The organism is Actinacidiphila sp. bgisy144, assembly GCF_057708105.1.
In genome coordinates this window covers 112,698-166,237 of record NZ_JBYIRM010000012.1, presented here as the reverse complement: position 1 = coordinate 166,237, position 53,540 = coordinate 112,698, and the positions used below count along the sequence as shown (strand labels likewise).

Here is a 53,540-nt window from a genome sequence, read left to right as displayed (position 1 = left end):
CGCCAGCCGTCCACCTCGACGGTGTCGCCGCGCCGCGGAATCCGCCCGAGCCGGTGCGCGACCAGACCGGCGAGCGTCTCGTACGGGCCGTCCGGCGCGTGCAGCCCGATCCGCTCCAGCCGGTCCTCGGTGCGGGCAGCGCCGTCCGCGTCATAGGTACGGCGGCCGAGCGGGTCCTCGCGCAGCAGGCGCAGCTCGGGCGCCTCGAACGGGTCGTGCTCGTCGCGCACCTCGCCGACGACCTCCTCCACGATGTCCTCCAGCGTCGCGACGCCCGCGGTGCCGCCGTACTCGTCGATCACCACCGCCATCGAGCGGCGGCTGCTGAACCGGTCGAGCAGCCGGTCCACGGCGAGGGAGTGCGGCACCAGCAGCGGTTCGCGCAGCAGGTCGGTCACCGGCACCCGGGCCCTGCGCTCGCCCGGTACGGCCAGCACGTCCTTGATGTGCACGGTGCCGACGACCGTGTCGAGGGTGCCGCGGTAGACCGGGAAGCGGGACAGGCCGGTGGCGCGGGTGGCGTTCGCGACGTCCTCGGCGGTGGCGCGCGCCTCCAGCGCGGTGACCTGGACCCGGGGGGTCATCACGTTCTGCGCGGTCAGGTCGGCCAGGCCGATGGTGCGGACGAACAGCTCCGCGGTGTCCTGCTCCAGCGCGCCCGCCTTCGCCGAGTGCCGGGCCAGCGCGCGCAGCTCCTGCGGGCCGCGCGCCGAGGCCAGCTCCTCGGCCGGCTCCAGGCCGAAGCGGCGCAGCACCCGGTTCGCGGTGTTGTTCAGGTGCCGGATCAGCGGGCCGAACGCGGTGCTGAACGCCCGCTGCGGGCCCGCCACCGTCTTCACCACCTCCAGCGGGCGCGAGATCGCCCAGTTCTTCGGGATCAGCTCGCCGATGACCATCAGCGCCACCGTCGACAACGCCGTGCCCAGCACCAGGGCGAGGGACGCCGCGGCCGACGCCGGCAGGCCCGCCGCCCGCAGCGGGCCGCGCAGCAGCTTCGCCACCGACGACTCGGCGAGCATCCCGATCACCAGGCCCGTCACGGTGATCCCGAGCTGCGCGCCCGACAGCTGCACCGTCAGCGACCGCACCGCCGCCAGCGCCGTCCCCGCCCCGCGCTCCCCGCCCGCCGCTGCCCGCTCCAGCTCCCCCCGCTCCACCGTCGTCAACGAGAACTCCGCCGCGACGAACCCCCCGCACACGAACGTCAGCAGCACCGCCACCGCCACCAGCACCGTCTCCGTCATCCCACCACCTCGCCCCCATGATCACCCCCACCCCCACCCCTCCGCACCCCCGCCGCCCCGGGAAACGGCCGAGCAATCGGCTGAGCGAATGGGGGCGCGGGGAACTGCGCGGCGAGCCGTCCGCCGGGGTCGGGTCCGGGTCGAACAGGATGGGGCACGCCGGGCGGTGGGGGTGCCTGGGGGAGTGGCTGAGCGAATGGGGGCGCGGGGAACTGCGCGGCCAGCCGTCCACCGGGGTCGGGTCCGGGTCGGGCGGGATGGGGCACCCCGGGCGGCAGGGTGGGCCGGGGGAAGGGCTAGCGCAACCGTTTGGTCCACCTCCGCCACCGCTCCTCCGGAAGATACCCACTCGCACGCCAGGCGTACTGAGCCCGCTCGTTGGCGACGAGGACCATCGCGTCACCGCGCCGCCCCCCGACCGAAAGGAACCGCTCCTCCGCGGCGGCCAGGAGCGCCCGGGCAACCCCCTGCCTGCGGGCGTCCGGGTGAACGGCCAGCCGGTACAGGTGGCACCGCCACCCGTCGAACCCGGCGATGACCGAGCCGACCAGCACCCCGTCCCGCTCGGCGAGCAGCAGCGCCTCCGGGTCGCGCGTGACCAGCCCGACCACCCCCGCCTCGTCGTCGCTGATGCTGGTCCCCTCCGCGGCGACCCGCCAGAACGCCAGCACCGCGCTCGCGTCGGCCGCGCCGGCCGGCCGTATCCGAAGATCGTTCATCCCCCCACCCAAGCAGCCGCACCCCCGTGAGCCCCCACCATTTCCGCCATGCGAGACGCGGCACCGGCCCAGCGCGGTCTTGCCGCTACTAGCGCCCCGGCGCTAGCGTGGACGTATGGCGAAAACCCAGTTGAACGTGCGGGTGGACGAAGCCACCGCGGAGACGGCGCGGGAACGCGCCTCGCAGCGCGGCATCAGCGTGAACCGCTACATCGAGGAGCTCGTCCGCCAGGACGAGGGGGAGAAGGGCCGGGCGTTCGTCGAGGCCGCGGCCGACTTCATGAAGCGCTACGAAGCCGTCTTCGACGAGGAGTTCGACGCCGCCCCCCGCACCGGGGAAGGCGCCCGTTGACCCTGCGGATCGACCTCGCGTGGCTGCTGATGGTCGCCGAGCACAACACACCGGGGGACCCGCAGGTCACCGACTGGGGCGCGCTGGTGGCCGCCGTGAGCCGGCACGGCGCCGAGATATTCGGCCGCCCCGTGTACGACGACGAGCACCTGCGGGCCGCCGCGCTCCTCCAACTGCTGATGCACATCCCGGCCCTGGAACGCTCCAACGCGCTGTTCGCCACCGCCGTCGCCTACGCCTACCTCGTCGCGGAGGGGCTGAAGGTCACCACGTCACCCGAACGCGTCCGCGACCTGGCCCGCCTGATCAAGGACGGCGGGGTCGGCGTGGAAGGCATCGCGGCCGAACTGCGCGCCTGGACGCGCTGACGCCACCCGCACCGTACCCGGACCGTACCGCCGTAGCCGTAGCCGTAGCCGTAGCCGTAGCCGTAGCCGTAGCCCTGCGTACCCCTACCCCTGCGCGACCGGCTGCGGCGGGCCGTACACCCGCGCGAAGGCGGCCTGGTCCCAGACCCCGCCGAGCTGCGGGGCGAGCCAGTCGCGCGCCGCGGTGCGGAAGTCTGCCGGGGACAGGGCCGCCGCGCCCTGCGGCAGTGCCCCGAGCAGCGGCGCGCCCGCCGACTCCGGCAGGTCCGCGACGTTGCAGCGCTCGACCAGCCCCGGTTCGGCCGCCCAGCTGCCGATGATCACCCCGAGGCAGCTCACCCGGCGGGCCCGCAGCGCCTCCGCGGTGAGCGCCGTCGCGTTCAGGGTGCCCAGCGCCGCCGGCGCGACCAGCAGCACACCCGCGTGCATCAGCGCCGCCGCGTCCGCGAGCGTGGAGCCCTGCTCGTCGTAGCGGACCAGCAGGCCCCCGGCGCCCTCCACCAGCACCACGTCATGGACGGCGGACAGCTTCGCCGCGGCCTCCGCGATCTCCGCCGGGGTGATCGGGGCCCGGCCCGAGCGGCGCGCCGCCGTCGCGGGCGCCAGCGGCTCCGGGTAGCGCGCCAGCTCCACCGCCGTCACCTCGCCGGCCAGCCGCGCCACCTCCGCGGCGTCCCCCGGCTCACCCTCCGCGACGCCGGTCTGCGCCGGCTTGAGCACCGCCACGCTCAGCCCCTGCGCCAGGGTCGCGGCCGCGACCGCGGCCGTCGCCACCGTCTTGCCCACCTCGGTGCCGGTCCCGGTCACCACAACGATCGCCATGCCTGCAACTCCCCTCGGAAAGCCCCAGCATGCACGCCCACCCCCCGCCCCGCACAAACCGGGGTCTCCCGTCGGCGTCGGCCGCGGGCGGCCGCCGGACCGGTCGCGGCCGCGCTCCGGACCGTTGATTTTCCGTCAACTTGCCGGGCCGGCCCGTCCTCGGGCGTTATCTCACCGGTTTTTAAGGTCCCTTTCATTCTTCTTGACCAGAGTCCCCAGGGTCCCCTCCCCAACGAGACGCCTCACACGTCCCAAGGGCGCCCAAGGGCTCCCAAGGACTCCCAACGATAAGGAGCGGTCAATGGCCGACAGCGAGAACGCCCCGACCGAAGGCACCCAGGTGCACGCCGACAGCCGGCGAGGGTTCATGCGCAGGGCGTTCGCCGCCGGCGGTGTGGCGGCCTTCGCCACCATGGGGGCCACGGCCGCGAAGGCGTTCGCGGACGACGCGACGCCCACCGCCACCCCGACGGACAGCCCGACCGCCACGCCCACCGCGACCGGCGCCCCGGGAGGCCCCGGCGCGGGCGGCGGGGGCGTCGGCAACCAGACGATCACCGAGGACTTCTTCGGCCTGACCACCGACGGCAGCCTCGTCCGGGACCTGTTCACCGTCCACTCCCAGCACGTCGCCACCGCCCCGGTGATCGCCGCGGCGGAGAAGTTCCTCGCCGCCCTCACCGACGACCAGAAGTCCGCCACGCAGTTCGGCATCCACTCCACCGAGTGGCGGCTGTGGAGCAACCTCGACCCGGGCGGGTTCAAGCGGCAGGGCGTCTCGCTGGCCGACCTGACAGACGACCAGAACGCCCTGGGCACCGCCCTGCTGCGGGCGGCGCTGAGCGCGGACGGCCTGGAGACCACGGAGAACATCCGCCGGATCAACCTGGCCGCGGGCACCCTGGTCGGCAACAGCGACACCTTCAACGACGTGCTCTACTACTGGACGGTGATGGGCACGCCCTCGGCGACCGAGCCGTGGGGCTTCCAGTTCGACGGGCACCACCTGGTCGTCAACTACTTCGTCCTCGGGGACCAGGTGGTGATGAGCCCCTGCTTCTGGGGCACCGAGCCGACCTCGCTGGAGATCGACGGCGAGACCGTCAGCGTCTGCACCCAGGAGCTCGAGGCGAGCCTGGCGTTCGCCCAGTCGCTGACCGCGGCGCAGCAGAAGGTCGCCGTCATCTCGTCCAGCAAGGCGGACGAGGACATGAAAGCGGGCGCCTTCGCGGACAACGCCGTCGAGGCGTACGCCGGCATCCGGGCGACCGAACTGACCCCCGCGCAGCAGGAGAAGCTCCTCGCGGTGGTCGAGGTCTTCGTCGCACGCGGCAAGGCGGACCTCGCGAAGGCGAAGATGGCCGAGATCCGCGGCCACCTCGCCGACACCCGGGCCGCCTGGATCGGCGGCACGGGCGACGATGACCCGTTCTACCTGCGCGTGCACAGCCCCGTGCTGTGGATCGAGGTCGACTGCCAGGCCGCGGGCCCGCTCGGCGGCGCCTACGGCAAGACCCGTGCCGACGGCCCCACCCAGCAGCACGTCCACTCCGTGGTCCGCACGCCGAACGGCAACGACTACGGCCGCGATCTGCTGCGCCAGCACTACCTGACCTCGCCCCACCACCAGTAGCCCCGCCGCCGGTTACCCCGCCGCCCGGCCGCCGCTGCGGTGCCGCACACCGGAGCGGCGGCCGGGCGGTCAGGCGGGCGGTGAGGCTGGCGGTCAGGCGGCGGTGGCCGCGGCGACGACAGCCGCGGAGATACGGGCGATGTCGTCCGGGCCGGTGACGTAGGGGGGCATGGTGTAGACGAGGTCGCGGAAGGGCCGCAGCCAGACGCCGGCGGCGACCGCGGCGCGGGTGGCCGCGTCCATGTCGACGGGGTGGTCGAGCTGGACCACGCCGATCGCGCCGAGCACGCGGACGTCGCGCACGCCGGGCAGCGCGGCCGCGGGGGCGAGCCCTTCGCGCAGCCCGGCCTCGATCCGCTTCACCTCGGTCGCCCAGTCCTGGTCGAGCAGCACGTCCAGGGAGGCGTTCGCGACGGCCGCGGCGAACGGGTTGCCCATGAAGGTCGGGCCGTGGGCGAGCACCGGCACCTCGCCGCGCGAGATCCCCTCGGCCACCCGCGAGGTGCACAGGGCCGCGGCCAGGGAGACGTACCCGCCGGTGAGGGCCTTGCCGACGCACATCACGTCGGGGGCGACGCCCGCGTGGTCGGCGGCGAACAGCCGCCCGGTGCGGCCGAACCCGGTGGCGATCTCGTCGAACACCAGCAGCACGTCGTGCGCGTCGCACGCCTCCCGCAGCACCCGCAGGTAGCCGGGGGAGTGGAAGGCCATCCCGCCCGCGCCCTGCACCACCGGCTCCACCACGACCGCGGCGAGCTCGTCCGCGTGGCGGCCGATCAGGTCGTGCAGGTGGGCGGTGTACGCCTCGGACGGCTCCGCGTCGAATCCTGGCGGCGGGGCGTCCGCGAAGACCTGCTCCTGTAGCACACCGGACCATAGATGGTGCATACCGCCATCCGGGTCGCATACCGACATCGGCTGCCAGGTGTCGCCGTGGTACCCGCCGCGCCACGTCAGCAGCCGCCGCTTGCCCGGCCGCCCGAGCGAACGCCAGTACTGAAGGCACATCTTGAGGGCCACCTCGACCGACACCGAACCGGAGTCCGCGAGGAAGACGTGCCGCAGCGGCTCCGCGGTGATCTCCACCAGCCGCGCCGCCAGCCGCACCGCCGGCTCGTGGGTGAGCCCGCCGAACATCACATGGCTCATCCGGTCCACCTGGGCGTGGGCGGCCTCGTCGAGCACCGGGTGCCGGTAGCCGTGGATCGCCGCCCACCACGACGACATGCCGTCCACGAGTTCGGTACGGCCCTGCGCGGGCGCGGCCAGCCGCAGCCGCACCCCCGACGCCGACGCGACCACCAGCGGTTCCTGCCGGCCGGGCATCGGGCCGTACGGGTGCCAGACGTGCCGCCGGTCCAGGTCCAGCAGCACGTCCACGGGCAGCGGTTCAGGCATTGGGCGGCAGATCCGTCCCCGCGCCCCGGCGGCGTACGGCGACCAGGTCCGTACGGGCGCCCGCACCTGACGGGGCATCAGCCGAAGCCGAAGCCGAAGCCGAAGCCGCGGCCGCCGCCACCGGTTCCGGCGCGCCGTGCTCGCACGTGCCGCACGCCGAGTCGTGGCCGCCGCAGCCCGCACCGGCCGCCTCGCCGGCCTGCTGCTCGGAGCGCCGGTGCGCCGGCAGCGTCGTGGTGTCCGCGCCCTCCACCTCGAAGCCCGCGTCCGCGATCATGTCGAGGTCGGCCTGCCCGGCCTGCCCCTCGCTCGTCAGGTAGTCCCCGAGGAAGATCGAGTTGACCAGGTGCAGCGCGAGCGGCTGCATGCTGCGCAGGTGCACCTCGCGCCCGCCGGCCAGCCGCACCTCCACGTCCGGGCAGACGAACCGCACCATCGCCAGGATGCGCAGGCACCGCTGCGGGGTGAGGTTCCACTCCTTGGCCAGCGGGGTGCCCTCGAACGGGATCAGGAAGTTGACCGGCACCGAGTCCGGGTCCAGTTCCCGCAGCGAGAACACCACGTCCACCAGGTCCGCGTCGCTCTCGCCCATCCCCGCGATCAGCCCGGAGCACGCCGACAGCCCCGCCGCCTGCGCCTGCCGCACCGTGTCGACCCGGTCGGCGTAGGTGTGCGTGGTGGTGATGTCCGCGTAGGTGCCCTCGGAGGTGTTGAGGTTGTGGTTGTACGCGTCCGCGCCCGCGGCCCGCAGCCGCTCGGCCTGGTCGCCGGAGAGCAGCCCGAGGCACGCGCACACCTCCACGCCCTCGTTGCCCTCCTTGATCGCCTCGATGGTCTTCGAGACCCGGTCCACGTCCCGGTCGGTCGGGCCGCGCCCGCTGGCCACCAGGCACACCCGCTTCGCGCCGCCGGACACCCCCGCCGTGGCCGCCGCGACCGCCTCGTCGGGCCGCAGCCAGGTGTACTTCAGGATGTCGGCCTTCGAGCCCAGCCGCTGCGAGCAGTACGAGCAGTCCTCCGGGCACAGGCCGGACTTGAGGTTCACCAGGTAGTTGAGCTTGACCCGGCGGCCGAACCACTTGCGGCGCACCCGGCCCGCGGCCGCCACCACGTCGAGCAGTTCGTCGTCGGAGGTCGCGAGTACCGCGAGCGCCTCGTCCCGCGTCGGCGACTCGCGCCGCAGACCCTTGTCCACCAGTGCCGTCAGCAGATCCATGCCCGCAATCCTCGCCTACGGCGACGGGCCCGGCCAATGGCGCGCCGCACAACATCGGCGCGCTGGTATGTGTGCATCACCACACCCGGTACGGGCCCGGTCACCGAGTACGTTGCTGGCGTGGACAGCAGATCAGCGCAGCACGAACGGCCGGGCGGGCAGCCCGGCGACGGCTCCGGCGGGCGCACCGGCGGCGCGCCCGAAGCCCTCCCCGACGGCGGCCCCGGCCCCGTGCCCGAGGTCCTGCCCGGTGGCCCGTTCGGCTGGCTCACCGCCCAGGACCGGCTGCGGCGCGCCGCCGGGCTGCGCCGCGAACTGCGCCCCCGCGCCGCGGAGTCGGCACTGCTGGACCTGGCCGGCAACGACTACCTCGGCCTGACCCGCCACCCGGAGGTGGTCCGGGCCGGCGCCGACGCCTGCCTGACCTGGGGCGCGGGCGCCACCGGCTCCCGCCTGGTCACCGGCAGCACCGCGCTGCACGCCGAACTCGAGGCGGAGATCGCCGCGTTCACCGGTTTCGAGGCCGCCCTGGTCTTCGCCTCCGGCTACGCCGCCAACCTCGCGGCCGTCACCGCGCTCACCGGCCCCGGCACGCTGCTGGTCTCCGACGCCGCCAACCACGCCTCGCTGATCGACGGGTGCCGGCTGTCCAAGGCCGGTACCGAAGTGGTCGCGCACGCCGACCCGCAGGCCGTCCGCAAGGCGCTCAGCGGCGCCCGCGCGCCCGGGCAGGACGGTGCGGCCGCGCCCGGCGGCCCCGCGCTCGTCGCCAGCGACGCGGTGTTCTCCGTCGACGGCGACGCGGCCCCGCTGGCCGAACTCGCCGCGGCCTGCCGGGCGTACGGCGCGGCGCTGCTGCTCGACGACGCCCACGGCCTGGGCGTCATGGGCGAGGGCGGCCGCGGCAGCGCGCACCGGGCCGGACTCGCCGGCGCGCCCGACGTGGTGTGCACCGCGACCCTGTCGAAGTCCTTCGGCGCCCAGGGCGGGGTGGTGCTCGGCCCGGCCGCGGTGATCGAGCACCTCGTCAACGCGGCGCGGACGTTCATCTTCGACACCGGTCTGGCGCCGGCCGCCGCGGGCGCCGCGCTGGCGGCGCTGCGGCTGCTGCGCCGCGAGCCCGAACGGGCCGGCCGGGCCCGGCAGGTGGCCCGGGACTTCCACCGGCTGCTCACCGCGCGCGGTCTGGAGGCCACCGCGCCCGACGCGTGCGTGGTCTCCGTGCGCGCGCCTTCGCCCGACAGCGCGTTGGCGTGGGCGGCGCGCTGCCGGGACGAGGGCCTGGCGGTCGGCTGCTTCCGCCCGCCGTCCGTGCCGGACGGGGTCTCCCGGCTGCGGCTGACCGCGCGCTGCGACCTGACCGGCCCGCAGGTACAGCACGCGGTCGAGGTCATCGCCCGGACCGCTCCGCGCTGAGCAGGCTCCCCGCCGCCAGGTCGCGGACGAAGTCGCGCCACGCCTGCGGGGCGAAGAGCAGCGCCGGGCCGGCGACGTCCTTGGAGTCGCGGACGGCGGTCACCCCCGAGGGCAGTCGGGCGGCCTCGACGCAGTTGTTCGCCGCGGTGCTGTGGCTGCTGCGGCGCCAACGGGCGCCGGCCAGCGTCTGGCTGGAGGAAATGAAACGGGGCAGCGTGGTCATGAGAACTCCTTATGGATGCGGTTGATCATCTCAGCCGAATCCTCCTTGTGCAGAGAACGGCCACTCAATCGGGCGAACGCTGCTCCGTACGCCGCGATGTCCTCTTTCCGATCGACGTAGAGACTACTCGTCAAATGGTCGACAACAACCACGTCCAGATCGGCAATGCGCGGATATGAGAAGATGACGAAAGAATTTGTCACACCCTGGTGTCCGCCCGCGGTGAACGGGAGGATCTGAAGCCGCACCTGCGGCAGCTCCATCGCCTCGTGCAGCCGCAGCAGTTGCCCGGCCATCACCTCCGGGCCGCCCACCTCGCGGCGCAGCACCGACTCGTCGAGCACCGCCCACAGCTCCAGCGGCCGGTCCTGGCGCAGGACGGCCTGTCTGGCTATCCGTACGTCGACGAGCGCGTCCACCTCGCGTTCGCTCAGGTGCGGCATCACGTCTCGGGTCAGCGCGCGGGCGTAAGCGGGGGTCTGGAGCAGGCCCGGCACCACGCTGTTCTCCATCGAGCGGGCCCGGCACGCGCCGGTCTCCAGGGTGATGAAGTCCCGGTACTCCGTGGGCAGGACGTCGCGGAAGTCGTGCCACCAGCCGCGCTGGTAGCCGCGGCCGGCCAGGGTCCCCAGCAGGTCGCGCAGGTCGCGGTCGTGCACCGCGTACACGTCCAGCAGCACCTGGACGTCCTCGGGGCGGACGCTGCTCCGGCCGGTCTCGATCCGGCTGACCTTGGACTGGTGCCAGCCGGCGAGCCGGGCGGCCTCCTCGCTGGTCAGACCGGTCAGATCGCGCAGTCGGCGCAGCTCCTCGCCGAGCCGGCGCCGGCGTACGGCCGGGACTCGTTCCATGTGTTTCGCGCCTCCTGGGCTGAAGTCGTGCGGTCGTCGGTGGCCATCGTGCACGCGTGCCGTGCGTCGCGAACAGCGCGATACGACAGTGTGCCGACCAAATGCGTTCTCACGTAGCAGAGTTCACCGTTTTGAGCGACAGATATATGCATTAGGTGCTCGCGGCCTCGTATTGGCGGCACGATGGATGACACTCTGGCGCGAATCAGCCGCATCCGGACCTGGCCGTACGAATCCCGTGCGGACCGGTGCCCGGACCCGGCGGGAAAGGGAACAGCGTCACCATGGCTGACCTTCAGGAAGCATCCGTCACCCTGCCGAGTGACCCCGCGTCGGTCGCTGCGGCCCGGGCCTACGTGTGCGCACGGCTCGCCGAGTGGGGGCTGCCGCCCGACGCGCCGACCCTGGACTCCGTACGGCTGGCCGTCTCCGAACTCGCCACCAACGCGGTGCTGCACACCTCGGGCCTTTCGCCCAACTTCACGGTGGACATCCGGCTGGAGTGCGGCGAGCACTTGCACGTCGGGGTCACCGACTCCCACCCGCGCTGGCCGCAGCGCCTGCCCGGCGCCGTCCAGCAGGACAACGGCCGCGGCATGGCCATCGTCCGCCACCTCATCGCCGAGTCCGGCGGCCGCCTGCGCATCACCCCCACCTGCGACGGCGGCAAAACCGTCTGGTTCACCCTCCCCTGGTCCGTCCGCGTCCCCTGACCCCGCCCCTCACCCAGCGGCCGGCCGCTCGCGGGGCAGCAGCAGCGCCTCGGCGCCGACCGGGGCGAACCCCGCGGCCAGATGGGCCCGCAGGCTCGCCGCGTTACCGGGCGCGATCTGCGCCCACACCGGCCCGCCGGCCGGCACCAGATGGCGCGCGGCCAGCGCCAGCGCCCGCCCCAACCCCCGCCCCCGCCCGCCCGGTTCGACCTCCACAGCCGACTCCCACCCCGAGGTCCCCGCGGTAGCCGCCCGCCGGGGCGCCGGCGGGCACGGCCGCGTCGGCGAAGACCACGGTGTGCGCGGTGAACGCGATGACTCCGGCGTCCCGGGGTGAGGGCTGCGGCCAGAACGCCACGATGCCGTCCGGCGGCGGGAAGCGGCCCTGCGCGGCATCCGCGAGCAGGCGGGCGAGTTCGGCGGGGCGGGGCATCCGCGCATTGTCCCAGCGGGGCGGCACGTCGGGTTGAGGGGGCGTCAACTTCGGGGGGTGGGGGCGCGCCTACGAACGGGTGAGGGTCGGACGGGGGCGGGGGTCGGGGCGGCAGGCTACGGGCATGATCATGAACCGAGTCCGGTCGCTCGCCGCGGCCGGCGCGTTGACCCTGACCGCGGTGCTCGCCACGCAGACCTCCTCGGGGGCGGCGACGGCCGCGCCGAGCGCGGCGCCCGAAGCACCCGCGGCCGCGGCGGAGCTGTGCCCGGTCGTCCACGACCCGCTCTACGCCGCGGCCGACCGCAGCGTGGACGTGCACCGCATCGTGCCCGACCCGCCGGCGTACCGCACCAGCTGCGGGGAGCTGTACCGCGCCGACGGGCGCGCGCCGGCCGTCGTCTTCCACGACGGCTTCCACCCGAAGGCCCCGCAGGACGGGCAGTACGACCTGGCCGCCTACGTCGAGGTCAACCAGCCCTCGCCGTTCGTCAGCACCAGCTACGACCACGACCTGTACAAGCAGTGGAAGTCGGCCTACAACTACTACGTCGACGCGCCCGGCGGGATCGACGTCAACGCCACGATCGGCGACACCCACAAGTGGGCCGGCCAGCACGAAGTGGCCTTCGCCGGCGGCATCGACCGCCGCTTCATCGTGGGTGCCTGCCCGGTGGACAAGGCGACCAAGAGCGAGATCCTCGCCGACTGCGTCCGCAACCCGTACTACGTGCCCTGGCGGCTGGTCCCCGCGCCCGAGCCGCAGGGCCCGGAGCTGGTCCCGGTGGGCTGAGCCGGGCGCTGCCCCCCGGCCCGTACTACCGCCCCGTCCGTACCGCCCCGCCGGGCTGGTACGGGCGGGGCGGGTCACGTGACGCGGCCGTACCAGACGGCCCGGGACCAGATGTGCTCCAGGCGGACGCTGGCGCCGGTCTTGGGTGCGTGCCAGATGTTCCCGGCGCCGGCGTAGATACCGACGTGGTAGACGGACGCCCCCGAGCTGCCGGTGTGGAAGAAGACGAGGTCGCCGGCGCGGCGGGAGTGCGCCGCGATGTGGGTGGTGCGGTTGTACTGCGCCGCGGCGGTGCGCGGCAGCTTCTTGCCGGCGCGCTTGAAGGAGTACTGCGTCAGCCCCGAGCAGTCGAAGCGGTAGGGCCCGGTGGCGCCCCACTGGTAGGGCGCGCCCTTCTTCGAGGCGGCGATGCTGAGCGCTTTCGCGGCCAGCGTGGCGGCGTCCGCGCGCTGGGCGGTGCCCGGCAGGAGCGCGGGGACGGAGACGGCGGCCGCGGTGAGCAGGGAGGCGGCGCCGAGCCGGGAGAGCCGGGAAGCGGCCGGCCGGAAGCAGCTGCGGTTGGGCGTACACATGCGCAACCCTTCGTCATCAGCCTGCGAAGGATGACCTGTCGGGTTCGGGCTGGCGAAGATGCCCGGCCGCATGCGGCGGCTTCACCCCAAGGCCGGCTGCGCGACCACCGGGAAGGGCGGGCGCGAAGCGGCCGTCGTGCTGGGTCCTCCGCTCCTGCCGTTGCACTCGTGTCGACCTGGCATCCGCGCGTCGGCAGGACTGGGCATCCGCACGGACCGCCCCGCCACGGCGGCGGGGGCTTGTCGTCACCACGGATCGTTACGCATACGACACGGCCGCGCCGGGACAGAAACGCAGAGTGTGACATTCGTCACTGTGCGTACATGCGGGTGAAGCGGGCCGCCCCGGCGCCGTCCGCGCCCCGGCGCCGTACCGGCTGAACTGGGCGGACCGTGCCGCGCGCCGGGGTGGTCCAGCCGACACGCGCAATCGCGCGGCCTTCTGCCAGGGCGGTTCCCGCTACGCCGACGGGTGGACGGGGCGAAGCCGCCGTGTCGGGCAACCCGGTGACAGGCCGTGAGGTGCGCACCGCCCGCTCAGGGGCGGACGGGACCGTCCGGGCCGCCCGGATCGGCGGCGGGGGCCGCGGCGACCGTGACCCGCGCGGCCCGCCGCTCCCCGTCCAGCACCCGCAGCGCCCGCCCGAGCGTGGCGTGGTGCAGTGCGGTCTCACCGCGCAGGTGCATCACCGTGAGCGCGTCGCGCAGCGCCACCGCCCGCCCGACGAGCGCCTGCGCGGCCCGCAGCGCGGTGTACGTGTCGGTGGTGCGCGAGGGGTTGATCCGGCCCAGCAGGTCGACCAGTTCGAGGTAGCAGTCGACGAGTTCGCCCTCGGAGCGGGTGAGGGCGGGCAGCGGCGGAGGTTCGGGCGACACGGCGGCCTACCGCGCCCCGGTGCCGCGCGCGCCGCCCGCGCCCGGGCCCGTACCGGTCTTGCGGCTGGTGGTGACCACGTCCACCAGCCCGTACGCCACCGCCGCCGGCGCGTCGAAGATCGTGTCGCGCTCCAGGTCCGCTGCCACCTTCTCGGCCGGCTGCCCGGTGTGCCGCACCAGCAGCGCCTCCAGCCGCTCCCGGGTGCGCAGCAGCTCCTTCGCCTGGATCTCCAGGTCCGAGACGTCGCCCTGCACCACGTCGCCCAGGGACGGCTGGTGGATGAGGACCCGGGCGCCCGGTGTGATCATCCGCTTGCCGGGGGCGCCCGCCGCCAGCAGCACCGACGCCGCCGACGCGGCCTGCCCGATGCACACCGTCGCCACGTCGCAAGTGACGAACTGCATCGTGTCGTAGATGGCGGTCATCGCGGAGAACGAGCCGCCGGGGGAGTTGATGTAGATGCTGATGTCCAGGTCGGGGGAGGCGCTCTCCAGGTGGACCAGCTGCGCCATCACGTCGTTGGCGGAGGTGTCGTCGATCGGCGTGCCCAGGAAGACGATCCGCTCCTGGAGCAGCTTGGAGTAGGGGTCCATGGTGCGGACGCCGTTGCTGCTGCGCTCGGTGAACTCGGGCAGGACGTAGCGCGCCGTGGGTGTCGGGCGGTCGGTCATCGCACACCTCCGTCAGGTCAAAATGTACAGGACGTACATCTCGTTATGATGGTGAGCATGACCCATGACGTCCCGGTGACACAAGCGCGCGCCCAGCTCGCCGAACTGATCAACCGCGTGGTGTACGGCGGTGAGCAGGTGGTGCTGACCCGGCACGGCAGGCCGCTGGTCGGCCTGGTATCCGCCGCTGACCTGCAACGACTGCGGGAACTCGACGAACGGGCCGACGACGAGGTGATCAGCACGGTCTCCACGGTGGGCGGCCGCGCGTCCGCCACGGGCGAACGCCGCCGGTTCGGCATCGCCGCCGAGCACCGCGGCCCGCAACCCGGAGACCACCGCCCGTAACAGGCGTTAACGTATCCGTAACCGCGCCGACGTACTCTCACCACCCCGAGGACAGTGAGGTGCGGCTGTGCGGTTGACCCCCCATGAGCAGGAGCGGCTGCTGATCCATGTGGCCGCGGACGTGGCCGAACGGCGGCGCGCCCGCGGGGTGCGGCTCAACCACCCCGAGGCGGTGGCGCTGATCACCGCGCACATCCTCGAAGGGGCGCGCGACGGGCGCGGGGTGGCGGAGCTGATGGCCTCCGGGCGCGGCGTGCTCAGCCGCGCGGAGGTCATGGACGGCATCCCGGAGATGATCCCAGAGGTGCAGGTCGAGGCGACCTTCCCCGACGGCACCAAGCTCGTCACCGTCCACCAGCCGATCGTCTGAGGGCGGTGACCACGGTGATTCCCGGAGAGGTCCTGCCCGCCGACGGCGGGGTGCCGATCAACGCCGGCCGCCCGGTGACCCGGCTGACCGTCCTCAACGAAGCGGACCGGCCGGTGCAGGTCGGTTCGCACTACCACTTCGCCGAGGCCAACCCGGGGCTGCGGTTCGACCGCGCCGCCGCGTACGGCCTGCGGCTGAACATCGCGGCCGGTACCGCCGTGCGCTTCGAGCCGGGCATCCCGGCCGAGGTGGAGCTGGTGCCGATCGGCGGGCAGCGGGTCGTCGCGGGGCTGCGCGGGCAGACCGCCGGTCCGCTGGACGGCGCCGGCCTGACAGAGAAGGGAGCCACCGGTGCCTGAGCTGTCCCGGGCCGTATACGCCGACCTCTACGGGCCCACCACCGGCGACCGTATCCGGCTGGCCGACACCGACCTGCTCATCGAGGTCGAACGCGACCTCGCCGGCGGGCCCGGCACCGCGGGTGACGAGGCCGTCTTCGGCGGCGGCAAGGTGATCCGCGAGTCCATGGGCCAGGGCCGGGCCACCCGCGCCGAAGGCGCCCCCGACACGGTGATCACCGGCGCGGTGGTGCTGGACCACTGGGGCGTGGTCAAGGCCGACATCGGCATCCGCGACGGCCGGATCACCGCGCTGGGCAAGGCCGGCAACCCCGAGACGATGGACGGCGTCCACCCCGACCTCGTCATCGGCCCCGACACCGAGATCATCGCGGGCAACGGCGCGATCCTGACCGCCGGGACCATCGACGCGCACGTCCACTTCATCTCGCCGACCCTCGTCGACCAGGCCCTCGCCTCCGGGGTGACCACCCTCGTCGGCGGCGGCACCGGCCCGGCCGAGGGCACCAAGGCGACCACGATCACTCCCGGCGGCTGGCACCTGGCGCGGATGTTCGCCGCGCTGGAGGCGTACCCGGTGAACATCGGGCTGCTCGGCAAGGGCAACACCGTCAACGAGCCCGCCATGCACCGCCAACTGCAAGGCGGCGCCGTCGGGTTCAAGATCCACGAGGACTGGGGCGCGACCCCCGCCGCGATCGACGCGTGCCTGCGGGTGTGCGAGCGCAGCGGCGCCCAACTCGCCATCCACACCGACACGCTGAACGAGGCCGGGTTCGTGGAGGACACCCTCGCCGCGATCGCCGGACGCGGGGTGCACGCCTACCACACCGAGGGCGCCGGCGGCGGCCACGCACCCGACATCATCACCGTCGTCTCGCAGCCCCACATCCTGCCGTCCTCCACCAACCCCACGCGCCCGCACACCGTCAACACCGTCGAGGAGCACCTCGACATGCTGATGGTCTGCCACCACCTCAACCCCGCCGTCCCGGAGGACCTCGCCTTCGCCGAGTCCCGCATCCGGCCCACCACCATCGCCGCCGAGGACGTACTGCACGACCTGGGCGCCATCAGCATCATCAGCTCCGACTCCCAGGCGATGGGCCGCATCGGCGAGATCGCCACCCGCACCTGGCAGACCGCGCACGTCATGAAGCGCCGCCGCGGCGCCCTGCCCGGCGACGGCCCCGCCGACAACCACCGGGCCCGCCGCTACGTCGCCAAGTACACGATCAACCCCGCCGTCGCCCAGGGCCTCGACGCGGAGATCGGCTCCGTGGAGCCCGGCAAGCTCGCCGACCTGGTGCTGTGGCGGCCCGCCTTCTTCGGCGTCAAGCCCGACCTGGTCATCAAGGGCGGGCAGATCGCGTACGCCCAGATGGGCGACGCCAACGCCTCCATCCCCACACCCCAACCGGTGCTGCCCCGGCCGATGTTCGGCGCTGTCGGCGCCGCGCCCGCCGCGAACTCGGTCAACTTCGTGAACCAGGCCGCCATCGACGACGCGCTGCCCGAACGGCTCGGCCTGGCCAAGCAGTTCACCGCGACCGCCAGCACCCGCGCCGTCACCAAGGCCGACATGCGGGAGAACGACGCGCTGCCACGGGTCGAGGTCGACGCCGACACCTTCACCGTGCGGATCGACGGCGAGGTGGTCGAACCCGCACCCGCCGCCGAACTTCCCATGGCCCAGCGGTACTTCCTTTTCTGAGGCATGATGGCGAACGAACGCGCCAGCCATGTGCCCGGCACGCGGGCCGCGCTCCTGCTGCTCACCGACGGCCGCTTCCCGGCCGGCGGCCACGCCCACTCCGGCGGCGTCGAGGCCGCCGTGGCCGACGGCAGGGTGCGCGACCCGGGCAGTCTCGCGGAGTTCTGCCGCGGCCGGCTGCACACCACAGGACAGGTCGCCGCCGCACTGGCCGCGGCGGCGACCGCCGGGGCCGACCCGCTCGGCCTCGACGAGGCCGCCGACGCCCGCACCCCGTCCGCGGCCCTGCGCGCGGCCTCCCGGCGGCTGGGCCGCCAACTCCTGCGCGCCGCACGGGCGGTGTGGCCGGCGCCCGCGCTCGACGCGCTCGCCGCGGCCCGGCCGCGCGGCGCCCACCAGGCCGTCGTGCTCGGCCTCACCGCCGCCGCGGCCGGCCTGCCACCCGCCGACGCGGCCCACGCGGGCGCCTACGACAGCGTGAGCACCCCGGCGTTCGCCGCCGTACGGCTGCTCGGCCTCGACCCCTTCCACGCGGCCGCCGTCCTGGGCCGCCTCGCCCCCGAGGTCGACTCCGTCGCGGCCGCCGCCACCGCGGCCGCCGAACGCGCCTGCCGCGAAGGGCCGGACACCCTCCCCGCGCCCTGCGCGCCCCTGATCGACCTCGACGCGGAGGCCCACGCGGCCTGGCCCGTCCGGCTCTTCGCGTCATGACCCGCACCAGCGAGAAAGCGAGTGGTTGACCATGCACCTGGACCATCCCGAGGTGTTCCCCCAGCGGTACACGTCGTCCGCGCAGGCCGGCGGGCGCGCCCTGCGGATCGGGTTCGGGGGACCGGTGGGATCGGGGAAGACCGCGACGGTGGCGGCGCTGTGCCGGACACTGCGGGACTCCCTGGCGATCGGCGTGGTCACCAACGACATCTACACCCGGGAGGACGCCGACTTCCTGCTGCGCGAGGCGGTGCTGCCGCCGGAGCACATCGTGGCGGTGGAGACCGGCGCGTGCCCGCACACCGCGATCAGGGACGACATCTCGGCGAACCTGGAGGCGGTGGAGGAACTGGAGGAGTCGGTCGGCCCGCTGGACCTGGTGCTGGTGGAGTCCGGCGGGGACAACCTGACGGCGACCTTCTCCCGCGGCCTGGTGGACGCGCAGGTGTTCGTGATCGACGTCGCCGGCGGCGACGACATCCCCCGCAAGGGCGGCCCCGGGGTGACCACGGCCGACCTGCTGGTGGTCAACAAGACGGACCTGGCCCCCTACGTCGGCGCGGACCTGCGGCGGATGGCCGTCGACGCGGAGGCCCAACGCGGCCCGCTGCCGGTGCTGTTCACCTCGGTCCGGCAGCCCGGCGGGGTGGACCCGGTCGCCCGGTGGGTCGGTGAGCGCCTCGCGGCCTGGACGGCGGTCCGCGCATGAGCGCACCCGCGGCGACGGTGGACGGCGCGCGCGGCGTGGCGGCCGTCGCCCGGATACGGGCCGCGCCCGACGGCCGCGGCGGCACCGCACTGCCGCTGCTGGCCGGGGACGGACCGCTGGCGCTGCGCAGGACCGGGCCGGCCGGCAGCGAGGCACGGGTGACCGTGGTCGGCGCGATGACCGCGCCGCTCGGCGGGGACCGGCTGCGGATCGAGGCCGAGGCGGCGCCCGGCGCCCGGCTGACCGTCGGCGCGTCGGCGGCCACCGTGTCACTGCCCGGCCGCGGCGGCGAACAGGCCACGTACGACGTGCGGTTGACCGTCGGCGCCGGCGCCGTACTGCGGTGGCTGCCCGAACCGCTGATCGCCGCCCGCGGCAGCGACCTCAAGGCCGCCACCCGGGCCGAACTCGCCCCCGGCGCCCGGCTGGTGCTGCGCGAGGAGCAGATCCTCGGCCGCTACGGCGAACCGGCCGGACGCCTGTCCAGCCGCCTCACCGTACGCCTGGACGGGCGCCCGCTGCTCGACCAGGAACTCTCCTTCGGCCCCGGCGCCACCCCCGGCTGGGCCGGGCCCGCCGTCCTCGGCGGCCACGGCGCCGTCGGCCAACTCCTGCTGGTGGCACCGGACCTGGCCGGCCAGGCGGCCGAACGCGCCGACGTGCCCCCCGCCTCCGGCCGCGCCGCCCTGACCCCGCTGGCCGGCCCCGCGCTGCTCGTCACCGCGCTCGCCCCCGACGGGCGGATGCTGCGCCGGCTGCTCGACGGCTACCTGCGGCGGTTCGGGGCCGAGTAGCCGCCGATCAGTCCGCGGCCGCCGCGATCGCCTCCGTGCGGGGCGCGGCGATCCGCACGTAGTCCTTGGTGCTCAGCGCCAGCGACCGGTCCAGGCGGGCGGCGTTGAAGTACAGCTCGTCATGGACCAGCAGCTCCGGGTCGACGACGAGTTCGAGCTTCTCGTCGAAGGAGAACGGCAGCACCGTGCCGCTCACGCTCCCCGCCAGCCGCTCGGCGATGTCTCGCGACGCGAACGACACATACGTGCCCGACAGCAGCCCCTTCACCGCCGCCAAGTCCACTCGGCGGTCGCCGGGCACCACGGCCAGCACGTAACGGGTCACCTTCTTGCCGACCTTGACCATCACCACGATGCACTTGGCCGCCTGCGCCAGGGAGTTGCCGCGCAGCGCGCTCACCAGCTCGGTGGCGCCCTGCGGTGCGTGGTCCAGGACGCGGTAGGCGGCGCCCTGCCCGTCCAGCAGCGCGATCAGCCGGTCGTACGTCTCGTACGTCCCGGACGTCCCGTGCGCCTCGTGTGTGCCGGGCGCGCCCTGCTCCTGCCGCCCCTGCGTGTCCTGCTCGCTCATGCCCCGCTCGCTCACTGTGCCGGTGCTGCTGCCTGGTCGACTCCTGCCGGGTACGGCGCCGTTGCCGCTCACGGCGCGCCGGGTGCGAACACGGCCGCGAACGCCGCCCGGGTGGGGGAGTCCCCGCGCCGGTCCAGCACCGCGAAGACCGCCTCGTCCACCAGGGGCGCGAACCGCCCGCCCGGACCGAGCAGCGCCGCGAAGGCGCCCGCGACCACGGCCGGGTCGTTGCGGAACACCCCGCACCCCCACGCGCCGAGCACCAGCCGCCGGTAGCCGTGCGCGGCGGCCACCTCCAGGACGCGTTCGGCGCGCACCGCCAGCGCCGGCCCGACCTCCGGTACCCGCTCGGGCATCGTACGCGCGATCACGCCCGCGTTCGGCGCCGGGGAGGTGAGGAAACCGGCGAGGAAGGGACGCGCGAGCAGCGCGCCGGAGTCGGCGCGGAAGACCGGCACGGCGGGGGAGTGGATGACGCGGTCGCTGTAGAAGGTGTCGCGGTCCGCGCGGTGGTGGGCGTAGAACTCCGGGGCGCGCAGCAGGCAGGAGTACAGCGCCGAGGCGCGGCACAGCGCCTCCTCCTGCGCCTGGGCGCCGTTGAGGTAGCCGCCGCCGGGGTTGCGGGCCGAGGCGAAGTTGAGCACCGCGACCGGGCCGCCGCCCGCCGCGGCCAGCCGGCCGGCCGCCGCGGTGCTGCTCTCCGCGGTGACCGTGCAGCGCGCACCCGGGCCGCCCGCGACCGCGCCCCGCTCCTCGACCGGCACCTCGACCGGCCCGGGCCCGTACACCGCCGTGCCGTCCGCCGCCCGCGCCACCAGCTCGGCCAGCTCCACCCGGCGGCCGTCCGGCCCGGTGTAGCCGCCCTCGGCCACGATCCGCTCGTTCTCGCGGGCGATGTTCCGCAGACGTGCACTCATGGACCAGCACGCTACGGTCAACTCCCCGGCCGGCGCGATCGGTTATCGGCGGCGCCGGCGGGCGGCAGCGGCCGCGGGCGTGCGGTGCCGTCACCTTGCGGCGGCCGGAAGACGCGATATATCGTGAACCTGGTTCCGTCCCGTCCCGCCAGGAGGTCGCCCCGTGTCCGATCGGTCGTCACCCAAGCCGGCCGAGCCGGGCGGCAGCACCGGCAGCGACGCGCACATCCGGGTCTCGGACGACGAACGGGACCAGGTGGCGGCGCTGCTCGGCGACGCGCTGGCCGTCGGGCGGCTCGACGTCACCGAGCACGCCGAGCGGCTGGAGGCGGTCTACGCCGCCCGCACCCGCGGCGAACTCGTCCCGCTCACCGCCGACCTGCCCTCGCCCGCCCCGGGGGAGTCGCTGGTCTCTCCCGGCGACAGCGCCCCCATCGAGGCGCTCTTCGCGAAGGTGCGGCGCGCGGGCCAGTGGCCGGTGCCCCCGCACACCACCGCGCGCGCCCGCTTCGGCGCGATCGTCATCGACCTGCGGCAGGCGATGTTCACCCGCCGCGAGGTGGTCATCGACGCCAGGTCGCTCTTCGGCAAGATCGAGATCCTGGTCCCGGACAACGCCCACGTCTACGACACCGGGTCGGCGGTCTTCGGCAAGCGGTCCCAGAGCGGGCGCCGCAAAGGCGACGAGGCCGACGGGCCGGTGGTGCGGATCACCGGGCGCTCCGTCTTCGGGCACGTGCGGGTCACGCGCGGCTCGAAGTGGGCGTGGTGGGTCGGCCACCACATGGGCGGCGCCTTCGGCGGGCACCTCGGCGAGCGCATGGAGGAGCGGATGGAGCACCTGGGCCGCCACATGGAGGCCCGGATGGAGTTCATGGGGCGGCGGATGGAGCGGCACATGGGGCGCGGACCGGGCCGGGGTCCCTGGACGGGCCGCGGCCCGGAGGAAAGCCCCGGCCGCGACACCGGCGACGCCTGAGCGCCCCGGGCCGCCGCCCGTCCATGGGCCCCGGCCCCGCGGTCAGCCCCGCGCGTCGAGCCAGGCGTCCTCCGCCGCGTAGTCGAACCAGTTGTTCGCGCCCACCGACATGCCCGCCACCTTCGGAAAGCGCTCCCGCCAGTCGCCCCCGCCGGCCAGCTCCCGCGTCAGCCACGCCACCGTCTCCGGCAGCGACTCCTCGTACGCCGTGACGGCGCGGTAGCCCAACTCCCGTTCGGCTGCGGCCATGTCCAGCACCATCGGGTGCGGCATCCCCCACGGGTGGTCGCCCACCGTCGGCGCCGGCGGCGGGCCGTCCACGAGCACCGTCTCGACGCTGCGGCCCAGCACCGCGTCGATCGCGTCGCCGATCTCCGCCGCGGTCGGCACCGCCGGGTCACCCGCGTTCAGCACCCGCGCCCCGGGTCGGCGCGCGGCCAGCCGCACCAACTCGGCCAGGTTCGCCACGTGCACCGGGTGGAACCGGCTGCGGCCGCCGTACGCCAGCACCCGCACCGTACGGCCGTCCAGCGCCCGCTTGACGAAGTACAACTCGCGCGGCAGCGGGCTGTACGGCCCGTGGACCGCACCGGCCCGCAGCAGCGTGCAGGGCAGCCGGTCGCCCGCCGCGAGCAGCCGCTGCTCCAGCTCGACCTTGCGGGTGGCGTACGACGACGGGCCCGGGTCCACCGTCGGCCAGGTCTCGGGCAGCGGCACCGGATAGCGCGGGGCGCCGTCCGGCTCCTCCTGCGTGTCGAAGTTGCGGCCCTGGCTGTCCTGGTAGACCGCGGCGCTGGAGACCACCACGGCCGAGCCGACCCGGTCGGCCAGGCCCAGCAACTGGTCGGCGTGGCCGCCGTCGTACGCGACGCAGTCCAGGAGCACGTCGACACCGTCGCCCAGCGCGGCGCCCAGCGCGGCGGTGTCCGCGCGGTCCACCCGGACGTTGCGCACCTGCGGCGGCCACGCCGGGTCGGCGCCCCCGCCCCGCGAGGCCGCGATCACCTCCCACCCGTCAGCGGCGAGCGCCTGCACGGCCCGCCGGCCGATCTGACCTGATGCTCCGAGAACGAACGCGGTACCTGTCATGCCGCGACGCTACGGCCGCAGGCGACCGGCCCACCAGGCCCTTTCGCCCTGCGCGGATACGCCCTGGGCGCAACCCGGCCCCACCGCACGGGCGTTCGCGGCGGCCGTCCGCCGCACCGGACCGGGGGCGCGGACTCTCATGGGATTCTCAAGTGATTCCCAAGCTCCTCCCATCGCAGATCCAAGTACACGCCCTACAGTTCCCGGCATGTCGAGGCTCCGCACCGCGAACTCCCTGCTGAGAAAGGGCGCCCGCGCCCGCCTGACCAGGACCGCTCCGCCGTCCCCGGCGCCCGCGCGCGACCCGGCGGCCCCCGGCCCGGTCACCGCGTCGGCCCGGCCCCCGGCCGACCCCGCCACCGACCGGCTGCTGCGCGCACCGGTGTTCATCCTGTCCGCCCCGCGCTCGGGCTCCACCCTGCTGCGGGTCATCCTCAACAGCCACTCGCGGCTGTGCGCGCCGCACGAGACCCACGTCCGGATGCTGCACGTACGGCAGTCCACGCCCACCGTCACCGCCGCGATGGACTCGTTCGGCCACAACACCGCCGACATCGAACACCTGCTGTGGGACCGCGTCCTGCACCGCGAGCTGGTCCGCAGCGGCAAGCCGACCCTCGTGGAGAAGACCCCGAGCAACGTCTTCGTCAGCGAGCGGCTGGCCACCTGCTGGCCCGACGCCCGCTTCGTGTTCCTGCTGCGCCACCCGGCCTCCGTGGCCCGCTCCTGGCACGAGGGCGACCCCGCCGGGCGCCCCATGGAGCGGGCGGTCCCCCATGTCCTGGCGTACATGGAGCAGTTGGAGCGCACCCGGCGGCAACTGCCCGGCCACACCGTCCGCTACGAGTCGCTGACCGCGGACCCGGAGGGCGAGACCCGGAAGGTCTGCGTCTTCCTGGACATCCCCTGGGAGGAGTCGATGACCGCCTACGGTGACAACGACCACGGGGAGTTCGTCAAGGGGCTCGGCGACTGGAAGGACAAGATCAGGACCGGCACGGTGCAGCGCAGCCGCCCGCTGCCGACGCCGGAGGAGATCCCCGCGGCGCTGCTGCCGATGTGCCGCACCTGGGGCTACCTGGACTGAGCCGCGCCCCGCCGCTCGGGCGACGCGGTGCGGGGCCGGGCCAGGCGTCGGTCAGGCCGCCGGGTCCGGGCGGTCCGGGGCGCCCTCGTCGTAGTGCGCGAACCACGGCAGGCCCGCCGAGGCGTAGGCCGCCCGGTCCACCGGGGAGTCGGGGGCCGGGCGCCCGGTGACCTGCTCCCAGCGCGCCGCCGAGACCAGGTGCACCCACACCCGCGCGGACGGCTCGTCCCGCCAGTCGTCCAGCGGCCGCGGGTCGGGGTAGACCTCCTGCCGCATCCGCCCGCCCGCACCCAGGCCCGTCGCGGCCGCGTCGACCCGCAACGCCTCGCCCGGCGCGGGCGCCGCCAGCGGCACCCCGGGCACCGGCCCGGACCGGCCGCCGGGCCGGGCCGCGCCCCAGCCTGCCCGGTCCTGCGCGGCCCCCGCGCGGGCCCGGGCATGCGCGCGCAACTCGAAGACCTGCAACTGCAGCCGGGCCCCCGCCGCCGCGGCCGGTCCCGGCCCCGGCGGTGTCGCCACGAACTGCCGGGTGGTGCCCCGCCCGGAACTGATCCCGTCCAGCCACGGCTGCCGCGGCAGCACCAGGTAGTTCTGCGGGTCCTGCGCCAGCCGGCCGCTCCAGGGGCGCCCCGACACCGCGCACACCGCCCCGGCCCGCACCTGGAGGGCGACCGGCGCGGAAGCGGCGAACCCCAGCCACACCGCCTCCCGCTGGAGCACCGGCAGCAGCACCCCGCCGCCGTCCGGCCCCTGGTCGACCGCACCGTCCGGGCCGTCCGCCGCCGCCCGCAGCGGAAAGGCACCCAGCCCCGGCGGCAGCGGATGGGTCCCGGACTCCGGCAGCCGCAGCGTCCGCATGAAGCGCACCACGGCCCCGCCGGGCAACTCCAGCGCCCCGCCCGCCACTCTCACCAGCCCGCCCACGCGCGGCCCCCTTCGTCAGCCGCGGCTGCGCGCCTCCAGCGACGCCAGATAGGCGTTGTACGCGACGAGCTCCGCATCCCCGTTGCGGTCGGCGGCCCGGTCGGTGCGGCGCGCCTGCCGCTTCTCGGAGGTGTACCACTGGAACAGCAGGGCCACCAGCACGACCACCGACGGGATCTCGCTGAACGCCCAGGCGATGCCGCCGGCCGCCGTCTGGTCGCTGAGCGCCTGCACCCCGAGCGAGGCCGGCGGGTGCTTGAAGGTGGACACCATCGGCTCGCTCGCCATCATCAGCGCGATCCCGAAGAACGCGTGGAAGGGCATGCCCGCGAACAGCTCCAGCATCCGCATCACGTACCCCGAGCGGTGCGGGCCCGGGTCCACGCCCATGATCGGCCAGAAGAACGCCAGGCCGACCGCCAGGAAGTGCACCATCATCGCGATGTGCCCGGCCGGGCTGCGCATCAGGTCGTCGAAGATCGGTGTGAAGTACAGCCCGTACAGGCTCGCCACGAACAGCGGGATGGTGAACGCCGGGTGCGAGACCACCCGCACCACCCGGCTGTGCAGCACCTTCACCAGCACCTCGCGCGGGCCGGTGCGGCCCTGCCCGGCCGTCGGCAGCGCCCGCAGCGCCAGCGTCACCGGCGCGCCCAGCAGCAGCAGGATCGGCGAGAGCATGCTCAGCACCATGTGCTGCACCATGTGCACGCTGAACATCGCCATGCCGTAGTCGTTGAGCTTGGTGCACATGGTGACGCCGATGGTCAGCACACCCACCGCGAACGCGATCGTCCGGCCCGGCGCCCAGCGGTCGCCGCGCAGCCGCAGCCGCGCCACGCCCCAGCCGTACAGCGCCAGCATCAGCACGCACAGCACCAGGAAGAACGGATCACCGCCGAAGGCCAGTGCCCGGCCGAGCGTGAACGGCGGAAGCTCCGCGTCCATACCCGGCATTCCCGGCATGGCCAGCAACGCCGAACTGCCGTGATCCATCTGTCACTCCTTCACCCGAGGTGCCCCACCAGACTAGAACCGCCCCCGGTCGGCGGTCCGACCGGGGGCGTGGGCGGCGAGGCGCGCCGGGCGCGGGTCTCAGAGCACGCACTCCGCCTCGGTGTACCGCTCGGCGGGCACCGTCTTGAGCTGCTCGACGGCCTCCGCCAGCGGCACCAGGTTGATGTCGGTGCCGCGCAGCGACGTCATCATGCCGAACCGGCCGTGGTGCACCGCCTCCACCGCGTGCCAGCCGAAGCGGGTGGCGAGCACCCGGTCGTACGCCGTGGGGGTGCCGCCGCGCTGGACGTGGCCGAGGATCACCGGGCGGGCCTCCTTGCCGAGCCGCTCCTCCAGCTCCACCGAGAGCTGGTTGGCGACGCCGGTGAAGCGCTCGTGCCCGTAGACGTCGGTGGCGCCCGCGGTGAAGTCCATCGTGCCCTCGCGGGGCTTGGCGCCCTCGGAGACGACCACTATCGCGAACTTCTTGCCCGCCTCGAAGCGCTTGCCGACCACGTCGGCCAGCTCCTCCACGTCGAACGGCCGCTCCGGCACCACGATGGCGTGCGCGCCGGCCGCCATGCCCGAGTGCAGCGCGATCCACCCGGTGTGCCGGCCCATGACCTCCACGATCAGCACCCGCTGGTGCGACTCGGCGGTGGTCTTCAGCCGGTCCAGCGCCTCGGTGGCCACGGTCACGGCGGTGTCGAAGCCGAAGGTGACGTCGGTGGAGGCGATGTCGTTGTCGATCGTCTTCGGCACGCCGACTATCGGCAGCCCCGCGTCCGACAGCAGCCGGGCCGCCTTGAGGGTGCCCTCGCCGCCGATCGGGATGATCGCGTCCAGGCCGAGGTCCGCGACATGGCCGCGGGCCTGCTCCACGCCGCCGCGCAGGTGGGCCGGCTGGACCCGGGACGAGCCGAGGATGGTGCCGCCGCGCGCCAGGATGCCGCTGACCGCGTCGAGGTCGAGCTTGCGGTAGTCGCACTCCAGCAGGCCCTTCCACCCGTCGTGGAAGCCGATGACCTCGTCACCGTGGTCCACCACGGCGCGGTGCACCACGGAACGGATGACGGCGTTCAGCCCGGGGCAGTCGCCGCCGCTGGTCAGGACACCAATTCGCATCGCTCGCTACTCCTGCAACTCAACCAGGCGGCCGGACCCCTTCGTCCGGATGGATCACGGCTCAGCTTACCCGGCGCCCGGACCCTCCAGTCAGGCTCGTCCCGTCTGTGCGGCTCGCTCTCCACACGGAGGCAGCCGCACAGACAGGGGCGCGGGGAACTGCGCGACCAGCCACGACGTCGCGCAGGACGGCCGGAGACCGCAACCCGGGAGCGGTCAGGCAGGCTGCACCGCCGCGGCGATCCGTTCCTCGCGCAGGGCGTCGTACCACTGGTCGTCGACCGGCGGCAGCGCGTTGACGTCCAGGGCCAGTTTGATCAACATGTCCGCGATGTGCGGGTTTCGGGCCATGACGGGGCCGTGCATGTAGGTGCCGAAGACCGTGTCGTTGAAGGCGCCCTCGGTGCCGTCGCCGGTGCCGTTGCCGCGGCCGACCCGCACCCGGGCGAGGGGGCGGGCGGCGGGCCCGAGGTGCGTGACGCCCTGGTGGTTCTCGAAACCGGTCAGCTGCGGCAGCCCGAGCTGCGGGTCGATGTCGGCCAGCACGTCGCCGACGCACCGCTCGCCCTCGCCGCGGGTGCTCACCACGTCCAGCAGGCCCAGGCCCGGCTCGGGGCGGCCGAGGTCGTTGACGAACTCGTGGCCGAGGATCTGGTAGCCCGCGCAGACGGAGAAGACGATCGCGCCGTTGGCCACCGCCCGGTTCAGCCCGCCGTCGCGGCGCAGCCGCTCGGCCGCCAGCCGCTGCGGCCGGTCCTCGCCGCCGCCGACCAGGTAGATGTCGCCGGAGGTCGGGATCGGCTGGTCGGAGCGGACGTCGACGCGGGTGACCGGCACCCGGCGCTGCTGCGCGCGGCGCTCCACGACCAGTGCGTTGCCCTGGTCGCCGTAGGTGCTGAGCAGGTCGGGGTAGACCCACACCAGGCGCAGGCTGGAATCACTCATGCGTGCTTCTCCTCGGGTCCGTTGTCGGGGCCGGGTCTGGGGCCGGGCCTGCGACGACCAGGGGTCGTGCGCGGGTCCCGCCAGCCCGTTCAGTTTCCGACCTTGCGGCGCAGGTCCTGGAAGGCGGTGTAGTTGGCGATCGCCTCGATCCGGCCGGGCGGCGCGCTGCGCACCGCCTCGTCCAGGTCGGCGCAGACCCGGAAGTCCAGGCCGGCCACCTCCAGGCGGACCGCCAGGTCCAGCCGCCGGTCGCCGAGCACCATGATCGGGTGCCCGGCCAGCCGGGTGTAGTCCACGTCCCACAGCCAGGAGGTGTCGGTGCCGTCGGCGCCGCGCGCGTTGACCGACAGCACGACCGGCGCCGGCGGCTGGTCGATCAGCGAGAACGTCTCCAGCCAGCCCGCCGGGTTCTTCGCCAGCAGCAGCCGCACCTGGCGCTGCTGGTAGGTGACCACGTCGTAGCGCCCGGCGACCGCCTGCACCTTGTACATCCGCTCCAGCGCGACCTTGGGGTCGATGCCGAAGGCCGCGGCGACCGCGGTGGACACCGCCGCGTTGGACTTGTTGGCGCGGCCGGGCAGTTGGAGGTGGATCGGCCACGCGACGCCGTACGGGTCCACCACGTGGTCGCCGGACAGCGCCCACGTCGGGGTCGGGCGGCGGAAGCCGCACTCGCCGCAGTACCAGTCGTCGGACGGGCGCTGGAGCACCCCGCCGCAGGACGGGCAGGACCAGGCGTCGTCCTTCCACGCCTGCCCGGCGGCCACCCACACCACGGTCGGGCTGGAGGAGGCGGCCCAGACGATCAGCGGGTCGTCGGCGTTGGCGACGACGATCGCGTCGGAGCCGGCCAGCCCCTCGCGCCACTTCTCGGCGAGCATCCGGGTCTCGGCGGCGCGGTCGAGCTGGTCCCGGGAGAGGTTGAGCAGCGCGATCGCCTTCGGGGTGACGTCGCGCGCCACTCCGGCGAGGTACTTCTCGTCCACCTCGATGACGCCGAACCTCGCGTCCGAGCCGCCGGCCAGCGCCGAGGTGATGCCGGCGGGCATGTTCGCGCCGAGCGCGTTGGACACCACCGGTCCGCCGGCGCGCAGCGCCTCGGCGAGCAGGCGGGTGGTGGTGGTCTTGCCGTTGGTCGCCGACACCAGTACGACGTCCAGGTGGCGGGCGAGGCGCGCGAGCAGGTCGGGGTCGAGCCTCAGCGCGACCTTGCCGCCGATCACCGATCCACTGCCCTTGCCTGCGACGCGGGAGACCGCGGCCGCGGCCTTGCCCGCCGTCACGGCGAGCTTCGCCCGCGGCGTCAGCGGCTCAGAGTTGCCTGCCATCCTGTTGTTTCCTCCTCGACTTGCGCCCGGCGCCAGCCTATCGACTTCCAGGCGGGGGAGTTGACCGCCGCGGCGCCCGGCGGGGCGCGCGGTCCGCGGAGCGACGCGGATGGCCGTGCGCGGCCGGCCCGGGGGCGGTCGGGGTCGGTCAGGGGACAGGCCGGGGATTGGTGCGGGTCCGCCCGGGGCGGTCTGTCCGGAGTGGGCGGCCGGGGATGGGCGGCCCGGGGGCGGTCCGCCTACAGCCCGCGGCTGCCGGCCCGGTCGCCGGCCAGGGTGAGCCGGCCCCACAGCAGATCGGCCAGCGTCCGCACCAGTTGGTCCCGGGAGCAGGGGCGCTCGCCCAGCCACCAGTCCCCGGCGGCGTACATCATCCCGACGATGCCGTGTCCCCACACCCGGGCCACCTCGCGGGTGTCGGGGCCCAGGTCCAGCCGCTCGGCGATGACGTCGCCGAGGTCCTCGCCCATCCGCCGCAGCAGCGGCGCCTGGTGGCGGCCGACGTCGAACCCCTTCTCCCCGTCCGCCGCGGGCGTCTCGGCCGGGTGCATGAGGAAGCGGTAGACCTGCGGCCGGCTCTCGATGGCCGACAGGTAGGCGTGCAGGGTCGCCTCGACCCGGTCGCGGCGGTCGCCGGGGGAGTCCAGCGCGCTGCGCAGGGTGGCCAGCAGCGCGTCGGTGTGCCGCTTGGCGAGCGCGCGGTACAGGCCGGACTTGTCGCCGAAGTGGCGGTAGAGGATCGGCTTGGTGATGCCCGCCTCGGCCGCGATCGCGTTCATCGACGCCTCGGGCCCCTCGCGCAGCACCACGCGGTCGGCGGCCTCCAGCAGTTCGTTGCGGCGCCGCTGTGTGGCGGTCCGCTGGTCCTGCCGATGCCCGGTCTCCACGGTGCCTCCCGGTGGCCTGCCGCGCTCGGGTGACCGGGCGCAGGTGGTCCGCTGCTTGTCTGATCAACTCGTCCGCACAGCGCGTGTGCTGCGGGTTTCTGCGCGCAACGTAACACCCTGGCGGCGCCCGACCGCTGTGCGGTCTGCGAGTTGACATTCCCTACCGCACGGTAACAGACTGCCGTTACCGCAAGTAACAAGTCCGTGGAGGGTGACGATGGGCGACTTCACGCTCGAACTCAACGACGAACAGCAGTCCGTGCGCGAGTGGATCCATGGCTTCGCCGCCGACGTGATGCGCCCGGCCGCCGCCGAGTGGGACGAGCGCGAGGAGACGCCCTGGCCGATCATCCAAGAGGCGGCCAAGATAGGCCTTTACTCGCTGGACTTCTACGCCCAGCAGTTCTTCGACCCGACCGGCCTGGGCATCCCCATGACCATGGAGGAGCTGTTCTGGGGCGACGCGGGCATCGCGCTGTCCATCGTGGGCACCGGCCTGGCCGCCGTCGGGGTGCTCGCCAACGGCACCGAGGAGCAGATCGGCACCTGGGTGCCCCAGATGTACGGCGACGCCAGTGACGTGAAGGTCGCCGCCTTCTGCTCCTCCGAGCCGGACGCCGGCTCCGACGTGGGCTCGATGCGCACCCGCGCGGTCTACGACCAGGCCACCGACGAGTGGGTGCTCAACGGCACCAAGACCTGGGCGACCAACGGCGGCATCGCCAACGTCCACGTGGTGGTGGCCGTGGTGGACCCCGAACTCGGCACCAAGGGGCACGCCTCCTTCATCGTGCCGCCCGGCACCCCGGGGCTGTCGCAGGGGCAGAAGTTCAAGAAGCACGGCATCCGCGCCTCGCACACCGCCGAGGTCGTCCTGGAGGACGTGCGGGTGCCCGGGGACTGCCTGCTCGGCGGCAAGGAGAAGCTCGACGAGCGGCTGGCGCGCGCCCGGGAGCGGGCGAGGTCCGGGGACGGGGAGCGGGTGAAGAACGCGGCGATGGCCACGTTCGAGGCGTCCCGCCCGGCGGTCGGCGCGATGGCGGTCGGCACCGCTCGCGCCGCCTACGAGTACGCGCTGGAGTACGCCAAGGGCCGCGAGCAGTTCGGGCGCCCCATCATCGACAACCAGGGGGTCGCCTTCCAACTGGCGGACATGCGCACGCAGATCGACGCCGCGCGGCTGCTGGTGTGGCGGGCGTCCTGGATGGCAACCGCCGGGCGGCCCTTCACCTCGGCGGAGGGCTCCATGTCCAAGCTCTTCGCCAGCGAGACCGCGAAGAAGGTCACGGCGCAGGCGATCCAGATCCTCGGGGGCAACGGGTACACCCGTGAGTACCCCGTCGAGCGGATGCACCGCGACAGCGCGATCTACACGATTTTCGAGGGTACGAGCGAGATCCAGCGCCTCGTCATCGCCCGCACGCTTTCCGGGGTGCCGATCCGCTGAGGCTGCCCCGGCCGGTGGGTCCCGGACCTTCCCGCGGTGGGTGGCTGGTCGCGCAGTTCCCCGCGCCCCTGGGTATGTGCGGCTCTTCCCGGGGCGAGCACCTTCAGTCCCGGTAGCCGCGGAGGAGGAACCAGCCGAGGAGGGCGGCGCCGACGACCGCGACCACGATGAAGGTGCGCATCACCGGTCCGGGCCCGGGGGAATTGCTGACCGCCAGGGTGGTGGTGAGCGCGTGGTGGAACTGCATGGCGACTCCTTCGACTCGACGCCTCAGCGTAGCCCCGGCGGTGCGCCGCCCCGCCGCAGGGGGCGCCGAGCCGGAACGTGTCCGCGGCCGGAGTGACCGCGGACACGTTCCGGACCTCACCGGACCCTCACACGAAGGGCACGAGGTCTGGTTCAATAGGCGCATGGCCAGCATCACTGACACCGGGACAGGTCGCGACGACCTCGAGCCCTTCTGGCCGTCCCGGCAGGAGCACCACTTCGACCGCTGGTGTTGCCGCGCGATCCCCGCGCGGAACCACGTCGCCCGCTGACTCCACGCACCCGCACCGCACCCGGCCGCACGCCGGGTGCCGTCGGCAGCGGCAGCACGTTTCCGGTACCGCGCATACGGAAGTCCTCTCCGACCTCTCGCGCGAAAGAGCCGAAACCATGTCGAACGTCTCGCACATCCCGTCCGCCCCCGCCGCCGTCCCCGCGCCGTCCGCCGCCCGGCAGCGGCTGCGCGCGGTGCGGCCCGACGAGGTCCCGCCCGCGCCCGACTTCCTGCCGCCGGGGGCCACTTGGCTGCCGGCGCCCGGCCATGTGCTGCCCGCGGTGCCCGGCGGCGCCCCGATGGTCGGCTACCTGGTGCTGGTCCCGGCCGAGCAGGCGACCGCCGAGCAGCCGGTGCCCGCCGCCGACCCGCAGCCGTACACCGCCGCCCCGGCGGCAGCGGAGCGCGGCGCGCCCACCGCACCGGTGGTGATAGACGGCGAGCGCCGCACCGTCGCCGTCGACGGCCGCCCGCTGGACCTGACGTACCTGGAGTTCGAACTGCTCGCCCACCTGGTCGCGCACCCGCACCGCGTGCACTCGCGCGACCAGCTCGTCACCACCGTGTGGGGCTACGGCCATGTCGGCGACGGCCGCACCGTGGACGTCCACATCGCCCGGCTGCGGAGGAAGTTGGGCGCCGCGCACCGCGGCAGCATCGTGACGGTGCGCCGGGTGGGCTACAAGTACGCGCCCGCGCAGGCCGCCCGCTGAGCCCTGTGCGGGGGAGAGCAGCAGCAGAACACCACCGGGTCCCGGCCGTACGTCCGCGTACGACCGGGACCCGCGCCGTACGCGCCCCGCGGGCTACGGCACCACCGTGACCGGCCAGCGGCCGGACTTCACCAGGCGCACCGCGACCGAGCCGACCAGGCGGTGCCCGGCCCGTTCGGAGGCGCCGACCACCACGGCGTCGGCGGTGAGCTGGTCGGCGGCCATCGCCAGCCCGTTGTAGGGGTCGCCGCGGAAGGTGTGGAACTCCCAGCGCACCGTGAACGCCCCGCGCACCCGCTCCACCGAGGCGCGGATCTCGGCGAGCAGCTGCTCGGCGACCCCGGTGTCCGCCTCGGAGACCGGCACCCCGAGCGCGGCGCCGCCCGCGATGTACGGCTGCACGTAGACGAGCGCGAGCAGGGCATGCTGCCGGCGGGCCAGACCGCCCGCGTACGCCGCGGCCCGCCAGGACGAGTCCGAACCGTCGAGTCCGGCGACGATCACCTTCGGGCCGTCGGTGCCGCGCTCGAAACGGGTCGGCAGTTGCTGCTCTTCCACCAGGTCAGGCTATCGGTTTACGGCACACGTTGATCACCCCCGTGCACGCAGCGTTCTCACTCGATCGGCCGCATCGCCACGACATGTGCGCTTTTGCGGGGCACGCTGTGGAAGTGGAGTGAAGCAGACGGCCACCCGAGGCAAGCGCACCGTTCTCCGCGGTCCGCGTCCGCCCGCGGCGGCCGTCCGCGGCGCTACCGGGTCCACGCCGCTACCGGGGAGGTCAGCGATGCCTTGCGTGTCCACGAACGTGTTCGTGCGGCGTACACCTACGGAGGTCTTCGACTTCCTCGCCGATGCCCGCAACCTCGCGCTGTGGAGTTCGGGCGTGTCCTCGGTGGAGCCGGGGCATGTGGCGCCGGGGCCCGGCGCGGTCTACCGTTACCGCTTTCCCGGGCGGCGCCGCCCGCACCACCTGGTCTGCGCGGACTTCGAGCCGGGCCGCCGGATAGCGTTCCGCGGCCAGCGGATGTGGGGCCCGCTGGGCACCCAGGTCCCGCACTTCGGCTTCGACCTGCTGCCGCACGCCGACGGCACCCTGGTACGGCTGTCGGTGACCAGCTCGCTCAGTGCCGCGCTCGCGCTGCTCGGGCCGCTGGTGGCGATGGCGTGGCGGCGGGACCTGCCCGCCGACGGCCTGAAGTTGCGCGAACTGCTGGGTGAGAACCGCACCGCCGTCGAGCCGCTGTCGGCGATGATCGCCACCGGGGTCGACGCGGCCGCCGCGGCGCGCACCGAGCAGCCCGCGGCGCGGACGGGGGAGCCGGCCGCGCCCGCCGCGCCCCCCGCGCGGGCCGAGGCCGCGCCCACTGGCTTCGACTACGCTCATTGAGTGTTAAAGTATTCATGTGGCGATGCGGTGAACATCGGTGAACATGATGTGTCCGCGGCGTCACACCGCGACTGCCCCGGCCTGGTCCCCCCGTCCCGGCCGGGGCTCTTTCACGCCCGGGTCCATGTCCGAGTCCGTGTCCGGGCTCATGTCCGCGTTCATGGCCGGTCGCGCCCGCCGGACGCCGTGAGCAGGGCGAACGCCTGCGCCACCGCCGTCAGCCAGGCCACGTCCCCGTCGATCGTCCCGGTGCGCGGCGGCACGGCAGCGGCCACCGCGGGCCGCCGCGGCACCGGCTTGTGCCCCGCGCGCCGCGCCTCCACCGCCGCCGCGAGCGCCGCCGCCTCCACAGCCGCGTCGGACGGCGCCCTGGACAGCGCGTCCGGCAGCGCCTCCGCCCCCGCGGTCGTCCGCGCGGCCAGCCACGCCCGGGCGTCCGCCGGGTAGTACGGCCGCAGCGACAGCCGACCGTCGTGGATCTCGATCACCCGCCGGTACAGCGCGAACTGCACGTCCCGCAGCGCCGGCCAGCGGTCCGGGCGCGGCGGCCGCAGCGCGATGCCCGGGTGCGCCTCGTACAGTGCCGACCACAGCGGCTCCAGGGCGCGGTAGGAGCGGGCGGCACGCACCAGCCGGACCGGCGCGGTCAGCGCCCGCTCCCACGTACTGGCCGTCGCCCCGCCCACCGCCAGCAGGACGCACGCCAGCGCCAGCACCGCCGCCATCCGGTGCTCGGCGGTGTCCTGCCGGCCCGAGCGCAGCACCCGCACCGCGTCCCACAACAGCAGCAGCGTCCAGGCCGCGCCGACCGCGCCGCTCACCCGCATCAGCCGCAGCCCCGTACGCAGCGCGCTGGGCGGCATCCCGCGGGTGTGGCGGCCGAGGAGGGTGCCGAACAGGGCCAGGCAGCGCAGCGAGTACCCCACGAACAGCACGTCGTAGCCCGCCAGCAGCCAGCGGCCCGCGGTGCCGGTGACGTACCCGGTGCCGTTGTGCTCGCGGACACCCGCGGGCAGGAACAGCGCGGCCAGCAGCACACCGGCCGCCAGCGCCTGCCGGGCCGAGCGCCGCTCCGCCTCGCGCTGCGGCCGCCCCGGCTCCGCCAGCGCCCGGGCGATCAGCGCCAGCACCGTCAGCGCGCCCATCTTCAACTCGGTGCCCAGCAGCGCCGCCACCCGCGGCGCCGGCCCGAACCGGTGCAGCGCCCGTACGGTGGCCGGCGCCAGCACCAGCAGCGCCGCGCCCATCGACAGCGCGAACCAGCCGACGTAGCGCGTGGCCGGGTCCGGGTCGGGCCCGCCGAGCCGCACCACCACCATCCGGTAGCAGGCGAAGGCGAGCAGCAGCCCGCCCGCGGTGTACGTCCCCGCGTCAACCACGCGATCGGCCCCGGGCCCGCGGCACTCCGAACAGCGAGCCCAGCCGGCGCTGCTGGCCCTCCGCGAGCGGCGGGGTACGGGCCTCCCGCGCGGCCCGCGAGCAGATCAGCGACGCCAGCAACTCCGCCTCGTGCTCCTGCGGTTCGGTGTAGACGGTACGGCCCAGCACCCGCCGCACCAGCGTGTCCGGCAGGTGCGGCAGCAGCGCCCGGGACCCGGCGGTGGCGGCGTCGCCCGGGTCCGCGGCGTCGCCGGCGCCCGGCCCGGCCCCGTCGTGCCCGCACACCAGGTGCGCGGCCTCGTGGAGCAGGATGTGCCGCTGGTGCAGCACGCTGGTGTCGGTGGCGTAGACGATGCAGTCGGCGTGGTCGGTGACCATCAGCAGCCCGCACGGCAGGTTCGGCAGCGCGTCGACCGGGATCAGCTCGATCGGCCGGCCGCGCCGCTCGGCGAGCCGTGCGATCAGCGCCATCTCATCGAACGGCCGGGGCAGTTCGCCCGAGCCCATGGCCCGGCGGTACTTCTCCCACAGCGCGTCATGTACGGCAGCCCGCGCTCTCACGTGCACCATCCCCCTGTCGCCGCCTGCGGCCGGCGCTTGCGCGCCGCCCAGGTCCGCTCTCGCGCCCGGTCCGGAAAGCTCCAAGACGCCCCGGTGCGGTTCCGGCGGTCACCTGCTCCCGGACCCGCACCCGTGGCATCCCGTCAACCCTTCTGCCCCGTTCTGCCCTGCTCCCCGTTGGTCCCTGCTCCCCGTTCGCCCCGAACCCGGCTGCTCCTAGGGCGAGTTGCGGTTGCGGTCCGCCTCGCGCCGGGCGATCAGGTCGATCATGTCGCTGATCGTGTCCATGCCCTCCGGCGAGAGGTTCACCGCCCGCAGCGCGACGCTGCGCACCCCGGCGTCCCGCAGCGCGCCGAGCAGCTCCAACTCGGCGGCGATCCGGGCGCCTTGGTCGTCGTCGAAGAAGTACGCGACCGGAATCCGGAAGAACTGCGCGAGCGCTTCCAGGTGGCGCTTGGTCGGATTGGTCCGCCGCCCGGTGCGCAACTGCCAGAGGTAGGTGGTCGAGAAGCTCTCCCCGGTCGCCTCCCGGCAGGCGCGCGCCACTTCCTCGTGCGTGTACGCCTCCCGGCCCGACCGGCGCACCACGCGGAAGAGCGCGTCGATCTTCTCCGCGAGGGTCGCCGCGCCGCGCGCCGACCCGTCCCCGTCAACCATGCCTGATTCCACCGCCCCCGCCGAGAACCGGAATCTCATGATAGGCGCGGGGGCCGCCACTTGGCACCGCTGTCCGGACCGCTTCTGTCGCCACCCGGCCGCAAGCGGACGCCCGCCCGCCGTGCGGCGGCCTGGGCCGTGTCTGACACACCCCGCCCCCCATGCCCCCGGCCATGGGGGAGCACCGGGCTCCGTCGGCCCCCGCCCCTCGGGCGGGACGGCGCTATGGGCCGGAGACAGCCTAGTAGCGCAGGACCGCGGCGATGTGGCCGGCGTCGGCGAGGTGGCCGTCCGGCACGAAGCGGACCCGGGCGCCGGTGTCGAGCGCCTGCTCGGCGATCTCGTCCACGATGTCGTCGCGGGCGCCGCGCTCCTCGGTGCCGGCCGGCACCAGGTGGTCGCCGTCGTCCCGGACCGTGGTGCGGTAGCCGTCCTCGATCGCCACCAGCGCCGCGCGGCCCTCGCTCACCGACTGCCAGACCTCGTCCACGCCCCCGGCGAACGCCTTGCGGCCGCGGGCCCGGTCCAGGTCGTCGAGCACCTCGGCGACCGCGCGCTCGTCGCGCTCGCGGTCGGCGTCGGCCACCGCCCGGGCCAGCGCCTCGCCCGGTCCCCCGGCGAGTCCGCCCTGCCCGATGTGCGCCACCGCGTCCCTGGCCACCGGGCCGACCTCGTCCAGGGCGCTGACCGCCTCCGGCTCGGCCACCAGGTACAGCGGGCGCGGGTCGGCCGCCTGCACCGCCCCCACCGCCTCGGTGACCTGCCGCAGGAAGGTCCGGGTGTCCTCGTCGTTGAAGATGCTCGGGGTGTCGCCGATCTGCTCCTGGTGCTCGGGGTCGAAGTCGATCGGCTCGCGGCGCACCGGGAACGGCCCCGCCTCCTGGTGCGGGGTGTGCTGGCGGCCGCCGCTCCACAGCGTCGCCACGTCCGCGGACAGCGCCAGCACCCAGAAGGGCCGGCTGGCGGCATAGGCGGCGACCAGGTTGCGGGTCAGGAAGGTCTGGGCCAGCAGCACCCGCTCCGGCACCGGCCGGTCCAGCGACCAGACGTGGTGCTCGCCGGGCGCGGCGAAGATCGCCAGACCGTCCTCGGCGTACACCAGGTCCACCTCCGCCAGCGCCTGGTCGAGCCGCCCGATCACGTCGATCCGGTCCGCCCTGGCCACCTCGGGGTCGCTGTGCACCGCGTTCTTCGCCTCCTCCAGGAGGTTGCGCAGCCGTACGGCGTCCTGCGCGTTGTCCGGTTCGCGGCGGTGCGTGGGCAGCAGCACCGAGACCGCCGGGTACTTGCGCGGGCGGCGCAGGTCGGCGAGCGCGGCAGGAGTCAGCGGCTGGTGCATGGAGGGCATGGGATGACCTTTCCGGCGGCTTGCGAAGACGCGGCCCCCGAACCGTCTGGCCGTCTTCCAGCAGTCGTCCGCTTCCGACATTTCCGTCACTACCTGGATATATCAATCGGGCGGCTTCCGCAGCCCAGCGGAGGAGGCGACCAAGCAGTCCTCGGCCCACGCGACCGCCTCCGCGCGGCTGCCGCACACCTGGGCGCCCGACGCAAGCCCGCCGTGCCCGTAGGCCTGCGCGCCCGGCACCACGCCGACCCGGTGCCCGGCGGCCGTGACCCGCTCCAGCGCCGCTTCGAGCATCGCGCGGGCCGGCGGCCGCACCCACAGCACCTCCGCCAGGTCCAGCACCAGCCACCCCGGCTGCTGCGGCGCCACCGACGCCAGCGCCCACAGCACCCGCTCCACCGCCGTGAAGTCCAGCTCGCCCCGCGCGGCCACCAGCGCGATCCGCCGCCCCTCGCGGGCCAGCAGCTCCCGCTCGGCCGGCGGCCGGTCCGCGCCCGCCGGCCAGTGCTCCGCCGTCGTGCACGCGGTCACCGTCGCCGGGCCCGGCGCGGGCACGTGCATCAGGTGCATCCCGAACCGGCGGGACATCTCGCGCAGCGCCGCCACCGCCCGCACCGGGCTGCCGGTCGAATCCAATGGCGGGCTGTAGCAGGCGATGCCGAACCGGCCCGGGCTCGCCGCGGCCAGGCCGCCCGACACGCCGCTCTTGGCGGGCAGCCCCACCCGTACCAGCCAGTCGCCCGCCGCGTCGTACATCCCGCAGGTCGCCATCACCGCGAGCACCTGCACCGCGACCGGCTCGGGCACCACGCGCCGCCCCGACACCGGGTTGACGCCGCCGGTGGCCAGCGTCGCGGCCATCACGGCCAGGTCCACCGTGTCCACCCGCACCGCGCACTGCCGGAAGTACGTCTCCACCGCGGCCCGCGGTTCGGTGCGCAGCGAACCGGCGGCGTGCATCAGGTAGGCCAGGGCGCGGTTGCGGTCGCCGGTCGCCGACTCCGAGCGGTAGACCTCCTCGTCGACGTCCAGCCGGCGCCCGGCGAACGCGCTCAGGCCCTCCAGCACCCGGCCGAACCGCTCCTGCGGGCTGCCGGCCGGCACCAGGTTCGTGGTGGCGATCGCGCCCGCGTTGATCATCGGGTTCGCCGGGCGGCCCGTGCCGCGCTCCAGGCTGATCGCGTTGAACGCGTCGCCGCTCGGCTCGAGGCCCACCCGAGCCCGCACCTCCTCCAGCCCGAGTTCCGCCAGGGCCAGCGCGTACACGAACGGCTTGGACACCGACTGGAGGGAGAACGGCACCCCGGCGCGCCCGGCCCGGTACCGGTGGCCGTCCATGCTCACCAGCGCCAACCCGAAGTCGCCCGGGTCGGCGAGCGCGAGCTGCGGGATGTACGAGGCGACCTCGCCGTCCGTGACCGGCAGCAGCTGCCGGTGCACCTCGGCGAGGCCCGCGCTGATCACGTCGAACGGTGCCGCGTCGGCCATGCGTCCATGCTTGGCGCGGCACAGCGGGGCCGCAACGCGGGACCGCGACGGGCAGCCGTGCCGCGGCGGCGGCCCCGGGTCCCGTGCCGCGGCCGACGGGCTCAGCCGTGGAGGTGGCGGCGGAGGTAGTCGTGCCAGGTGCGGACGAAGGTGCCCGCGAGGGCCGAGGCCGGGGCGAACACGTCCCAGGCGTGGTAGGTGTGCGCGTAGAGGTGCAGGTCGACGGGCACGCCGGCGGCGATCAGGCGGCGGGCGAAGTCGATGTTCTCGTCGCGGAAGACGTCGTACTGGGCGACGGCGACGAAGGTGTCCGGCAGCCCGGCGACGTCCGTGGCGCGGCCGGGCGCGCTGTAGGGGTGCACGTCCGCGGTGCCGACGCGGTCGCCGAGCACCGCGGCCCACGCGTACGCGTTCTCCCGGCGGTCGTAGACCCCGAGGTCGACGATCTCGCGGCTGGAGGCCGTCGCGCCGCGGTCGTCGAGCATCGGGTAGTTCAGCGACAGCAGCCGCGGCCGGCGGTCCCCGCGGTCGCGGACCATGAGCGCCGTCGCGGTGGCGGGCGCCCCGCCGCCGCTCGCGCCGGCCAGCCCGATCCGGTCGGGGGCGATGCCGTGGCCGGCGGCGTGCGCGACCAGGTGGGTGTAGGCGAGGTAGCCGTCCTCGGCGGCCCCCGGCGCCTGGGTCTCCGGTGCCAGCCGGTAGTCGACCACGGCCAGCACGATGTCGAGTTCGAGCGCCATGGCGGCGGCGTACGCGTGGGCGACGCGGTCGTGGGCGCTGCCCAGCACCTGCCCGCCCGCGTGGAAGTACAGCAGCGCCGGCCGCGGCCGGTCGGCCGGCACGGGGGAGAACAGCACGACGTCGAGTGCGGTGCCGTCGCCGCGGGGGACGGCGAGCGTCTCGATCGTGACGCGCGGGTCGGGATCGGGTATCGGCAGCCCGGCGCTCGCGGCCTGCGCCTGTGCGCGGCAGGCGGGGATGTCGGAGAAGTCGAGCAGCGCGCCGTTGGGGCCCTTGGGCAGGGCCGCCAGCGCGGCGGCGAGTTCGGGGTCGAGGTCGTAGGTCACGGGGCGTGGTCCTTCCGGAGTTCAGAACAGGGGAGGCTGGCCGCTGCCGGCGGTGATGCCGCCGTCGACGGGGAGCAGGACACCGGTGATGAAGCGGGCGTCGGGGGAGGCGAGGAACGCGACCGCGGCGGCGATGTCGGCCGGGGTGCTGTAGCCGGCCAGCGCGCGGCGGTCGTTGAACCGCTCGACCAGCCGCGCGGCCTCCGGGCGCCCGGCATGCTCAGCGCCCAGGGTCAGGGACGGGGCCACGGTGTTGACGCGGATGCCGAACCGCCCCAGGTCGAAGGCGAGTCCGCGGGTGAAGTTCACCACCGCGCCCTTCGCCGCGTTGTAGGCGGTGAGCATCCGGTCGCCGCCCATCCCGGACGCCGAGGCGATCTGCACGATGCTGCCGCCGCTCCGCTTCAGGTGCGGCAGGACGGCCTGCGCTCCGTGGAAGCAGCTGTCCACGTCCGTGCTCATCACCAGGCGCCAGTCCGCGGCGGTGGTGTCCTGAAACTCCTTGCCGAGCCCCAGGCCCGCGTTGGACACGAGCACGTCGATGCCGCCGAACCGCTCCGCGGCGGCCTCGGCCAGCGCGTCCATGTCGTCGCGGCTGGTGACGTCCGTCGTCACGGCCAGGGCCCGCTCCCCGCCGAGCTCCGCCGCGAGCGCGTCGAGCCGGTCCCGGCGCCGGGCGGCCAGCACCACGCGCGCCCCCTCCTCGTGGAACCGCCGGGCGATGCCCACCCCGATCCCCGAGCTCGCGCCCGTGACGACCACGGTCCTGCCGTCGAACCGCTGCTCCATGGCGACCTCCCTCACGTCTCATGCCAGACATTTTTAGCGTCAGAGTCTGACGGTTTTAGTGTCGCATTCTGACGTTACATGGTGTCAGGGTCTGACGTAAAAACCGGCAGGTGCCGACACCGGGCGGTAGAGTGTCGCCATGCCAAGAAGCGGAGAAGCGGCACGCCGGCGGCTGCTGCAAGCCGCGCTCGACCTGTTCGCCGAGCACGGTTTCGACCAGGTCACCGTCGAGGCCATCGCCGCACGGGCAGGGGTCACGGAGCGGACCTTCTACCGGCACTTCTCCGACAAGCGCGAGATGTTCTTCGACGGCGAGAGCGAACTGCGCGACGTCCTCACCCGAGCCGTCGCCCAGGTCCCGCACGGCACCAAGCCGCTGCCGGCCCTGCGCGCCGCCTTCCGCGACTCGGTGCCGCTCTTCGAACGCAACCGGCCCGTCACCGAGCGGGGCGCGCACCTGATCGACGAGACCCCGGCGCTGCGCGAACGCGCCCTCGCCAAACGGGCCCTGCTCGTCGACGCCCTGACCGGCGCGCTGCGCGGCCGCGGGGTCGACGCCCGGACCGCGCCGCTGCTCGCCCAGGTCGGCATGGACACCTTCGCCGCGGCCACCCACCGCTGGATGCAGGACGGGTCGGTCCCCCTCGGCGACCACATCGACCTCGCCTTCCGCGAACTGCGGCTGGCGGCCGCCGCGCTGAAGTAGGCACCCGGGCCGCTCGCAGCGGCCGCGCCGACGCCGCGCCCGGACTGAACCGGTTCGGTACGGCAGGGCCAGTGCACCGGTCCACCCCTGTTGCCGGCCGCCCGCCGTGCTTTACCGTTTAATGCGCGCCGGACAGGGGCGCCGCCGGTGCAGCGGTCGCCGGGACGGTCAGCAGCAGGCAGGGGAACAGGGATGAAGGACGCCACGCCGGTCGCCGAGGGCTGGGCGCTGACGGTACCCGGCCGGGGCAGCGTGCCCGCGACGGTGCCGGGGTGCGTGCACACCGACCTGATGGCCGCCGGGGTGATCCCGGACCCGTACCTGGACCGCAACGAGACCGAGGTGGCGTGGGTCGGCCGCGCGGACTGGCGTTACGAGACGGCGCTGCCGCCGGCCGCGCCCGGACACGAGCGGACCGACCTGGTCTTCGACGGGCTGGACACCGTGGCCGAGGTCCGGCTCGGCGCACGGGTGCTCGGCCGCACCCGCAACATGCACCGCGCGTACCGCTTCGACGTCACCGACGCGCTCGACACGGCCGCGGACACCCCGCTGACCGTCGCCTTCACCTCCGCGTACACCGAGGCCGAACGGGTCCGCGCGCTGCTCGGCGCGCGCCCCAACGCCTATCCCGAACCCTTCCAGTACATCCGGAAGATGGCCTGCTCCTTCGGCTGGGACTGGGGGCCGACCCTGGTCACCGCCGGCATGTGGAAGCAGGTGCGGATCGAGCGCTGGTCCACCGCGCGGCTGGCCGGCGTGGTGCCGCAGGTCACCGTCGCCGAGGGCACCGGCCGCGTCGAGGCGCGGATCGAGCTGGAGCGGACCGCCGCCGGCGCCGCCCGGCCGCTGACCGTACGGCTGCGGGTCGGCGACAGCGTCGCCGAGGCCACCGCCGCACCCGGCACCGACCGCCTCACCGTCGGCTGCGAGGTGCCCGGCGCCCGGCTGTGGTGGCCGCGCGGCTACGGCGAACAGCCGCTGTACGCCTGCGAGGTGACCGTCCTGGACGGCGCCGAGCCGCTCGACACCTGGCAGCGGCGGATCGGTTTCCGCAGCGTCGAACTGGACACCGCGCCCGACGCGCACGGCTCGGCGTTCACCTTGCGGGTCAACGGCACCGCCCTGTTCGCCCGCGGCGTCAACTGGATTCCCGACGACGCCTTCCCCAGCCGGGTCGACGCCCCGCGCTACCGCGCCCGCCTGGCGCAGGCCGCGGCCGCCGGGGTGGACCTGGTGCGGGTGTGGGGCGGCGGGATCTACGAGAGCGACGACTTCTACGACGCCTGCGACGAGCTGGGCCTGCTGGTCTGGCAGGACTTCCTCTTCGCCTGTGCCGCCTACCCCGAGGAGCAGCCGCTGCGCTCCGAGGTGGAGGCCGAGGCCCGGGAGAACGTCGCCCGGCTCTCCCCGCACCCCTCGCTGGTGCTGTGGAACGGCAACAACGAGAACCTGTGGGCCTTCCGCGACTGGGACTGGGAGCCCGAACTCGCCGGCGCTTCCTGGGGCGAGGGCTACTACCTGGGCCTCCTCGCCCGGGTCGTCGCCGAGACCGACCCGACCCGCCCGTACTGGGCCGGCAGCCCCTGGTCCGGCTCCTGGCGGCACCACCCCAACGACCCCGGCCACGGCACCGCCCACTCCTGGGACGTGTGGAACCGGACCGACTACACCGACTACCGCGACAGCGTCCCGCGGTTCGTCGCGGAGTTCGGCTGGCAGGCCCCGCCCGCCTACGCCACGGTGCGCCGCGCCATCGGCGACACACCGCTCACCCCGGACTCGCCCGGCATGCTCCACCACCAGAAGGCCGCCGACGGCAACGGCAAACTCGCCCGCGGCCTGGCCCGGCACTTCCCCGTCCCGGCCGACTTCGACACCTGGCACTACCTCACCCAGGTCAACCAGGCACGTGCCGTGGCCACCGGTGTCGAGCACTGGCGCGCGCACTGGCCGCGCTGCGCCGGCACCGTCGTCTGGCAGCTCAACGACTGCTGGCCGGTGACGTCCTGGGCCGCCATCGACGGCGACGGGCGGCCCAAGCCGCTCTACCACGAGCTGAAGCGGCTGTACGCGGACCGGCTGCTGACCTTCCAGGAGCGCGCGGGGGACAGCGGGGGCAGCGGGGACGGCGCTCTGGTGCTGGCCGTGGTCAACCAGGCGGCGCGGGCCTGGTCCGGCAGCGTGCTGCTGCGCCGGGTCACCGTCGAGGGCGAAGTGCTCGCGGAGGTCCGGCTGCCCTTCACCGCGGCCGCCCGCACCGTCGCCGACCTGCCGGTGCCGCCGCGGCTGCGGCCGGCGGCGGGCAGCACCGCGCAACTGCTCACCGCGGACGCCGAGCCGAACGCCGAGCGGGGCGGCGACACGGACACCGAGCCGGGGGCGGCGCGCGCGTACTGGTTCCCCGCCCGGGACAAGGACTTCGCCTACCCGCGCCCGCAGTGGGACCTCTCGTTGACCGTCCGCGACCAGGACACCGGCGGCTCCGACACCGCCGTGCCCGCCGTCGAGATCACCGTCACCGCCCGCACCCTGCTGCGCGACCTGCTCCTCCAGGCCGACCGGCTCGGCCCGGCCGCGCACACCGACCGCGGCCTGACCACGCTGCTGCCCGGCGAGCACGCCACCTTCACCGTGCACGGCTGGCCCGACCCCACCGCCGAGGCCGCGGCCGCCGCCCTGCACACCGTCAACGCCGCGGTCGTACGGTAGGTTGTCCGGCACGGCGCCGCGGACCGGGTCCGGCCGCAGCGCGCCCCGCGACGAGCCGAGGAGGTGGGACCGATCAACCGCCGCAGGACACCACGCTCGCTCCCACCGCACGGCCGCGCCCGCTGACGTCGACACCCCCGCGCGACGGCACGGCCCCAGGGAGCGACACGCTTCCCGAAAGGCACCGCCACCCATGTCCGAACCCCACGTCGCGCCCCGCCCCGGCACCGGCAGCCGCCCCGGCTGGCCGCACCCGGCCGACACCGCCGCCGAACTGCGCGCCGCCGGCTGCGTCTTCGCCGAGGAGGAGGCGGGCCTGCTGACCGAGGCCGCCGCCACCCCGCAGGAGCTGGCCGCGATGGTGGCGCGCCGCGCGGGCGGCCTGCCCCTGGAACACGTCGTCGGCTGGGCCGGGTTCGCCGGCCTGCGGATCGAGGTCGGCCCCGGGGTGTTCGTGCCGCGCCGCCGCACCGAGTTCCTGCTCGCCCGCGCCGCCGCCCTGCTGCGCCCCGGCGCGGTCGTGCTGGACCTGTGCTGCGGGTCCGGGGCGGTCGGCGCCGCACTCGCCGCGGCCGCGCCCGGCGTCGAACTCCACGCCGCCGACCTCGACCCCGCCGCCGTGCGCTACGCCCGCCGCAATCTGGCGGCCGCCCGCGGCCAGGTCCACCAGGGCGACCTGTTCGCGCCCCTGCCGCCCACCCTGCGCGGCCGGGTGGACATCCTCACCGCCAACGTCCCCTACGTGCCCACCGGCGACATCCCGCTGCTGCCCGCCGAGGCCCGCGACCACGAGGCACCGCTCGCCCTCGACGGCGGCGCCGACGGCCTGGACCTGCTGCGCCGCGTCGCCCGCGACGCCGCCACCTGGCTCGCGCCGGGCGGCACCCTGCTCTCCGAGGCCAGCCGGGCCCAGGTCCCCGCCGCCCTGCGCGCCCTGCGCGCCGGCGGCCTGACCGCGGCCACCGCCCACGACCCCGACCTGGAGGCCACCGTGCTGCTGGCCACCCGCCCGCACCCCGGGCCCGCCCCGCACCGGTCACCGCGGGAGCGGCCCTGAGCGGCGGGCCCTACTCCGGGCCGGCGTCGGCGGTGCGCAGGCCGGTGGACCACTTCTCCTCGATGTTGCCGTACTTCCAGACGGCCAGGGCCACGGCCCAGGTGAGGAAGAACAGGCCGACGATGACGTAGCCCACAATGTTGAGGTCCAGCCCGCCGATCCAGTCCCAGAAGGAGCCGTGCAGACCGGCCTTGTCGGAGATCAGGCCGAGCAGTTCGACGGTGCCGATGATCAGGGCGACCGCGACGGACAGGCCGGTGATGGTGAGGTTGTAGTAGACCTTGCGGACCGGCTTGGAGAACGCCCACTCGTACGCGAAGTTCATGAACGAGCCGTCGATGGTGTCCAGCAGGCACATGCCGGCGGCGAAGAGGATCGGCAGGCACAGGATCGCGTACCAGGGCAGGCCCGAGGCGGCGCCGGAGCCGGCCAGCACCAGCAGCGCGATCTCCGTGGCGGTGTCGAAGCCGAGGCCGAAGAGCAGGCCGATCGGGTACATCTGCCACGGCTTGCTCACGGACTTCATCAGCCGGCCCAGCAGGCGGTTCATCAGACCGCGGTTGTTGAGCTGGTCCTCCAGCGCCGCCTCGTCGAACTCGCCGTGCCGCATCCGCCGGAAGACCTTCCAGATGCCGCCCAGGATCAGCAGGTTGACCAGCGCGATCGCGTACAGGAACGTGCCCGAGACGGTGGTGCCGATCCAGCCGGTGACGTCGTGCAGCCCGGAGTTGTCGTGCGCCACCGGGTCGGCGAGCGACCTGATGCCCAGGGAGAGCAGGAAGGACAGCCCGAAGACGATCGAGGAGTGGCCGAGCGAGAACCAGAAGCCGACCGACAGCGGCCGCTTGCCCTCGCCCATCAGCTTGCGGGTGGTGTTGTCGATCGCGGCGATGTGGTCGGCGTCGAAGGCGTGCCGCATCCCGAGCGTGTAGGCGGTGACGCCGATGCCGACCCCGAAGACGCCGGTGCCCGTCCGGTAGTGGTGCGGGGCGACGATCACCGCGAGCGTGAACCAGCCGATGACGTGCAGCGCCACGATGAAGCCGGCCATACCGCCCAGCCGGGTCCACTCGGCACGCGACATCGACGCCGATATCCGCTGGAGGCGGGACCCCGCGGCGGGGCGGGTCTGGATGATGGAGGTCAACGTTGCGTCCTTTGCGACCGGGGGCGGGACACCTCGATGCGACACATTACTTGTTGCAAGTTGCTCGCAACAAGACCGGGTCCTCATGCCCGCAACGCTTTGACCTGCTTCATCCCGGGCGCACCGGCACACGGGAGAGCGCACAGTCGCCGCACAGCGCCCCGGCGTGCCCCGGCGCGGCCCGGTAGATCAGGCAGCAGCTGCGCCGCCGGAAGGCGCCGTGGCCCCCGCCGGCGTCCGCCGGGGTGAGGTGCCCGGCGCCGCGCAGCGGGCCGCCGGCCAGCAGCAGCCCGGTCAGCGCGCGGGCCCGCGCGGCGGCCTCCGGGCGGGCCGCGGCGACCATGCGGGCGGCGCCGGCGAGCGCGGACGCGGTGTTGCCCCGCAGGACGTGCGGGGAGACGCGGGAATCCGCGCAGGCCGCGGTCAGTTCGCGGACCGGGCCGGAGAGGACCGCCGCCGCGAACGCGTCCGCAACCCCACCAGTCTCCGCGGGCCCGGTCTCCGCCGGGGCGGGCGGGTCCGCCGCGCGGCCGGGCAGCCCCGGCAGGGCCAGCGGGTAGGGGCCGCCGAGCGCGGGCTGCCAGCGCAGGTCGGACAGCCGTACGGCGCCGGGCACGTGCCCGTACAGCACGGCCAGCGCCAGGTAGGGGGAGAGCAGCCGGGCCACCAGGCCCAGGTGGGTCACGGACGCGGCCACCCGCTCCTCGACCGCGTCCGGCTGCTGCCCGCCGCCCGCGGCCAGCACCCCGCGTACGGCGGCCACGCGGGCGGCCAGTACGCCGCTGCCGTCTGCCAGCTCGGCCATCGACCGCCAGCCGGAGCCGCCGCCGGCCGCGTCGGCCGCCGCAGCGCTCTCGACCGCGAAGAACGGCCCCAGCTCCGCCAGGGCCGCTCTCGTCTCATCGCCGTGCACGGCGCCACCCTGCCGCGGCAGGGTGAGGTGGCGCGCCGAGGCGCCCCCTCACGCCTCCACCGGGCCGACCCGGGGCGCCCGCGCGGCGCGGCCGGTCGGCGAGGCGCTCAGCACCCGCTCCGAAAGCGGCCCGAAGACCAGCGCGATCGCCGACCACAGCAGCAGCTGCGCGGCCACCGAGTACAAGCGGAACCGGAACAGCACGTCCGCAGGGAAGCCCGGGTAGACGATCCGCCCCGCCGGGTCGGTCAGCGGCTGAGGTGTCTCCGTGGCGTGGTCGCCGTACTGCTCGCGGTTGGCGGCCAGGTGTCCCAGCGCGGGCAGCAGGCCGATCACGACGCAGATGGCGGCCACGAAGGCCGCACCGGCCAGCAGCGTGGCGTTCCACGTGCCGAACCGCCCCTGGAGCCGCCGCCCCAGCCACACCGCCAGCGCGAGCAGCGTGATCGAGCAGACCACCATGACCAGGTAGAGCCCGGTGCGGGCCTTGATGGTGTCCTCGTGCCCGATCGCGGGCGGGTTCGCCGGGTACTTCACGAACGGCACCAGGTAGAAGCCGAGGAAGCCGCCGCCGGCCACCAGCAGCGCCAGCGTGCGCGGCCGGACGCCGCCGACCCGCCCCAGGCACACCGTGTAGACCACCGCGAAGAGGGCGCCCATCGCGGCACCGAAGAGGACCAGGCCCACGCCCATGCCGACATCGGCCTGGACGGTGCGGCTGAACAGGTCGGGGCCGTCCGGCGAGACCGGCAGGCCCGCGGCCTTGTCTAGGGCGCTTTGCGCCGCGTCCCGGCCGCTCTCGTAGCTGATCGCCCGGTTGATCTGCGGTTCGGCGAAGATCCGTGCGAAGACGAACGCGAGCAGCCCGCCGATCGCGCCGGCGAGCACGCCGCGCAGTACGAGTCGTTTCTCCATGTCGAGTTGTCCGCCTGCCTGTTGTCGTCAGTGGCAGGGGAAGCCGAGGAAGTGCCGCGCGTCGTGCACGAACTCGTGGATGTGCATGTCCCGGCCGAAGACGGACACCGCGCCCTGGTCGACGCCGATGAAGTAGTAGGCGGCCAGCGCCAGGAGCGCGCTGCCGACCAGCCAGAGCACCGCCTTGGAGACGGGCAGGACGACCGGCGTGGCCTCGGTCGACGAAGGGGTGGACACAGAACTCACGGGTGGGGCCTCCTTCGGGGATACAGCGTCCCTCGGTTCGAGTGGGGCGGCGTGACGGCGGAGTATCTGACTCCCGGACGCCCCCAGAGGCGACCGGTACACAGTGGCGCGACCGTGCCGGAGTTCCACCGGCTTCCTCACACCATCACGAACGACCAGCGTACGGGCGGGCGAACCGGCACGTCAACGCATGTCACCTGCTTCCCGCCACACCGCGCGGGGGCCGCCGCGCCGCCGGAGGCGGCATCAACTCCCCGACCAGCGCCGCCACTTGATCCACCTCGATGAGGAAGCCGTCATGCCCGTACGGCGAGCGGATCGTCCGCGTCCGGTCCGCGCCCGGGATGCCCGCCGCCAACTCCTCCTGCTGCGCGGTCGGGTAGAGCCGGTCGGAGTCGACCCCGGCCACCAGCGCGGGCGCCGTGACCCGCCGCAGCGCCGCCGCGGTGCCGCCCCGCCCGCGCCCCACGTCATGGGCGTTCATCGCCTCGGTGAGCACCACATAGCTGCCCGCGTCGAACCGGCGCACCAGCTTGTCCGCGTGGTGGTCGAGATACGACTCCACCGCGTACCGGCCGCCGTGCCAGGGCAGTTCACCGCGCTGCGGGTCCCGGCCGAAGCGCGCCCGCAGTTCCGGCTCGCTGCGGTACGTCAGGTGCGCCAGCCGGCGGGCCTGGCCGAGACCGGCGTGCGGGCCGCCGCCCGGCCCGGCGCCGTGGTAGTCGCCGCCGCGCCAGGCCGGGTCGGCCCGGATCGCCCGCAGCTGCACCGACGCCCAGCCGATCTGCTCGGCACTGGCCGCCGCCGGGCAGGCGAGCAGCAGCAGCGCGCCGACCCGCTCCGGGCGGCCGGCCGCCCACTCCAGCGCCCGCATGCCGCCCATCGACCCGCCGACCACCAGCGCCCACCGGTCGATGCCCAGCGCGTCCGCCAGGCCCGCCTCGGCCGCGACCTGGTCGCGCTGGGTCAGGAACGGGAAGGCGCCGCCCCACGGCCGCCCGTCCGGCCGGGCGGTGGCCGGGCCGGTGCTGCCCTGGCAGCCGCCCAGCACGTTGGGCGTCACCACGAAGAAGCGGTCGGTGTCCAGCGCCCGGCCCGGCCCGACCAGCGCGTCCCACCAGCCGGCCGTGGGATGGCCGGGCCCGGCAGGGCCGGCGACGTGGCTGTCCCCGGTCAGCGCGTGCAGCACCAGGACCGCGTTCGAGGCGTCGGGCGCGAGGCGGCCCCACGTCTCGTACGCCAGCCGCACCTCCGGCAGTTCGCCGCCCGCCTCCAGCGCGAGCGGCCCCGGGGCGCGGTGCCAGCGCCGCCGCCCGGGCGGGTCCCCCGGCCGCCACGCCCCGGAGGCGGGCGGCGGGAGGACCCCGCCGGCGGGTTCCGGGGCGGCGCCGGCGGGCGATCCGGCGCCGGGGACCGGCGGCGTGCCGGGCACGGTCAGGACGCGCCCTTGGCCGCGCGGAACCCTGCTTCCAGGTCCGCCTTGAGGTCCGCGACGTTCTCGATGCCGACCGACAGCCGCACCAGGCCGGGCGTCGCACCGGTCTGCGCGAGCTGCGCCTCGTCGAGCTGGCTGTGCGTGGTGGAGGCCGGGTGGATGATCAGGCTGCGCACGTCGCCGATGTTCGCCAGGTGGCTGAAGAGCCGCACCGCGTCCACGAACCGCCGGCCGGCCTGTGCGCCGTCGCGCAGTTCGAAGGCGAGCACCGCGCCCGCACCGCGCGGCAGGTAGCGCTGCCCGGCCTCGTACCAGGGGCTGGAGGGCAGGCCCGGGTAGTGCACCGCCGCGACCTCGTCGCGGGCCTGGAGCCACTCCGCGAGCTCCTGCGCGTTAGAGGAGTGCCGCTCCAGCCGCAGGGACAGCGTCTCGACACCCTGGAGCAGCAGGAACGCCGAGTGCGGCGACAGCGCCGGGCCGAGGTCGCGCAGCAGCTGCACCCGCAGCTTGACCGCATAGGCGCCGGGGCCGAGCGCCGGCCAGTACTGGAGGCCGTGGTAGCTCGGGTCGGGCGCGGAGAAGTCCGGGAAGCGGTCGGCGTGCGCCCCGAAGTCGAAGCTCCCGCCGTCCACGACCACACCGGCGATGGTGGTGCCGTGGCCGCCGAGGAACTTCGTCGCCGAGTGCACCACCACGTCCGCGCCGTGCCGCAGCGGCTGGAGCAGGAAGGGCGTCGGCACCGTGTTGTCCACGATCAGCGGCACCCCCTCGGCGTGCGCCGCGTCCGCCACGGCCTGGACGTCCAGCACGTTGCCGCGCGGGTTGCCCAGCGTCTCGGCGAAGAACGCCTTGGTGTTCGGCCGCACCGCCGCCCGCCACGCGGCGGTGTCGTCCGGGTCGACGAAGGACACCTCGACGCCGAACCGCGGCAGGGTGTGCTTGAAGAGGTTGTACGTCCCGCCGTACAGCGACGAGCCGGCCACCACGTGGTCGCCGGCGCCCGCCAGCGTCAGGATCGCCAGGGTCTCCGCGGCCTGGCCGGACGCCAGCGCCACCGCGGCGACCCCGCCCTCCAGTGCGGCGATCCGCTGCTCGAACACGTCCTGGGTCGGGTTGTGGATGCGGGTGTAGATGTTGCCCGGCTCGGCCAGCGCGAACAGGTCCGCGGCGTGCTGGGTGTCGCGGAAGACGTACGACGACGTCTGGTAGATCGGCACCGCCCGCGCCCCGGTCGCCGGGTCGGGCACCGCCCCCGAGTGGACCTGCCGGGTCTCGAACGACCAGTTCGGCTCCTCGGTGGCGGCGGCGACGGCGGTCTCGGGTGTGTGCCCGGCGGTCACGGCGTCGACGGGCTGCTGCTCGGTCATGGTTCTCCCTGTGCTGGGGCGCGTACGGGTGGCGCTGCGGGTGTCCTGCAGAGGTGCGCGCGGGTACGCCACCGGCGCCCGCGGGGCCGTACCCCCCGGGGGTGGACACCGGGGGCGGGGCGGGGCGTTGACGACGGCGGAGGCGTACGGCGCGAGGCGTACGGCGACGGTCCGGCGGTGCGGCGGACGTCAGCGCGCGCCGGGACACCCCGTGGTCGTGACGCGCGCGTAGTCCACGTGGCGGCGCTTCACGAACGGGGTCATGCGGCCCATGGAAGCACGGCCGGGCGCGGCTGTCCCGGCTGCGGCGCAGGCTTAACACGGCGTTGGTATTCGCCGCCCCCGGCCCGCCCCGGGCCAGCGCGCGGGTCTGCTCAGCCGACCGGGGCGAGGCGCTCGGCCAGCGCGGTCAGAGCGGGGCCGAGCGGCAGGTCGAGGCGGAGCGCGGCCAGGTCGTCGCCCCGGGTGGGGCCCTGGTTGACGATGGCCACCGGGGTGCCGTGCTTGGCCGCGTGGCGCGCGAACCGCAGCCCCGACATCACCGTGAGGGAGGAGCCGGCCACCAGCAGCAGCGACGCGGCGTCCACCAGCGCGTAGCTCGCGTGCACCCGGGGGAGCGGCACCTGCTCGCCGAAGAACACCACGTCGGGCTTGAGCACGCCGCTCCCGCACACCGCGCAGCCGACCGGGCGGAAGGACGCGACGTGCTCGGCGGGCAGCTCCGCGTCCCCGTCGGCCGCGATCCGGGCCGCGAGCGCGCGAAATCCCGGGTTCGCCGCGTCCAGCCGCTCGGCCAGGTCCGTACGCGGCCCGCGGGCCCCGCAGTCCAGGCAGACCACTGCGTGCAGGCTGCCGTGCAGCTCGACCGCGTCGGCCGTGCCCGCGGCGGCGTGCAGCCCGTCCACGTTCTGCGTGACCACGCCCGTCACCAGCCCGGCCGCGGCCAGCCGCGCCACGGCCCGGTGGCCCGCGTTCGGCCGGGCCCCGGCGATCGACGGCCAGCCGACGTGGCTGCGCGCCCAGTACCGGCGGCGGCCCTCCGCGCTGCCGGTGAACTCCTGGTACGTCATCGGGCTGCCGCGCCGCCGCCGGCCGGTCTCGCCGCGGTAGTCGGGGATGCCCGACTCCGTGGACAGCCCCGCCCCGCTCAGCACCACGACGCCGCCGCGCGACACCAGCGGCAGCAGGGGCGCCAGCGCCGCCAGGGCCTCGGCGCCGATCCCTGCGTCCGTGCCGATGCCCGCGTCCGTGCCCGTGCCTGCGCCCACGCCGGTGTCCATGCCGGCAGCCTACGTCCGCGGCGGCCCGCCCCGAGAGGCGGAAACCGCCGATCTGCGCGATGATGGAGTACTGCCCTGGGGAGGTGTGTGCCCATGGAGGAGTACCCCGCCGTCTACGAACTGGTCTTCCAGGCCCCCGCCGTCGAGGACGACGTCGTCGTCGTCCACCGCACCGACGCGTCGGGCGCGGGCGGCTACCCCGTCTACGAGGACGAGACCGGCATCGT

Annotated in this window: 58 protein-coding genes, 1 pseudogene and 2 riboswitches (2 of these 61 cut by a window edge); of the genes and pseudogenes, 23 read left to right on the top strand and 36 right to left on the bottom strand. The window is 74.5% G+C overall.

Features of this window, described 5'->3' with window-relative positions:
- Nucleotides 1-1,244 carry the 5' portion of a hemolysin family protein gene (locus AC3EVP_RS16545; RefSeq protein ID WP_435130709.1) on the bottom strand. 100 nt of this gene lie to the left of the window's left edge, so only the first 1,244 of its 1,344 coding nucleotides appear in the window; it begins with the start codon at nt 1,242-1,244; the stop codon falls past the left edge of the window.
- A 296-nt stretch (nt 1,245-1,540) separates the two neighbouring features.
- Entirely contained in the window at nt 1,541-1,963 is a 423-nt protein-coding gene (locus AC3EVP_RS16540) for a GNAT family N-acetyltransferase (protein ID WP_435130708.1), read from the bottom strand.
- A 115-nt stretch (nt 1,964-2,078) separates the two neighbouring features.
- On the opposite strand from AC3EVP_RS16540, the gene AC3EVP_RS16535 reads away from it, so the two are divergent.
- Entirely contained in the window at nt 2,079-2,315 is a 237-nt protein-coding gene (locus AC3EVP_RS16535) for an antitoxin (RefSeq protein ID WP_335972363.1), read from the top strand.
- Entirely contained in the window at nt 2,312-2,683 is a 372-nt protein-coding gene (locus tag AC3EVP_RS16530; protein WP_335972362.1) for a fic family toxin-antitoxin system, toxin component, read from the top strand. The genes AC3EVP_RS16535 and AC3EVP_RS16530 overlap by 4 nt, the downstream gene beginning before the upstream one ends.
- Before the next feature lie 84 nt (nt 2,684-2,767).
- On the opposite strand, the gene bioD is transcribed toward AC3EVP_RS16530, so the two are convergent.
- Entirely contained in the window at nt 2,768-3,505 is a 738-nt protein-coding gene (bioD, locus tag AC3EVP_RS16525; protein ID WP_435130707.1) for a dethiobiotin synthase, read from the bottom strand.
- Between the two features lie 301 nt (nt 3,506-3,806).
- Here bioD and AC3EVP_RS16520 point away from each other — a divergent pair, with 301 nt between their 5' ends.
- A complete protein-coding gene (locus tag AC3EVP_RS16520) occupies nt 3,807-5,138 on the top strand; it encodes a DUF3500 domain-containing protein (RefSeq protein ID WP_435130706.1) in 1,332 nt (443 codons plus the stop codon).
- Between the two features lie 93 nt (nt 5,139-5,231).
- Here AC3EVP_RS16520 and AC3EVP_RS16515 read toward each other — a convergent pair whose 3' ends face one another.
- Together AC3EVP_RS16515 and bioB are read right to left on the bottom strand one after the other, a co-directional pair.
- Nucleotides 5,232-6,536 (bottom strand): adenosylmethionine--8-amino-7-oxononanoate transaminase, encoded by a 1,305-nt coding sequence (locus AC3EVP_RS16515; RefSeq protein ID WP_435130705.1) that lies wholly within the window; start codon nt 6,534-6,536, stop codon nt 5,232-5,234.
- Nucleotides 6,529-7,752, bottom strand: a complete 1,224-nt coding sequence (bioB, locus tag AC3EVP_RS16510; RefSeq protein WP_435130704.1) for a biotin synthase BioB — start codon at nt 7,750-7,752, stop codon at nt 6,529-6,531. The genes AC3EVP_RS16515 and bioB overlap by 8 nt, the downstream gene beginning before the upstream one ends.
- Before the next feature lie 243 nt (nt 7,753-7,995).
- Here bioB and AC3EVP_RS16505 point away from each other — a divergent pair, with 243 nt between their 5' ends.
- Complete coding sequence (locus tag AC3EVP_RS16505; protein WP_435130758.1) at nt 7,996-9,168, top strand: 8-amino-7-oxononanoate synthase; 1,173 nt, start codon at nt 7,996-7,998, stop codon at nt 9,166-9,168.
- Here the strand turns inward: AC3EVP_RS16505 and AC3EVP_RS16500 are convergent.
- Nucleotides 9,143-9,391, bottom strand: coding sequence for a DUF397 domain-containing protein (locus AC3EVP_RS16500; RefSeq protein ID WP_435130703.1), 249 nt, complete (start codon nt 9,389-9,391; stop codon nt 9,143-9,145). The two genes, AC3EVP_RS16505 and AC3EVP_RS16500, sit on opposite strands and share 26 nt — an antisense overlap.
- Nucleotides 9,388-10,242 carry a helix-turn-helix domain-containing protein gene (locus AC3EVP_RS16495; protein WP_335972356.1) on the bottom strand — a complete coding sequence of 285 codons (855 nt, stop codon included), beginning with the start codon at nt 10,240-10,242 and terminating at the stop codon, nt 9,388-9,390. Before AC3EVP_RS16495 ends, AC3EVP_RS16500 begins: the two co-directional genes overlap by 4 nt.
- Nucleotides 10,243-10,526: 284 nt before the next feature.
- On the opposite strand from AC3EVP_RS16495, the gene AC3EVP_RS16490 reads away from it, so the two are divergent.
- A complete protein-coding gene (locus tag AC3EVP_RS16490) occupies nt 10,527-10,955 on the top strand; it encodes an ATP-binding protein (protein ID WP_335972355.1) in 429 nt (142 codons plus the stop codon).
- A gap of 9 nt (nt 10,956-10,964) precedes the next feature.
- On the opposite strand, the pseudogene AC3EVP_RS16485 reads toward AC3EVP_RS16490, so the two are convergent.
- Nucleotides 10,965-11,388 (bottom strand): annotated as a pseudogene (locus AC3EVP_RS16485) (hypothetical protein).
- Between the two features lie 124 nt (nt 11,389-11,512).
- On the opposite strand from AC3EVP_RS16485, the gene AC3EVP_RS16480 reads away from it, so the two are divergent.
- Complete coding sequence (locus AC3EVP_RS16480) at nt 11,513-12,181, top strand: ADP-ribosyltransferase (RefSeq protein ID WP_435130702.1); 669 nt, start codon at nt 11,513-11,515, stop codon at nt 12,179-12,181.
- Nucleotides 12,182-12,255: 74 nt separating this feature from the next.
- On the opposite strand, the gene AC3EVP_RS16475 is transcribed toward AC3EVP_RS16480, so the two are convergent.
- The 3 genes from AC3EVP_RS16475 to AC3EVP_RS16465 form a co-directional block, all read right to left on the bottom strand.
- Complete coding sequence (locus AC3EVP_RS16475; protein WP_335972352.1) at nt 12,256-12,753, bottom strand: C40 family peptidase; 498 nt, start codon at nt 12,751-12,753, stop codon at nt 12,256-12,258.
- Nucleotides 12,754-12,756: 3 nt separating this feature from the next.
- Nucleotides 12,757-12,945, bottom strand: a riboswitch (cyclic di-AMP (ydaO/yuaA leader).
- Nucleotides 12,946-13,290: 345 nt separating this feature from the next.
- Entirely contained in the window at nt 13,291-13,629 is a 339-nt protein-coding gene (locus tag AC3EVP_RS16470) for a hypothetical protein (RefSeq protein ID WP_435130701.1), read from the bottom strand.
- A gap of 6 nt (nt 13,630-13,635) precedes the next feature.
- Nucleotides 13,636-14,301, bottom strand: a complete 666-nt coding sequence (locus AC3EVP_RS16465) for an ATP-dependent Clp protease proteolytic subunit (protein WP_335972350.1) — start codon at nt 14,299-14,301, stop codon at nt 13,636-13,638.
- A 57-nt stretch (nt 14,302-14,358) separates the two neighbouring features.
- Here AC3EVP_RS16465 and AC3EVP_RS16460 point away from each other — a divergent pair, with 57 nt between their 5' ends.
- From AC3EVP_RS16460 to AC3EVP_RS16430, 7 genes are all read left to right on the top strand, one after another.
- Complete coding sequence (locus AC3EVP_RS16460) at nt 14,359-14,649, top strand: type II toxin-antitoxin system Phd/YefM family antitoxin (RefSeq protein ID WP_435130700.1); 291 nt, start codon at nt 14,359-14,361, stop codon at nt 14,647-14,649.
- 67 nt (nt 14,650-14,716) lie between these two features.
- On the top strand, nt 14,717-15,019 hold the full coding sequence (locus AC3EVP_RS16455) for an urease subunit gamma (protein ID WP_335972348.1): 303 nt from the start codon (nt 14,717-14,719) through the stop codon (nt 15,017-15,019).
- Between the two features lie 14 nt (nt 15,020-15,033).
- A complete protein-coding gene (locus AC3EVP_RS16450; RefSeq protein WP_435130757.1) occupies nt 15,034-15,378 on the top strand; it encodes an urease subunit beta in 345 nt (114 codons plus the stop codon).
- Nucleotides 15,371-17,092 carry an urease subunit alpha gene (locus AC3EVP_RS16445; RefSeq protein ID WP_435130699.1) on the top strand — a complete coding sequence of 574 codons (1,722 nt, stop codon included), beginning with the start codon at nt 15,371-15,373 and terminating at the stop codon, nt 17,090-17,092. The genes AC3EVP_RS16450 and AC3EVP_RS16445 overlap by 8 nt, the downstream gene beginning before the upstream one ends.
- Nucleotides 17,093-17,098: 6 nt before the next feature.
- Entirely contained in the window at nt 17,099-17,803 is a 705-nt protein-coding gene (locus tag AC3EVP_RS16440; protein WP_435130756.1) for an urease accessory protein UreF, read from the top strand.
- Nucleotides 17,804-17,834: 31 nt separating this feature from the next.
- Nucleotides 17,835-18,512 carry an urease accessory protein UreG gene (gene ureG / locus AC3EVP_RS16435; RefSeq protein ID WP_335973001.1) on the top strand — a complete coding sequence of 226 codons (678 nt, stop codon included), beginning with the start codon at nt 17,835-17,837 and terminating at the stop codon, nt 18,510-18,512.
- On the top strand, nt 18,509-19,306 hold the full coding sequence (locus tag AC3EVP_RS16430; protein WP_435130698.1) for an urease accessory protein UreD: 798 nt from the start codon (nt 18,509-18,511) through the stop codon (nt 19,304-19,306). Before ureG ends, AC3EVP_RS16430 begins: the two co-directional genes overlap by 4 nt.
- A 7-nt stretch (nt 19,307-19,313) precedes the next feature.
- Here the strand turns inward: AC3EVP_RS16430 and AC3EVP_RS16425 are convergent, their stop codons facing one another.
- The gene (locus AC3EVP_RS16425; protein WP_435130697.1) at nt 19,314-19,877 is read right to left on the bottom strand and encodes a YbaK/EbsC family protein; all 564 of its coding nucleotides are present in this window, start codon (nt 19,875-19,877) and stop codon (nt 19,314-19,316) included.
- Between the two features lie 68 nt (nt 19,878-19,945).
- Nucleotides 19,946-20,794 (bottom strand): TIGR02452 family protein, encoded by an 849-nt coding sequence (locus AC3EVP_RS16420; RefSeq protein WP_435130696.1) that lies wholly within the window; start codon nt 20,792-20,794, stop codon nt 19,946-19,948.
- A 163-nt stretch (nt 20,795-20,957) separates the two neighbouring features.
- Here AC3EVP_RS16420 and AC3EVP_RS16415 point away from each other — a divergent pair, with 163 nt between their 5' ends.
- Nucleotides 20,958-21,773, top strand: a complete 816-nt coding sequence (locus AC3EVP_RS16415; RefSeq protein WP_435130695.1) for a DUF1707 SHOCT-like domain-containing protein — start codon at nt 20,958-20,960, stop codon at nt 21,771-21,773.
- Nucleotides 21,774-21,815: 42 nt separating this feature from the next.
- Here the strand turns inward: AC3EVP_RS16415 and AC3EVP_RS16410 are convergent, their stop codons facing one another.
- A complete protein-coding gene (locus tag AC3EVP_RS16410) occupies nt 21,816-22,862 on the bottom strand; it encodes an NAD-dependent epimerase/dehydratase family protein (protein WP_435130694.1) in 1,047 nt (348 codons plus the stop codon).
- Between the two features lie 208 nt (nt 22,863-23,070).
- On the opposite strand from AC3EVP_RS16410, the gene AC3EVP_RS16405 reads away from it, so the two are divergent.
- Nucleotides 23,071-23,949, top strand: coding sequence for a sulfotransferase family protein (locus tag AC3EVP_RS16405; RefSeq protein WP_435130693.1), 879 nt, complete (start codon nt 23,071-23,073; stop codon nt 23,947-23,949).
- Nucleotides 23,950-24,000: 51 nt separating this feature from the next.
- Here AC3EVP_RS16405 and AC3EVP_RS16400 read toward each other — a convergent pair whose 3' ends face one another.
- From AC3EVP_RS16400 to AC3EVP_RS16375, 6 genes are all read right to left on the bottom strand, one after another.
- Nucleotides 24,001-24,873, bottom strand: a complete 873-nt coding sequence (locus tag AC3EVP_RS16400; protein WP_435130692.1) for a hypothetical protein — start codon at nt 24,871-24,873, stop codon at nt 24,001-24,003.
- Between the two features lie 15 nt (nt 24,874-24,888).
- On the bottom strand, nt 24,889-25,869 hold the full coding sequence (locus AC3EVP_RS16395) for a cytochrome c oxidase assembly protein (RefSeq protein ID WP_435130691.1): 981 nt from the start codon (nt 25,867-25,869) through the stop codon (nt 24,889-24,891).
- A 99-nt stretch (nt 25,870-25,968) separates the two neighbouring features.
- The gene (locus AC3EVP_RS16390; protein WP_335972339.1) at nt 25,969-26,994 is read right to left on the bottom strand and encodes a 6-phosphofructokinase; all 1,026 of its coding nucleotides are present in this window, start codon (nt 26,992-26,994) and stop codon (nt 25,969-25,971) included.
- Nucleotides 26,995-27,210: 216 nt separating this feature from the next.
- On the bottom strand, nt 27,211-27,939 hold the full coding sequence (locus tag AC3EVP_RS16385; RefSeq protein WP_335972338.1) for a type 1 glutamine amidotransferase: 729 nt from the start codon (nt 27,937-27,939) through the stop codon (nt 27,211-27,213).
- An 89-nt stretch (nt 27,940-28,028) separates the two neighbouring features.
- Complete coding sequence (locus AC3EVP_RS16380) at nt 28,029-29,267, bottom strand: Mur ligase family protein (RefSeq protein WP_335972337.1); 1,239 nt, start codon at nt 29,265-29,267, stop codon at nt 28,029-28,031.
- A 239-nt stretch (nt 29,268-29,506) separates the two neighbouring features.
- Complete coding sequence (locus tag AC3EVP_RS16375; protein WP_335972336.1) at nt 29,507-30,154, bottom strand: TetR/AcrR family transcriptional regulator; 648 nt, start codon at nt 30,152-30,154, stop codon at nt 29,507-29,509.
- A 217-nt stretch (nt 30,155-30,371) separates the two neighbouring features.
- Here AC3EVP_RS16375 and AC3EVP_RS16370 point away from each other — a divergent pair, with 217 nt between their 5' ends.
- Nucleotides 30,372-31,601: an acyl-CoA dehydrogenase family protein gene (locus tag AC3EVP_RS16370; RefSeq protein WP_435130690.1), complete on the top strand. Its 1,230-nt coding sequence runs from the start codon at nt 30,372-30,374 to the stop codon at nt 31,599-31,601.
- A 103-nt stretch (nt 31,602-31,704) separates the two neighbouring features.
- Here AC3EVP_RS16370 and AC3EVP_RS16365 read toward each other — a convergent pair whose 3' ends face one another.
- Nucleotides 31,705-31,848 carry a hypothetical protein gene (locus AC3EVP_RS16365; RefSeq protein ID WP_335972334.1) on the bottom strand — a complete coding sequence of 48 codons (144 nt, stop codon included), beginning with the start codon at nt 31,846-31,848 and terminating at the stop codon, nt 31,705-31,707.
- Nucleotides 31,849-32,011: 163 nt separating this feature from the next.
- Between AC3EVP_RS16365 and AC3EVP_RS16360 the strand changes: the two genes are divergently transcribed.
- Nucleotides 32,012-32,140: a hypothetical protein gene (locus tag AC3EVP_RS16360; protein WP_335972333.1), complete on the top strand. Its 129-nt coding sequence runs from the start codon at nt 32,012-32,014 to the stop codon at nt 32,138-32,140.
- Between the two features lie 118 nt (nt 32,141-32,258).
- Nucleotides 32,259-32,855 carry a winged helix-turn-helix domain-containing protein gene (locus tag AC3EVP_RS16355; RefSeq protein WP_435130689.1) on the top strand — a complete coding sequence of 199 codons (597 nt, stop codon included), beginning with the start codon at nt 32,259-32,261 and terminating at the stop codon, nt 32,853-32,855.
- A gap of 93 nt (nt 32,856-32,948) precedes the next feature.
- Here AC3EVP_RS16355 and AC3EVP_RS16350 read toward each other — a convergent pair whose 3' ends face one another.
- On the bottom strand, nt 32,949-33,413 hold the full coding sequence (locus AC3EVP_RS16350; protein WP_335972331.1) for a universal stress protein: 465 nt from the start codon (nt 33,411-33,413) through the stop codon (nt 32,949-32,951).
- 229 nt (nt 33,414-33,642) lie between these two features.
- On the opposite strand from AC3EVP_RS16350, the gene AC3EVP_RS16345 reads away from it, so the two are divergent.
- The gene (locus tag AC3EVP_RS16345) at nt 33,643-34,245 is read left to right on the top strand and encodes an SRPBCC family protein (protein WP_435130688.1); all 603 of its coding nucleotides are present in this window, start codon (nt 33,643-33,645) and stop codon (nt 34,243-34,245) included.
- 158 nt (nt 34,246-34,403) lie between these two features.
- On the opposite strand, the gene AC3EVP_RS16340 is transcribed toward AC3EVP_RS16345, so the two are convergent.
- From AC3EVP_RS16340 to budC, 7 genes are all read right to left on the bottom strand, one after another.
- Complete coding sequence (locus AC3EVP_RS16340) at nt 34,404-35,624, bottom strand: MAB_1171c family putative transporter (RefSeq protein ID WP_435130687.1); 1,221 nt, start codon at nt 35,622-35,624, stop codon at nt 34,404-34,406.
- Nucleotides 35,617-36,195, bottom strand: coding sequence for a ParH-like protein (locus tag AC3EVP_RS16335; protein WP_435130686.1), 579 nt, complete (start codon nt 36,193-36,195; stop codon nt 35,617-35,619). The genes AC3EVP_RS16340 and AC3EVP_RS16335 overlap by 8 nt, the downstream gene beginning before the upstream one ends.
- A 207-nt stretch (nt 36,196-36,402) precedes the next feature.
- Nucleotides 36,403-36,843 carry an XRE family transcriptional regulator gene (locus AC3EVP_RS16330; RefSeq protein WP_335972327.1) on the bottom strand — a complete coding sequence of 147 codons (441 nt, stop codon included), beginning with the start codon at nt 36,841-36,843 and terminating at the stop codon, nt 36,403-36,405.
- A 241-nt stretch (nt 36,844-37,084) separates the two neighbouring features.
- Entirely contained in the window at nt 37,085-38,182 is a 1,098-nt protein-coding gene (locus AC3EVP_RS16325) for a baeRF3 domain-containing protein (protein WP_435130755.1), read from the bottom strand.
- A 111-nt stretch (nt 38,183-38,293) separates the two neighbouring features.
- Complete coding sequence (glsA, locus tag AC3EVP_RS16320; protein ID WP_435130685.1) at nt 38,294-39,679, bottom strand: glutaminase A; 1,386 nt, start codon at nt 39,677-39,679, stop codon at nt 38,294-38,296.
- A 101-nt stretch (nt 39,680-39,780) separates the two neighbouring features.
- Nucleotides 39,781-40,746 carry an alpha/beta hydrolase fold domain-containing protein gene (locus tag AC3EVP_RS16315; protein ID WP_335972325.1) on the bottom strand — a complete coding sequence of 322 codons (966 nt, stop codon included), beginning with the start codon at nt 40,744-40,746 and terminating at the stop codon, nt 39,781-39,783.
- Nucleotides 40,747-40,767: 21 nt separating this feature from the next.
- Nucleotides 40,768-41,535 (bottom strand): meso-2,3-butanediol dehydrogenase, encoded by a 768-nt coding sequence (budC, locus tag AC3EVP_RS16310; protein WP_435130684.1) that lies wholly within the window; start codon nt 41,533-41,535, stop codon nt 40,768-40,770.
- 139 nt (nt 41,536-41,674) lie between these two features.
- Here budC and AC3EVP_RS16305 point away from each other — a divergent pair, with 139 nt between their 5' ends.
- From AC3EVP_RS16305 to AC3EVP_RS16295, 3 genes are all read left to right on the top strand, one after another.
- On the top strand, nt 41,675-42,241 hold the full coding sequence (locus AC3EVP_RS16305; protein ID WP_335972323.1) for a TetR/AcrR family transcriptional regulator: 567 nt from the start codon (nt 41,675-41,677) through the stop codon (nt 42,239-42,241).
- 192 nt (nt 42,242-42,433) lie between these two features.
- Complete coding sequence (locus AC3EVP_RS16300; RefSeq protein ID WP_435130683.1) at nt 42,434-44,953, top strand: glycoside hydrolase family 2 protein; 2,520 nt, start codon at nt 42,434-42,436, stop codon at nt 44,951-44,953.
- A gap of 193 nt (nt 44,954-45,146) precedes the next feature.
- Nucleotides 45,147-46,010 (top strand): putative protein N(5)-glutamine methyltransferase, encoded by an 864-nt coding sequence (locus AC3EVP_RS16295; RefSeq protein ID WP_435130682.1) that lies wholly within the window; start codon nt 45,147-45,149, stop codon nt 46,008-46,010.
- A 10-nt stretch (nt 46,011-46,020) separates the two neighbouring features.
- Here AC3EVP_RS16295 and nicT read toward each other — a convergent pair whose 3' ends face one another.
- The 7 genes from nicT to AC3EVP_RS16260 form a co-directional block, all read right to left on the bottom strand.
- On the bottom strand, nt 46,021-47,094 hold the full coding sequence (gene nicT, locus AC3EVP_RS16290) for a Nickel transporter NicT (protein ID WP_435130754.1): 1,074 nt from the start codon (nt 47,092-47,094) through the stop codon (nt 46,021-46,023).
- Between the two features lie 172 nt (nt 47,095-47,266).
- Nucleotides 47,267-48,070, bottom strand: coding sequence for a (2Fe-2S)-binding protein (locus tag AC3EVP_RS16285; RefSeq protein WP_435130681.1), 804 nt, complete (start codon nt 48,068-48,070; stop codon nt 47,267-47,269).
- Nucleotides 48,071-48,118: 48 nt separating this feature from the next.
- Entirely contained in the window at nt 48,119-48,985 is an 867-nt protein-coding gene (locus AC3EVP_RS16280; protein ID WP_435130680.1) for a CbtA family protein, read from the bottom strand.
- A 27-nt stretch (nt 48,986-49,012) separates the two neighbouring features.
- Entirely contained in the window at nt 49,013-49,231 is a 219-nt protein-coding gene (locus AC3EVP_RS16275) for a CbtB domain-containing protein (RefSeq protein ID WP_435130679.1), read from the bottom strand.
- Between the two features lie 39 nt (nt 49,232-49,270).
- A riboswitch (cobalamin riboswitch) is annotated at nt 49,271-49,426 on the bottom strand.
- Complete coding sequence (gene metX, locus AC3EVP_RS16270) at nt 49,425-50,663, bottom strand: homoserine O-acetyltransferase MetX (protein WP_435130678.1); 1,239 nt, start codon at nt 50,661-50,663, stop codon at nt 49,425-49,427. (Overlaps the previous riboswitch by 2 nt.)
- A gap of 2 nt (nt 50,664-50,665) precedes the next feature.
- Complete coding sequence (locus AC3EVP_RS16265) at nt 50,666-52,033, bottom strand: bifunctional o-acetylhomoserine/o-acetylserine sulfhydrylase (RefSeq protein ID WP_435130677.1); 1,368 nt, start codon at nt 52,031-52,033, stop codon at nt 50,666-50,668.
- Between the two features lie 374 nt (nt 52,034-52,407).
- A complete protein-coding gene (locus AC3EVP_RS16260) occupies nt 52,408-53,313 on the bottom strand; it encodes an NAD-dependent protein deacetylase (protein ID WP_435130676.1) in 906 nt (301 codons plus the stop codon).
- A 93-nt stretch (nt 53,314-53,406) separates the two neighbouring features.
- Here AC3EVP_RS16260 and AC3EVP_RS16255 point away from each other — a divergent pair, with 93 nt between their 5' ends.
- Nucleotides 53,407-53,540 carry the 5' portion of a DUF6296 family protein gene (locus tag AC3EVP_RS16255; protein WP_335972315.1) on the top strand. Its footprint extends 94 nt past the window's final position, so the window shows 134 of its 228 coding nt (coding positions 1-134); it begins with the start codon at nt 53,407-53,409; its stop codon lies off the right edge, out of view.

Excerpts from the sequence above, each read along its gene's own strand:
- AC3EVP_RS16430 (WP_435130698.1), top strand. The coding sequence starts at position 18,509 with ATGAGCGCACCCGCGGCGACGGTGGACGGCGCGCGCGGCGTGGCGGCC.
- AC3EVP_RS16390 (WP_335972339.1), bottom strand. The coding sequence starts at position 26,994 with ATGCGAATTGGTGTCCTGACCAGCGGCGGCGACTGCCCCGGGCTGAAC.
- AC3EVP_RS16305 (WP_335972323.1), top strand. The coding sequence starts at position 41,675 with ATGCCAAGAAGCGGAGAAGCGGCACGCCGGCGGCTGCTGCAAGCCGCG.
- AC3EVP_RS16380 (WP_335972337.1), bottom strand. The coding sequence starts at position 29,267 with ATGGCAGGCAACTCTGAGCCGCTGACGCCGCGGGCGAAGCTCGCCGTG.
- AC3EVP_RS16490 (WP_335972355.1), top strand. The coding sequence starts at position 10,527 with ATGGCTGACCTTCAGGAAGCATCCGTCACCCTGCCGAGTGACCCCGCG.
- AC3EVP_RS16495 (WP_335972356.1), bottom strand. The coding sequence starts at position 10,242 with ATGGAACGAGTCCCGGCCGTACGCCGGCGCCGGCTCGGCGAGGAGCTG.
- AC3EVP_RS16345 (WP_435130688.1), top strand. The coding sequence starts at position 33,643 with ATGCCTTGCGTGTCCACGAACGTGTTCGTGCGGCGTACACCTACGGAG.
- AC3EVP_RS16325 (WP_435130755.1), bottom strand. The coding sequence starts at position 38,182 with ATGCACCAGCCGCTGACTCCTGCCGCGCTCGCCGACCTGCGCCGCCCG.
- bioD (WP_435130707.1), bottom strand. The coding sequence starts at position 3,505 with ATGGCGATCGTTGTGGTGACCGGGACCGGCACCGAGGTGGGCAAGACG.
- AC3EVP_RS16425 (WP_435130697.1), bottom strand. The coding sequence starts at position 19,877 with ATGAGCGAGCAGGACACGCAGGGGCGGCAGGAGCAGGGCGCGCCCGGC.
- AC3EVP_RS16475 (WP_335972352.1), bottom strand. The coding sequence starts at position 12,753 with ATGTGTACGCCCAACCGCAGCTGCTTCCGGCCGGCCGCTTCCCGGCTC.
- AC3EVP_RS16410 (WP_435130694.1), bottom strand. The coding sequence starts at position 22,862 with ATGACAGGTACCGCGTTCGTTCTCGGAGCATCAGGTCAGATCGGCCGG.
- AC3EVP_RS16440 (WP_435130756.1), top strand. The coding sequence starts at position 17,099 with ATGGCGAACGAACGCGCCAGCCATGTGCCCGGCACGCGGGCCGCGCTC.
- bioB (WP_435130704.1), bottom strand. The coding sequence starts at position 7,752 with ATGGATCTGCTGACGGCACTGGTGGACAAGGGTCTGCGGCGCGAGTCG.
- AC3EVP_RS16540 (WP_435130708.1), bottom strand. The coding sequence starts at position 1,963 with ATGAACGATCTTCGGATACGGCCGGCCGGCGCGGCCGACGCGAGCGCG.
- AC3EVP_RS16420 (WP_435130696.1), bottom strand. The coding sequence starts at position 20,794 with ATGAGTGCACGTCTGCGGAACATCGCCCGCGAGAACGAGCGGATCGTG.
- AC3EVP_RS16300 (WP_435130683.1), top strand. The coding sequence starts at position 42,434 with ATGAAGGACGCCACGCCGGTCGCCGAGGGCTGGGCGCTGACGGTACCC.
- AC3EVP_RS16260 (WP_435130676.1), bottom strand. The coding sequence starts at position 53,313 with ATGGACACCGGCGTGGGCGCAGGCACGGGCACGGACGCGGGCATCGGC.
- AC3EVP_RS16330 (WP_335972327.1), bottom strand. The coding sequence starts at position 36,843 with ATGGTTGACGGGGACGGGTCGGCGCGCGGCGCGGCGACCCTCGCGGAG.
- AC3EVP_RS16465 (WP_335972350.1), bottom strand. The coding sequence starts at position 14,301 with ATGACCGACCGCCCGACACCCACGGCGCGCTACGTCCTGCCCGAGTTC.
- AC3EVP_RS16480 (WP_435130702.1), top strand. The coding sequence starts at position 11,513 with ATGATCATGAACCGAGTCCGGTCGCTCGCCGCGGCCGGCGCGTTGACC.
- AC3EVP_RS16515 (WP_435130705.1), bottom strand. The coding sequence starts at position 6,536 with ATGCCTGAACCGCTGCCCGTGGACGTGCTGCTGGACCTGGACCGGCGG.
- budC (WP_435130684.1), bottom strand. The coding sequence starts at position 41,535 with ATGGAGCAGCGGTTCGACGGCAGGACCGTGGTCGTCACGGGCGCGAGC.
- AC3EVP_RS16265 (WP_435130677.1), bottom strand. The coding sequence starts at position 52,033 with ATGACCGAGCAGCAGCCCGTCGACGCCGTGACCGCCGGGCACACACCC.
- AC3EVP_RS16360 (WP_335972333.1), top strand. The coding sequence starts at position 32,012 with ATGGCCAGCATCACTGACACCGGGACAGGTCGCGACGACCTCGAGCCC.
- AC3EVP_RS16370 (WP_435130690.1), top strand. The coding sequence starts at position 30,372 with ATGGGCGACTTCACGCTCGAACTCAACGACGAACAGCAGTCCGTGCGC.
- AC3EVP_RS16385 (WP_335972338.1), bottom strand. The coding sequence starts at position 27,939 with ATGAGTGATTCCAGCCTGCGCCTGGTGTGGGTCTACCCCGACCTGCTC.
- ureG (WP_335973001.1), top strand. The coding sequence starts at position 17,835 with ATGCACCTGGACCATCCCGAGGTGTTCCCCCAGCGGTACACGTCGTCC.
- AC3EVP_RS16335 (WP_435130686.1), bottom strand. The coding sequence starts at position 36,195 with ATGGTGCACGTGAGAGCGCGGGCTGCCGTACATGACGCGCTGTGGGAG.
- AC3EVP_RS16460 (WP_435130700.1), top strand. The coding sequence starts at position 14,359 with ATGACCCATGACGTCCCGGTGACACAAGCGCGCGCCCAGCTCGCCGAA.
- AC3EVP_RS16535 (WP_335972363.1), top strand. The coding sequence starts at position 2,079 with ATGGCGAAAACCCAGTTGAACGTGCGGGTGGACGAAGCCACCGCGGAG.
- AC3EVP_RS16365 (WP_335972334.1), bottom strand. The coding sequence starts at position 31,848 with ATGCAGTTCCACCACGCGCTCACCACCACCCTGGCGGTCAGCAATTCC.
- AC3EVP_RS16405 (WP_435130693.1), top strand. The coding sequence starts at position 23,071 with ATGTCGAGGCTCCGCACCGCGAACTCCCTGCTGAGAAAGGGCGCCCGC.
- AC3EVP_RS16295 (WP_435130682.1), top strand. The coding sequence starts at position 45,147 with ATGTCCGAACCCCACGTCGCGCCCCGCCCCGGCACCGGCAGCCGCCCC.
- AC3EVP_RS16520 (WP_435130706.1), top strand. The coding sequence starts at position 3,807 with ATGGCCGACAGCGAGAACGCCCCGACCGAAGGCACCCAGGTGCACGCC.
- AC3EVP_RS16395 (WP_435130691.1), bottom strand. The coding sequence starts at position 25,869 with ATGGATCACGGCAGTTCGGCGTTGCTGGCCATGCCGGGAATGCCGGGT.
- glsA (WP_435130685.1), bottom strand. The coding sequence starts at position 39,679 with ATGGCCGACGCGGCACCGTTCGACGTGATCAGCGCGGGCCTCGCCGAG.
- AC3EVP_RS16280 (WP_435130680.1), bottom strand. The coding sequence starts at position 48,985 with ATGGAGAAACGACTCGTACTGCGCGGCGTGCTCGCCGGCGCGATCGGC.
- nicT (WP_435130754.1), bottom strand. The coding sequence starts at position 47,094 with ATGTCGCGTGCCGAGTGGACCCGGCTGGGCGGTATGGCCGGCTTCATC.
- AC3EVP_RS16355 (WP_435130689.1), top strand. The coding sequence starts at position 32,259 with ATGTCGAACGTCTCGCACATCCCGTCCGCCCCCGCCGCCGTCCCCGCG.
- AC3EVP_RS16500 (WP_435130703.1), bottom strand. The coding sequence starts at position 9,391 with ATGACCACGCTGCCCCGTTTCATTTCCTCCAGCCAGACGCTGGCCGGC.